General features: G+C 42.5%; 54 protein-coding genes and 2 pseudogenes (1 of these 56 running past the window's edge). 30 read left to right on the forward strand and 26 right to left on the reverse strand.

Annotation, left to right across the window (positions count from 1 at the left end; translation table 11 throughout):
- Positions 1-240: 240 nt before the first annotated feature.
- The 5 genes from B3J29_RS04730 to B3J29_RS04750 all read right to left on the reverse strand — a co-directional run bounded on the left by B3J29_RS04730 (position 241) and on the right by B3J29_RS04750 (position 3,499).
- A complete protein-coding gene (locus tag B3J29_RS04730; RefSeq protein ID WP_005235972.1) occupies positions 241-675 on the reverse strand; it encodes a 2-amino-4-hydroxy-6-hydroxymethyldihydropteridine diphosphokinase in 435 nt (144 codons plus the stop codon).
- Complete coding sequence (folB, locus tag B3J29_RS04735; RefSeq protein ID WP_005235974.1) at positions 632-1,012, reverse strand: dihydroneopterin aldolase; 381 nt, start codon at positions 1,010-1,012, stop codon at positions 632-634. The genes B3J29_RS04730 and folB overlap by 44 nt, the downstream gene beginning before the upstream one ends.
- Positions 1,013-1,143: 131 nt before the next feature.
- Positions 1,144-2,442 (reverse strand): ABC1 kinase family protein, encoded by a 1,299-nt coding sequence (locus tag B3J29_RS04740; RefSeq protein WP_005235976.1) that lies wholly within the window; start codon positions 2,440-2,442, stop codon positions 1,144-1,146.
- 58 nt (positions 2,443-2,500) lie between these two features.
- A complete protein-coding gene (locus tag B3J29_RS04745) occupies positions 2,501-3,271 on the reverse strand; it encodes a HesA/MoeB/ThiF family protein (protein WP_034580997.1) in 771 nt (256 codons plus the stop codon).
- Positions 3,272-3,310: 39 nt separating this feature from the next.
- The gene (locus tag B3J29_RS04750) at positions 3,311-3,499 is read right to left on the reverse strand and encodes a hypothetical protein (protein WP_005235980.1); all 189 of its coding nucleotides are present in this window, start codon (positions 3,497-3,499) and stop codon (positions 3,311-3,313) included.
- A 259-nt stretch (positions 3,500-3,758) separates the two neighbouring features.
- Here B3J29_RS04750 and B3J29_RS04755 point away from each other — a divergent pair, with 259 nt between their 5' ends.
- Positions 3,759-4,268, forward strand: a complete 510-nt coding sequence (locus B3J29_RS04755) for a pyridoxamine 5'-phosphate oxidase family protein (protein ID WP_034704527.1) — start codon at positions 3,759-3,761, stop codon at positions 4,266-4,268.
- Between the two features lie 188 nt (positions 4,269-4,456).
- Here the strand turns inward: B3J29_RS04755 and B3J29_RS04760 are convergent, their stop codons facing one another.
- The 3 genes from B3J29_RS04760 to B3J29_RS04770 all read right to left on the reverse strand — a co-directional run bounded on the left by B3J29_RS04760 (position 4,457) and on the right by B3J29_RS04770 (position 8,357).
- Complete coding sequence (locus tag B3J29_RS04760; protein WP_034704529.1) at positions 4,457-6,103, reverse strand: AMP-binding protein; 1,647 nt, start codon at positions 6,101-6,103, stop codon at positions 4,457-4,459.
- A gap of 254 nt (positions 6,104-6,357) precedes the next feature.
- The gene (locus tag B3J29_RS04765) at positions 6,358-7,494 is read right to left on the reverse strand and encodes an acyl-CoA dehydrogenase family protein (RefSeq protein ID WP_034704531.1); all 1,137 of its coding nucleotides are present in this window, start codon (positions 7,492-7,494) and stop codon (positions 6,358-6,360) included.
- Positions 7,495-7,586: 92 nt separating this feature from the next.
- On the reverse strand, positions 7,587-8,357 hold the full coding sequence (locus tag B3J29_RS04770) for a 3-hydroxyacyl-CoA dehydrogenase (RefSeq protein WP_034704533.1): 771 nt from the start codon (positions 8,355-8,357) through the stop codon (positions 7,587-7,589).
- Between the two features lie 138 nt (positions 8,358-8,495).
- On the opposite strand from B3J29_RS04770, the gene B3J29_RS04775 reads away from it, so the two are divergent.
- The 4 genes from B3J29_RS04775 (at position 8,496) to B3J29_RS04790 (ending at position 12,221) form a co-directional block, all read left to right on the forward strand.
- Positions 8,496-9,518 (forward strand): AraC family transcriptional regulator, encoded by a 1,023-nt coding sequence (locus tag B3J29_RS04775; protein ID WP_034704535.1) that lies wholly within the window; start codon positions 8,496-8,498, stop codon positions 9,516-9,518.
- 227 nt (positions 9,519-9,745) lie between these two features.
- Positions 9,746-10,099 (forward strand): hypothetical protein, encoded by a 354-nt coding sequence (locus B3J29_RS04780; RefSeq protein WP_034704537.1) that lies wholly within the window; start codon positions 9,746-9,748, stop codon positions 10,097-10,099.
- 323 nt (positions 10,100-10,422) lie between these two features.
- Entirely contained in the window at positions 10,423-11,394 is a 972-nt protein-coding gene (locus B3J29_RS04785) for an aliphatic sulfonate ABC transporter substrate-binding protein (protein WP_034704539.1), read from the forward strand.
- Positions 11,394-12,221 carry an ABC transporter permease gene (locus B3J29_RS04790; RefSeq protein ID WP_034704541.1) on the forward strand — a complete coding sequence of 276 codons (828 nt, stop codon included), beginning with the start codon at positions 11,394-11,396 and terminating at the stop codon, positions 12,219-12,221. Before B3J29_RS04785 ends, B3J29_RS04790 begins: the two co-directional genes overlap by 1 nt.
- Positions 12,222-12,290: 69 nt before the next feature.
- Here the strand turns inward: B3J29_RS04790 and prmC are convergent, their stop codons facing one another.
- Positions 12,291-13,109, reverse strand: a complete 819-nt coding sequence (prmC, locus tag B3J29_RS04795) for a peptide chain release factor N(5)-glutamine methyltransferase (protein ID WP_034704543.1) — start codon at positions 13,107-13,109, stop codon at positions 12,291-12,293.
- Positions 13,109-14,197, reverse strand: coding sequence for a peptide chain release factor 1 (gene prfA, locus B3J29_RS04800; protein ID WP_034704545.1), 1,089 nt, complete (start codon positions 14,195-14,197; stop codon positions 13,109-13,111). The genes prmC and prfA overlap by 1 nt, the downstream gene beginning before the upstream one ends.
- Positions 14,198-14,551: 354 nt before the next feature.
- Between prfA and B3J29_RS04805 the strand changes: the two genes are divergently transcribed.
- From B3J29_RS04805 to B3J29_RS04820, 4 genes are all read left to right on the forward strand, one after another.
- A complete protein-coding gene (locus B3J29_RS04805) occupies positions 14,552-14,980 on the forward strand; it encodes a glycine zipper 2TM domain-containing protein (protein WP_034704547.1) in 429 nt (142 codons plus the stop codon).
- A 249-nt stretch (positions 14,981-15,229) separates the two neighbouring features.
- On the forward strand, positions 15,230-15,679 hold the full coding sequence (locus B3J29_RS04810; protein ID WP_004783858.1) for a hypothetical protein: 450 nt from the start codon (positions 15,230-15,232) through the stop codon (positions 15,677-15,679).
- Between the two features lie 155 nt (positions 15,680-15,834).
- Positions 15,835-16,839 (forward strand): LLM class flavin-dependent oxidoreductase, encoded by a 1,005-nt coding sequence (locus tag B3J29_RS04815; RefSeq protein ID WP_034704549.1) that lies wholly within the window; start codon positions 15,835-15,837, stop codon positions 16,837-16,839.
- Positions 16,840-17,119: 280 nt separating this feature from the next.
- Entirely contained in the window at positions 17,120-17,671 is a 552-nt protein-coding gene (locus B3J29_RS04820) for a hypothetical protein (RefSeq protein WP_034706290.1), read from the forward strand.
- Between the two features lie 256 nt (positions 17,672-17,927).
- Here the strand turns inward: B3J29_RS04820 and ppsR are convergent, their stop codons facing one another.
- A complete protein-coding gene (ppsR, locus tag B3J29_RS04825; RefSeq protein ID WP_208461753.1) occupies positions 17,928-18,764 on the reverse strand; it encodes a posphoenolpyruvate synthetase regulatory kinase/phosphorylase PpsR in 837 nt (278 codons plus the stop codon).
- Between the two features lie 154 nt (positions 18,765-18,918).
- On the opposite strand from ppsR, the gene ppsA reads away from it, so the two are divergent.
- The 12 genes from ppsA to alr all read left to right on the forward strand — a co-directional run bounded on the left by ppsA (position 18,919) and on the right by alr (position 32,081).
- Positions 18,919-21,297 carry a phosphoenolpyruvate synthase gene (gene ppsA / locus B3J29_RS04830; RefSeq protein ID WP_034706293.1) on the forward strand — a complete coding sequence of 793 codons (2,379 nt, stop codon included), beginning with the start codon at positions 18,919-18,921 and terminating at the stop codon, positions 21,295-21,297.
- A 441-nt stretch (positions 21,298-21,738) separates the two neighbouring features.
- Complete coding sequence (locus B3J29_RS04835; RefSeq protein WP_034704208.1) at positions 21,739-22,545, forward strand: RDD family protein; 807 nt, start codon at positions 21,739-21,741, stop codon at positions 22,543-22,545.
- A 301-nt stretch (positions 22,546-22,846) separates the two neighbouring features.
- The gene (cyoA, locus tag B3J29_RS04840; RefSeq protein ID WP_005236020.1) at positions 22,847-23,923 is read left to right on the forward strand and encodes a ubiquinol oxidase subunit II; all 1,077 of its coding nucleotides are present in this window, start codon (positions 22,847-22,849) and stop codon (positions 23,921-23,923) included.
- A gap of 3 nt (positions 23,924-23,926) precedes the next feature.
- A complete protein-coding gene (cyoB, locus tag B3J29_RS04845; RefSeq protein WP_166134966.1) occupies positions 23,927-25,915 on the forward strand; it encodes a cytochrome o ubiquinol oxidase subunit I in 1,989 nt (662 codons plus the stop codon).
- 4 nt (positions 25,916-25,919) lie between these two features.
- Positions 25,920-26,540, forward strand: a complete 621-nt coding sequence (gene cyoC / locus B3J29_RS04850; RefSeq protein ID WP_004783873.1) for a cytochrome o ubiquinol oxidase subunit III — start codon at positions 25,920-25,922, stop codon at positions 26,538-26,540.
- Positions 26,537-26,866 (forward strand): cytochrome o ubiquinol oxidase subunit IV, encoded by a 330-nt coding sequence (locus B3J29_RS04855; RefSeq protein WP_171065470.1) that lies wholly within the window; start codon positions 26,537-26,539, stop codon positions 26,864-26,866. Before cyoC ends, B3J29_RS04855 begins: the two co-directional genes overlap by 4 nt.
- Positions 26,867-26,876: 10 nt before the next feature.
- Positions 26,877-27,755, forward strand: coding sequence for a heme o synthase (cyoE, locus tag B3J29_RS04860; RefSeq protein WP_005236026.1), 879 nt, complete (start codon positions 26,877-26,879; stop codon positions 27,753-27,755).
- Positions 27,756-28,040: 285 nt separating this feature from the next.
- Positions 28,041-28,427 (forward strand): 30S ribosomal protein S6, encoded by a 387-nt coding sequence (gene rpsF, locus B3J29_RS04865; protein WP_004696436.1) that lies wholly within the window; start codon positions 28,041-28,043, stop codon positions 28,425-28,427.
- Positions 28,428-28,439: 12 nt separating this feature from the next.
- Positions 28,440-28,667 (forward strand): 30S ribosomal protein S18, encoded by a 228-nt coding sequence (rpsR, locus tag B3J29_RS04870; protein ID WP_004278792.1) that lies wholly within the window; start codon positions 28,440-28,442, stop codon positions 28,665-28,667.
- 9 nt (positions 28,668-28,676) lie between these two features.
- Positions 28,677-29,123: a 50S ribosomal protein L9 gene (rplI, locus tag B3J29_RS04875; RefSeq protein WP_004783880.1), complete on the forward strand. Its 447-nt coding sequence runs from the start codon at positions 28,677-28,679 to the stop codon at positions 29,121-29,123.
- A 216-nt stretch (positions 29,124-29,339) separates the two neighbouring features.
- Entirely contained in the window at positions 29,340-30,779 is a 1,440-nt protein-coding gene (gene dnaB / locus B3J29_RS04880) for a replicative DNA helicase (protein WP_004783882.1), read from the forward strand.
- Between the two features lie 231 nt (positions 30,780-31,010).
- Positions 31,011-32,081 (forward strand): alanine racemase, encoded by a 1,071-nt coding sequence (gene alr / locus B3J29_RS04885; protein ID WP_005236027.1) that lies wholly within the window; start codon positions 31,011-31,013, stop codon positions 32,079-32,081.
- 62 nt (positions 32,082-32,143) lie between these two features.
- Here alr and B3J29_RS04890 read toward each other — a convergent pair whose 3' ends face one another.
- The 5 genes from B3J29_RS04890 to B3J29_RS04910 form a co-directional block, all read right to left on the reverse strand.
- Complete coding sequence (locus B3J29_RS04890; RefSeq protein WP_034704218.1) at positions 32,144-32,575, reverse strand: BLUF domain-containing protein; 432 nt, start codon at positions 32,573-32,575, stop codon at positions 32,144-32,146.
- 114 nt (positions 32,576-32,689) lie between these two features.
- A complete protein-coding gene (locus tag B3J29_RS04895; RefSeq protein WP_005236031.1) occupies positions 32,690-33,424 on the reverse strand; it encodes a proteasome-type protease in 735 nt (244 codons plus the stop codon).
- Between the two features lie 20 nt (positions 33,425-33,444).
- The gene (locus B3J29_RS04900) at positions 33,445-34,224 is read right to left on the reverse strand and encodes a transglutaminase family protein (protein WP_005236032.1); all 780 of its coding nucleotides are present in this window, start codon (positions 34,222-34,224) and stop codon (positions 33,445-33,447) included.
- Positions 34,221-34,823: an alpha-E domain-containing protein gene (locus B3J29_RS04905; RefSeq protein WP_004783892.1), complete on the reverse strand. Its 603-nt coding sequence runs from the start codon at positions 34,821-34,823 to the stop codon at positions 34,221-34,223. The genes B3J29_RS04900 and B3J29_RS04905 overlap by 4 nt, the downstream gene beginning before the upstream one ends.
- A gap of 22 nt (positions 34,824-34,845) precedes the next feature.
- Entirely contained in the window at positions 34,846-36,405 is a 1,560-nt protein-coding gene (locus B3J29_RS04910; protein ID WP_005236033.1) for a circularly permuted type 2 ATP-grasp protein, read from the reverse strand.
- Between the two features lie 241 nt (positions 36,406-36,646).
- On the opposite strand from B3J29_RS04910, the gene B3J29_RS04915 reads away from it, so the two are divergent.
- On the forward strand, positions 36,647-37,669 hold the full coding sequence (locus B3J29_RS04915; protein ID WP_005236034.1) for a helix-turn-helix transcriptional regulator: 1,023 nt from the start codon (positions 36,647-36,649) through the stop codon (positions 37,667-37,669).
- A gap of 460 nt (positions 37,670-38,129) precedes the next feature.
- Positions 38,130-39,800 (forward strand): FMN-binding glutamate synthase family protein, encoded by a 1,671-nt coding sequence (locus B3J29_RS04920; RefSeq protein WP_005236035.1) that lies wholly within the window; start codon positions 38,130-38,132, stop codon positions 39,798-39,800.
- An 84-nt stretch (positions 39,801-39,884) separates the two neighbouring features.
- Here the strand turns inward: B3J29_RS04920 and B3J29_RS04925 are convergent, their stop codons facing one another.
- Genes B3J29_RS04925 through B3J29_RS04940 form a run of 4 tightly spaced genes read right to left on the reverse strand, consistent with a single transcriptional unit; the run spans position 39,885 to position 43,623 of the window.
- Positions 39,885-40,928 carry an alpha/beta hydrolase gene (locus B3J29_RS04925; protein WP_005236036.1) on the reverse strand — a complete coding sequence of 348 codons (1,044 nt, stop codon included), beginning with the start codon at positions 40,926-40,928 and terminating at the stop codon, positions 39,885-39,887.
- Positions 40,928-42,067 (reverse strand): YdcF family protein, encoded by a 1,140-nt coding sequence (locus B3J29_RS04930; protein ID WP_005236039.1) that lies wholly within the window; start codon positions 42,065-42,067, stop codon positions 40,928-40,930. Before B3J29_RS04930 ends, B3J29_RS04925 begins: the two co-directional genes overlap by 1 nt.
- Positions 42,068-42,072: 5 nt before the next feature.
- Positions 42,073-43,110 carry a UDP-N-acetylmuramate dehydrogenase gene (gene murB, locus B3J29_RS04935; protein ID WP_005236046.1) on the reverse strand — a complete coding sequence of 346 codons (1,038 nt, stop codon included), beginning with the start codon at positions 43,108-43,110 and terminating at the stop codon, positions 42,073-42,075.
- 3 nt (positions 43,111-43,113) lie between these two features.
- A complete protein-coding gene (locus B3J29_RS04940; protein WP_005236052.1) occupies positions 43,114-43,623 on the reverse strand; it encodes a low molecular weight protein-tyrosine-phosphatase in 510 nt (169 codons plus the stop codon).
- Between the two features lie 118 nt (positions 43,624-43,741).
- On the opposite strand from B3J29_RS04940, the pseudogene B3J29_RS04945 reads away from it, so the two are divergent.
- Positions 43,742-44,801: pseudogene (locus B3J29_RS04945) on the forward strand (iron-containing alcohol dehydrogenase).
- A 55-nt stretch (positions 44,802-44,856) separates the two neighbouring features.
- A complete protein-coding gene (locus tag B3J29_RS04950) occupies positions 44,857-45,291 on the forward strand; it encodes an acyl-CoA thioesterase (RefSeq protein WP_005236056.1) in 435 nt (144 codons plus the stop codon).
- A 7-nt stretch (positions 45,292-45,298) separates the two neighbouring features.
- On the opposite strand, the gene dnaX is transcribed toward B3J29_RS04950, so the two are convergent.
- The 5 genes from dnaX to B3J29_RS04975 all read right to left on the reverse strand — a co-directional run bounded on the left by dnaX (position 45,299) and on the right by B3J29_RS04975 (position 51,951).
- A complete protein-coding gene (dnaX, locus tag B3J29_RS04955; RefSeq protein WP_005236058.1) occupies positions 45,299-47,386 on the reverse strand; it encodes a DNA polymerase III subunit gamma/tau in 2,088 nt (695 codons plus the stop codon).
- Between the two features lie 275 nt (positions 47,387-47,661).
- A complete protein-coding gene (locus B3J29_RS04960; protein WP_005236059.1) occupies positions 47,662-48,105 on the reverse strand; it encodes a copper resistance protein NlpE N-terminal domain-containing protein in 444 nt (147 codons plus the stop codon).
- An 83-nt stretch (positions 48,106-48,188) separates the two neighbouring features.
- Positions 48,189-49,451: a serine hydrolase domain-containing protein gene (locus tag B3J29_RS04965; protein ID WP_005236061.1), complete on the reverse strand. Its 1,263-nt coding sequence runs from the start codon at positions 49,449-49,451 to the stop codon at positions 48,189-48,191.
- 59 nt (positions 49,452-49,510) lie between these two features.
- Complete coding sequence (locus B3J29_RS04970) at positions 49,511-50,365, reverse strand: MaoC family dehydratase (RefSeq protein ID WP_005236063.1); 855 nt, start codon at positions 50,363-50,365, stop codon at positions 49,511-49,513.
- A 194-nt stretch (positions 50,366-50,559) separates the two neighbouring features.
- On the reverse strand, positions 50,560-51,951 hold the full coding sequence (locus B3J29_RS04975) for a 3-oxoacyl-ACP reductase (protein WP_034703537.1): 1,392 nt from the start codon (positions 51,949-51,951) through the stop codon (positions 50,560-50,562).
- A 240-nt stretch (positions 51,952-52,191) separates the two neighbouring features.
- Between B3J29_RS04975 and B3J29_RS04980 the strand changes: the two genes are divergently transcribed.
- Positions 52,192-53,709: an acetyl-CoA C-acetyltransferase gene (locus B3J29_RS04980; RefSeq protein WP_004783924.1), complete on the forward strand. Its 1,518-nt coding sequence runs from the start codon at positions 52,192-52,194 to the stop codon at positions 53,707-53,709.
- 94 nt (positions 53,710-53,803) lie between these two features.
- Here B3J29_RS04980 and aceI read toward each other — a convergent pair whose 3' ends face one another.
- Positions 53,804-54,235 carry a chlorhexidine efflux PACE transporter AceI gene (gene aceI / locus B3J29_RS04985; protein ID WP_005236068.1) on the reverse strand — a complete coding sequence of 144 codons (432 nt, stop codon included), beginning with the start codon at positions 54,233-54,235 and terminating at the stop codon, positions 53,804-53,806.
- A gap of 94 nt (positions 54,236-54,329) precedes the next feature.
- Between aceI and B3J29_RS04990 the strand changes: the two genes are divergently transcribed.
- The 4 genes and pseudogenes from B3J29_RS04990 to B3J29_RS05005 form a co-directional block, all read left to right on the forward strand.
- Positions 54,330-55,220 (forward strand): LysR family transcriptional regulator, encoded by an 891-nt coding sequence (locus tag B3J29_RS04990; protein ID WP_005236069.1) that lies wholly within the window; start codon positions 54,330-54,332, stop codon positions 55,218-55,220.
- An 89-nt stretch (positions 55,221-55,309) separates the two neighbouring features.
- A complete protein-coding gene (gene tal, locus B3J29_RS04995; protein WP_004783929.1) occupies positions 55,310-56,281 on the forward strand; it encodes a transaldolase in 972 nt (323 codons plus the stop codon).
- Positions 56,282-56,363: 82 nt separating this feature from the next.
- Positions 56,364-57,021, forward strand: a pseudogene (gene leuE / locus B3J29_RS05000) (leucine efflux protein LeuE).
- 110 nt (positions 57,022-57,131) lie between these two features.
- On the forward strand, positions 57,132-57,671 hold the beginning of the coding sequence (locus B3J29_RS05005) for a benzoate/H(+) symporter BenE family transporter (protein WP_005236072.1). Its footprint extends 636 nt past the window's final position; 540 of the gene's 1,176 nt are visible here — the first part of the coding sequence; its start codon is at positions 57,132-57,134; its stop codon lies off the right edge, out of view.

Below are 57,671 nucleotides of genomic sequence, written 5' to 3' on the forward strand. Positions count from 1 at the left end.
ATCCGTCAATGCGTAAGTCCTAATATATTTATTGTTCTTTATTTTTTTAAAATTAGCAGTAAAAATGATTATTTAGAGGTAATTTATGGAAACAGGTATTATTCTTGGCATTCTATTCGCAATTATTGTGTTGTTAGTTATTTTTTATAAAAAGAAAAAGTAAATAACAGTTTTTTGGCAAATACAGATCCCCTACTTACATAAAACTGAAAAATTCATTAGATTAATTTCAGATACAGATTAAATTTTAACTTGTGGATATTGAAGACGGCGATCATATTCAAATGCAGAATGAGACCAGATGTCATGCATCGGGATTTTTACGTCTAGTGCAAGCGGTAATTTTTTGGGATTAAATTCCATCTGACTTAAATCATTTCCCCATGCAATCAGGTCGACATCCAGGCTAATCTGATGAGATGGCCGAACCCGCCCCGAATCCGTTTCCATTTGCTTTAATAAATCTGTCATATCTTGAACAGGAACTTCACTGTATAGGAGACAGGCCGCATTCCAGTAATCTGCCCCGATACTATCCCGACATGGAATGAGGTAAATTGGAGAAAACCAAACTTTCCCCAACTCGCTGATCCGCTGCTGGGCAGCCTGAAAATGTTGCTGTGGATGACAATTACTCGCCAGTGCTAGGGCGAATATCGTTGCGGTGGCGTTCAAGACGTATCCCTACAGAATTAGCTTGCGCGATAATGGCAGGCTTACGGATCGTAATCATAATCGATTCTACACTTTCAAAGGTAGCAAAAAGCGCGTCTAGTACCAGTTTTGCTGCATGTTCGATCAATTTTGGCTGGGCGACCTGAATCACCCGCGCTGAAATCTCACAGATTTCGGCATAATTCAAAGTATCTTCCAGTTCATCTGACTGTGCCGCTTGTTCTAATTTGGTACGAATAGTGAGATCCAGCATTAAAGGCTGAATGATTTGACGCTCCCAAGTAAAGCAGCCGACTACTGTATCGACCTTTAAGCCTTCAATAATAATTGCGTCCATTTTAAAACTCGGAATTTAATATTTACCAATAATCTCCCTAAATCCCTCTTAATAAAGAGGGACTTTCATCACTTCTAATTATTTTGTAATGAAAGCCTCCCTTTATTAAAGGGAGGTCGGGAGGGATTAAATTAATGCTTTAACAGTAAATTTGGGTCCATGGTCTGGACCATCTGCAAACGCTGATCTGCATAGATGTCTGTATACGGCGCCAGAATTCGCATAAAACGGTCAAAATACAGCATTTGCTTGAACAATAAAGCAAAGTCACGTGGGAAGCGAATGCCATGACGTTCACCGACTGCTACCATATCCATCATGATATCGTTAAGATCGGCTGGGCTTGAAGTCAGCAATTCCTGAGGATCAGCTAACATCACACCACTAAATAAACGTTCAAGATCAGCCGCAAGCACTTTGGTATCAATCTCAACTGCAGTCATACCCATTTTCAGCATGTTTTCTGCCATCAGGGTATAATTGGTATGCTGCAAGGCATCCATAAAGGCCATACACGCTGTCCAGACTTCTGGTTTAAGCTGGCCGACAATACCAAAATCAATAAAGCCCACACGACCATCTTCAAGCAGCATCAGATTACCCGCGTGTAAATCAGCATGGAAACTGTTACACATCATTAGACTGCCAAACCAGGTGTTCATTGCAGTGATGAGAACCTGTGATGGGTCTTTAGCGACCTTTTTCACAACTTCAAAATCAGTCAGTGGCACGCCATATAAACGTTGCATGGTCAGTACACGACGTGTTGAATATTGATGATAAACCTTAGGAGCAGTTGCTGCTTTATTATTGGTGATATTCAGATAATTGACGAAATCATCCAGATTTTGTGCTTCCTCGATGAAATCGACTTCACGCACCATTCGGGTTTTGATTTCTTCGACAATATCGGCCAATGAGGCAAATTTTACTTTCGGCACTGCTTTTTCCAGCAGTTTGGTCGCCCAATGCAATACATTTAAATCGGTATATAGAATTGTTTCCACACCCGGCTTTTGTACTTTAATAACTACATCTTCACCAGAAACCAGCTTAGCCGCATGTACCTGTGCAATGGAAGCAGAAGCCAGTGGTGCTTCTTCAATTGAGGCAAAGATTTCATCCAGATTGCGACCAGAAAACTCTGATGCCAATACTTCCTGAATATAGCTGAATGGCAAGGTCGGTGTTTGATCCAGACAACCCTGAAACTCTTCCACATATTCACGTGGAAACAGCGACGGCGTACTGGCAATAAACTGACCGAGCTTGATATAGGTTGAGCCTAAAGACTCAAATGTTTCACGCATGAGTTTGGCATTACTTGGCTTTTCAGTGGCATATTTAATGCCGGCCTTCGCCGCAACTACCGCGGTTTCACCCATACGGGCAACCGAACGTATTCCATCTAACCAGATATTTTTTTTCATAATGTCTTAGGAAAAATTAATTACATGCAGTGTAGCAAAAAAATTAAATTTTGCAGGCCTATCTTGCCTGACAGACCGGGCAATCTGTATCTTTTTCGAAACTTAAAATGCGCTGTTTAAAACTCAGACCATCCCAAAGTAGAAGTTTCTGTCTAAGTGGCATTTTACCTAGGCCTAAATAAAGCAAAGCATGATGAGCTTGCAAACTCGCCATCACATTTGGCGTAGTCGCCAAGACACCTGAGTCTGCGCAACGCAAACTGGTATCAGCCTGATGTTCAGGTGGAAACAGGCAGGCATAGCAAGCTGAATCCCCATCCATCATGAACAGTTGTCCTTGCAAACCAATCGCAGAAGCACTGATTAAAGGTATATTCAGTTTTACACAGCTCTGATTGACCAGATAACGTGTCTCGAACTGATCACATCCATCCAGCACCAGATCTTGATGTTCAATAATACTTTCTGCATTTTCAGTCATTAAAGCTTGATTAATATATTCAATCTGAATATTCGGATTAATCTGAGCCAGCCTTTTTGCGAGTATTTCTGCCTTATAAAAGCCTAAATCATTTGGCGTAAATGCCAGTTGTCGTTGCAGATTACTCATCTCGATGGTATCAGGATCAATCAGAGTAATTTTGCCTACACCTGCTCTAGCCAGAAGTTCTGCCAAGGCACAACCAATCCCGCCACATCCCACGATACAGACATTGGAAAATTTCAATTTTTCCTGGGCTTCAATATCCCAACCGTCTAAGAGAATCTGGCGGCTATATAAATGCAATTCAGCATCGGTGAGTTCAAACTCTGGGGATATGGCATCCATAGTCGATATAGACAACGTCGTTCCTTGTTTCGAAGATTTTTAAGAAGCATGTGCCACAAAAAGTGCATTTACCGAAATTTCAATATGTTGATAAATCTCAAGCAAATTAACTTCTCTGCGCATAAACAGCAAATCAATAAATGGCTTGGCAATACTAGCGCCAAATAGCATATCAGTTAAATGCTCCGTATCAAGCTGATAATGTCCTGATAAATATGTAATGGTCATATTATGAATGCACTTAACTTGATCTATATGCCACTTAATTTATTCACGTATTACATCTTCTGGCTAATCTCGTTCTTCTATTCCTTTATCACCCTGTAACTGTCTTCCGCTTGTTTAGCACTTCTGTAGCTGCTGCCTGCAATTCAGTAGGAAAATGTATCAGTTCAGTGAGACCCTCTGTATCCATTATCAAATATGATTAAGCTGCTTAAGGAATAGCAATTATCCTCGCTTTCAATAAATAGTATGGAGCATATAGATGAACGAACAAAATCAGCATAATAATCGTGAAAAATTATGGGAACTAATCAAAGATGTGCGTTACACCATGATCAGCCATGTAACCGAAAGTCAGGAAATTCATTCTCAGCCGATGACCATGCTCAATTCTGAGCAAATGAATGAAGATCAAAACTTGTATTTCATCATGCGTGATACCAATGATCTGGTGAAAGCTGCCACTACTGGTCGCACTCAGATTGGCCTGTCTTTCGCTAAACCTTCTGATGGTATTTATGTATCGATCAGCGCAAATGCACAGATCAGTACTGACCGTATTTTGATTGAAAAATTATGGAATCCATGGGCAGAAAACTGGTTTGAAGGTAAAGATGATCCTAGCGTACGTGTACTGATTGCTGAAGCTGAAAGTGCAGAATACTGGAATGTTACCGATAATAAAGTAACTCAGCTATTTAAGGCACTAAAAGGTGGCGTAACTGGCGAAGCTGGGGAACCGGATGCTGAGCACAAAAAAGTTGATCTATAAGTAAATAAGAATTCCACTTTCAATTTAGCCTCTTAATAAGAGGCTAAATTTTTGATTTATTTTATTTAAAAGATGAATAGTATTACATTGTAATGACAATTATTCTCTCTGATAAATTCGAACATAAATAAATTAATCGTATAAAAAAGCCACAATTGCGACCTTTTCACTATATTTAAATGAATATATTAACTGACCTGTTTAATACCCTGAATCTTGACAATTTCCTGCTGTTTAAGCAGATTACGCTGAATTTTACCGCTAGAGGTTTTAGGCAAATCACTTACAAACTCGATCTCTTTCGGATAGGCATGTTTAGATAAACGGGAACGCACATAGTTTTGCAATTTCAGCATCAGTTCTTCACTAGCGGCATATTGTGCTTTAAGCACTACAAAGGCTTTCACAATTTCGGTACGTTCCGGATCTGGCTTTCCAACCACAGCGGACTCCAGCACCTCTTCACACTCCAGCAAGGTACTCTCTACATCAAAAGGTCCAACTCGATAACCCGAAGTCGTAATGACATCATCCGCACGACCAATGAAATCTATTCCACCATGTTCATTCAGTTTTACGGTATCACCCGTTAAATAGTACTGCCCCACAAAGGCTTTACGATTATTGCCGCCATAGCCTTCGAACCACATCAAAGGTGAGGCTGAGCAGTCCATAGCCAAGGTCCCAATGCCGCCTTTTTCGACTTCCTCATGCTCTTTATTTAAAACTGCAAAACGATGTCCTGGAATGGCAAAACCAGCGGAACCGATTTTCTTGTGATGCTCCAGCGCATGATGATTGGCAATCACCATTCCCAGTTCCGTCTGTCCATACTGGTCGTAGATATTGACGTCCATTTCATGATTAAACCATTGAATGACTTCAGGCGTTAATGGCTCACCTGCACTACTGACCACACGTAAACACGAGCTAATCTCAGCATCAAATTTTTCCTTAAAGCCATAGAACATCCGGAATGCGGTTGGAGAACCGGTCAGGTTATTTACTTGATATTTTTTAATGACTTCAACAGCATTGTCTACGCTAAAGGCACGTTCATCCATAATGATGCTATGCCCCAAACTTAATGGACCTGCAATCCCATAATACAGACCATAAGCCCAACCCGGATCTGCCAGATTCCAGAAAGTATCTTCGTCACGTAAATCTACGGCGTGCAGCATATAGCCTTTAAATGCCAGTAAAGCTTTAAGCGGAACAGGCACTGATTTTGCCAGTCCCGTTGTACCTGAAGTAAACATCATCAGGAAAATGTCACTAAAACAACCTTGAACCGGCTCAAATTCAGTTGGGCATTTCTTGAGCTCTGTCCAGAAATCAGCATCCTGATTGGTACTTTCAGGCGTTTGATGTACGGTTAAAATATGTGGAATATCGAGATCATCTAGTTTTGCACGCTGTTCCTGATTGGTAATAATCAGTCGGGTATGTGCGGTATTAATACGATGCTCGATTGCCTTGCTTTCAAAAGCGGTAAATAAAGGCTGATAAATCGCACCAATACGCCAGGTAGCAAGAATGGTAATTAATAATTCTGGAGTTCGTGGGAGCAAACCAGCAATACAGTCACCTGCTTCTAAACCCAGTGAGGTCATATAATGAGCCAGTTGTCCTGAAGCCTTAGCCAATTGTTCAAAAGTCCAATATTGGGTCTTGCCATTTTTACCTTCCCAGATTAACGCGATCCGGTTTTGTCCTAGAAAACGTCCACAGCATTCTGTATAGGCGTTGAGTGCATCTGGCACTCCTGCCAGATGTTGTTGAACCATAGTGTCAAAATTAAATTCACGATACGCTTGTTCTAGTGTCTTCATCACGACAACCTCTATTCCGTTTATAAACAGACTTTATGTCTGTGTCCGTTGTATTTGTTGTTCTGTCTACCGCCTGCGAATTCCATTGCAATGCCGGTTTTATATAACATGCCCTATTGCTAGGACATGTTAGGTGTCACTCTGCTGAGTCACTTTTCGCTTAATCAATAATTGACCATGTTTTATAGACCATCACAATTCCCATATCCCTCAAATGAGCTGCAAGATTTGAACAGTCGGCTATTTCATGACTTTTAAACTTTGCTCACTTCCCGGGCAATGACCAGACGCTGAATATCAGATGCACCTTCATAAATCTGGCTCACTCTGACATCACGGTAAATACGTTCGACCGGGAAATCTGAGACATAACCATAACCGCCATGAATCTGAATCGCATCCGAGCAGACTCGCTCTGCAATCGTCGAAGCAAACAGTTTAGCCATGGACGCTTCTTTTAAGCATGGTAATCCTGCATCTTTAAGCGTTGCTGCATGTAAGACCAGTTGTCTTGCAGCCTCAATCTGGGTGGCCATATCTGCGAGACGGAACGCCACTGCCTGATGCTGTACCAGTTCGACGCCAAAGGATTTACGTTCATTGGCATATTCCACGGCAGCATCCAGTGCAGCTCGTGCCATACCTACAGATTGTGCTGCAATCCCGATCCGGCCAGATTCCAGATTAGACAAGGCAATCTTGTAGCCTTCACCTTCTTGACCTAACAGGTTCTCAGCCGGAATCCGGCATTGATCAAAAATAATGGTCGCGGTATCGGAACAATGCTGCCCCATTTTTTCTTCCAGATTCGAGACGATATATCCTGGACTATCGGTAGCTACCAAGAAACATGAGATTCCTTTTTTGCCTGCAGATTTATCTGTCACTGCAAATACCAGTGCAATCTGGGCATGCTTACCGGTGGTGATAAACTGCTTGGTGCCATTTAATACCCATTCATCACCATCACGTTCTGCCTTACATTCCAGTGCGCTGGCATCAGAACCGGCTTGAGGCTCCGTCAGGCAGAAACACCCCAACCATTCACCGGTCGCCAGTTTAGTCAGATATTTCTGCTTTTGTTCCTCGGTACCATAACGCTGGGTAATCCCACAAGGTAATGAATTCTGCACACTGACAATGGTCGAGATGGCTCCATCTCCAGCCGCGATTTCCTCAAGGGCCAGTACCAACGACACATAGTCCAGACCTGCTCCACCCCATTGTTCAGACACGGTCATGCCAAGTGCACCGAGTTCACCGAGTTCTTTCAATTCCTGTGCTGGAAATTGTGCCGTTTTATCCCTTAAACCAGCGGTGGGTTTCAGTTTTTGCTGCGAATAGTTTCGCATCATTCCCTGAATCATTTTCTGTTCGTCATTTAAAAGCACTGCGTATATCCCTTACTTATCTTTTAATTTTCCATATAGAGTGAATAAACATATCCACTCTGACTTTTGCATTTTGCTTCGTTGGCTCCAACTTATTTTGGAGCCATACGGATGGCACCATCCAGACGAATCACTTCACCATTTAAATAGCTATTTTCGAAGATATGACCCACTAACTGGGCAAATTCCTGAGGTTTGGCGAGACGCGGCGGAAATGGAACCATCTGTCCCAGAGCATCCTGTACATTTTGCGGCATGCCTTTCAGCATTGGGGTTTCCATAATGCCGGGGGCAATGGTCATGACACGAATCGCTTCACGCGCCAGCTCACGTGCTAGTGGCAGCGTCATCGCAACGACCGCACCTTTAGACGCAGAATAAGCTGTCTGACCAATCTGACCATCAAAGGCTGCAACTGAAGCCGTATTCACAATCATGCCACGCTCTTCTTCATCGGTTTGCAGCTCATACTTCGCGATTAAAGCCGCCGCAAAACGCAGCATATTGAATGTGCCACTTACATTGATATTCAACACTTTCTGGAACATTGCTAGTTCATGAATTCCATTACGGCCCAGTACCTTGGCAGAAGGTGCAATACCAGCACAGTTCACCAAGCCATTGAGTTGGCCATACTTGTTTTCAACATGATTAAAGAAAGCTTCAACCGCCTGCTCATCCGTTACATCCAGTTGAACAAATTCAGCCTGCTCACCCAGTTGCTGTTGTAAAGCATTGCCCTGTTCCTGGTTCATATCGACCAGAATCACTTTTGCACCCTGTTCTACCAGATGAGTCGCTGTGGCTGCACCCAGACCTGATGCACCACCAGTTACCACAATCACTTTTCCCTGAATTTTCATGTTAATGTCCTGTTCCTATTTTTATGACAAGCTACGACTTAATAGGCAGAGTAAACAGAGATTTTATTCTGTACAATTTCCAAATGTTGCATCTTCACTGATGGATTTGGACAATAAAGAAGGGATATCTGACTGGCTATGCACTTACCAGCCTTGGAATATAGTAAGGGAACCATTTCAATTGATCTGGTTCATGAAGCACTGCTGAATGCCAAAGCACAGCATTATGATATTGCCGCGATTCTAACTAAGGCTGCCATTCCCTTAGAGATTCTGTACTCTGCTAAAGCACGGGTGTCAGTAGCGCAATATGCCGCGCTATGGACTGCACTTGCCGATAATATGAATGACGAATTTTTTGGCATGGACAGCCATCCAATGCGCCGTGGCAGTTTCAAATTACTATCTAAAATGCTGTTACAGGCAGTTACGCTGGAAAAAGCTCTGCAGCAAATCCTGCAATTTTTTAATCTGATTCTGGATGATCTGCACAGCACACTGATGGTCGAGGAAAACTTTGCCTATATCGTGATCTATGACCAGAAACAGACCAAGCGCATGTTTAGTTATGCAACCTATCTAATGCTGATTCATACCCTGCTATGCTGGTTAAGCGGACAGCGGATTTTACTCAATCAGATTCAACTGAAATGTGCCGCGCCACTCGATGATTTTGATTATAAAGTCCGTTTTTGTGAACAGATTGAATATAAGGCCAGTGAAAACTATATCCAGTTTAATGCAGCCTATTTGCAGCTCCCGGTAAAACAGGATCAGACCTCCTGGTATCAGTTTATTCAGCAGACTCCGCATAACCTGCTAGTTCGCTTTAAAAATCCTTATGCGCTAAGTACACAGATCCGCAAACAGCTTTTAAAAGTACCTCCGGTTGAATGGCTGGAACTAAATGAGCTTGCTTTGAAAATGAATATGTCTGAAGCCACCATGCAACGGCGTCTTAAAAATGAAGGTGTAACTTATCAACAGCTTAAAAATGAAATTCGTCGTGATACAGCTATTGAACTGTTAACCCGTACGGATCAAAGTTTGCAAGACATCAGTGATCAGCTTAACTTCCAGGAAGTCAGTGCTTTTCATCGCGCCTTTAAAAAATGGACAGGGGTTAGTCCAGGTGCCTATAGACAAAATATTACTAGATAATTTATATTCAATAAGACTTAAAAACGATTAAAATTCAGCGTATAAATTTAAATCCATATTTTTTCAACAGTTATATTTTTCAAGGCTTACAGCCCAAAAATAGAGGACTGAACGGTCATCCACAATGCTTTGCATTTCCTATTAATATAGTTTATTTTTCAATCAATCTTTAGTGTTTCACTTTTGGCTGTACTCCCTTTCCCCCTTTCCTTGTTGAAGGTATTTCCATGTTAAAGATGACTGATGTTCTTGGACAAAATCTTGTTCAAAAATTCGCCCAGGCTTTAGTTTCTTCGACCGATCTTAATGCAGAGCAATTGAATCAAGGCATCTTGAATGCGTCTGATTCTGCCCTCAAAGATGCTATTGTGCACTTCTTTAACCAGATTGTTGCCACTGAAGCTGCGAAATCGCTTGAAATTCCGGCTGAGCGCATCGTTGCATTACAACAAGGTATTGCACTGAAAGATGAACAATATCTTGCTGATACCGCCAAAGTCGTGGCTCTTTGCCTGGCAATGGAAACTGGTAGCCTAGATCAAGTCGAAGTTTATGACTGTCTGCAAGACTACCCAATGTAAGCTATCCAGATTTATAAAATAGTGACTCAAAAAGCGATGCGGATGCATCGCTTTTTTATGGCACTCGTTATTTATAAAATCTCATACTGCAAGGACGAATAATTAAAAAAAACAGCTTATCAATTTATGCCATATTATTTTTAAAATTTTATCTAAGCAAAACCCTTCTATTTTTTATTAAAAAAATTTAATTAAAAACAAATACCTAAATTTAAAGCCATTAATTATTTTATTTTTTAATTTGATTATCTTTTTTTCTTTTTTGTGTACTTATCTATTTACCGCTATGAATGTCAAAAATTTAATTCAAAATTGAGATTTTCATGAAAAAAACATTAAAAACTTCGAGTCTGACCTTACTCGGTCTTTCTATTTCTCTTTTTACTGGCTTGGCTAACGCAGCGATTCCATCTGAATTAAAATTGGACTATGCCTATTATGCACCAACCAGTCTGGTGGTCAAAGAACAGAAACTGCTAGAAAAAGCTTTACCAAAAACCAAGATTAAATGGGTATTTAGCCAAGGCAGTAACCGCTCACTCGAATATCTAAATAGTGGTAGCACAGATTTTGCTTCTACTGCAGGTTTAGCGGCAGTGCTTAGCCGCGCCAATGGTAGCCCGATTAAAACAGTTTATATCCAGAGCCAGCCTGAATGGACAGCACTGGTCGTCAATAAAGATTCGAATATCAAATCACTGAAAGATCTGAAAGGTAAAAAGATTGCTGCCACTAAAGGTACAGATCCTTTCTTATTTACCCTACAAGCCTTAGATACGATTGGTTTGGGCAAGCGCGATGTAGAGCTCGTTCATTTACAGCATCCGGATGGTAAGACTGCGTTGGAGCGTAAACAGGTCGATGCTTGGGCAGGCCTTGATCCTTTAATGGCATCTGCGCAGGCGCAGTCAGGTGCCAAATTGCTGTATCGCAATGTCAGTTTTAATTCTTATAGCGTACTCAGCGTAAAAGACCAGTTTGCCAAATCCAGTCCGGAAGCGATTGAAGCGGTAATTAAAGCTTATGAACAGGCACGTAAATGGGCGAAAGCCAATCCCGACAAACTGGCTGAACTATTGGCACGTGAAGCCAAGCTTCCGATTGAAGTTGCTAAGCTTCAACTCAGCCGTACCAATCTAGATCAGAATATTCCAACCACCAAACATACGGGTGCATTACAAAAAGCCGGTCGTATCCTGACGGAAGAAGAACTGGTTCGTAAAGGAACCAATGTCAATCAGGTCGTGACTCAATTATTTGATGCCCGCTATGCAAAAAAGGTTGTAACTAAGTAATGGCTATACCGAAAAGCATCTCGGACCAGTTTAGCGTGGAAGAACAGCCAAAATCCACTGTGCTACCACGCAGCATTTCGCTGATCAAAGCCCTAACCCTGCCTGTTATTTTTATTGTATTGGTAGAAATACTGGTCCGTAATGGCGTGATCGAACCTTATTTATTGCCTGCACCGAGTAGTCTGTTTCAGTCCTTTACTGAACTGGCTGAGGGCGATTTATGGCAACACATTTGGACCAGTAGCTGGCGAGTTTTTCTTGGCTTTGGGATTGGTAGTGGATTGGGACTGATCTTTGCGATCCTGGTTGGGCTAAATAGACATGCAGAAGATTTTCTGGAACCAACGTTTTCTGCGATTAAATCTATTCCAAGTCTAGCCTGGATTCCTTTACTCCTGCTTTGGTTAGGGATTGATGAATCTTCAAAAATCACCTTGATCGCAATTGGTGGCTTCTTCCCGACCTATACCAATACTGTGGCTGCAATTCAGGGTGTGGATCGTAAACTGATTGAAGTCGCAAAAGTCTATCGCCTGAAATACTGGCAACAGGTTCAGCAGATTGTATTGCCTGCTGCCTCACCAGGAATATTGACTGGCTTAAGGAATAGTCTGAGTTTGTCGTGGATGTTTATGATTGCGGCTGAATTGATTGCTGCCACTCAAGGGATTGGCTATCTGCTCAGTGATGGTCGTGAAACTTCACGTCCGGATATTGTGATTATTGCGATTATCCTGTTAGCAGTCCTAGGCAAAATCACCGATAGCATTATGAAGTTGTTTGAAAATCGCTTACTGCGTTGGCGGGATGTGATTAAAAAGTCATAATTTATTTAATAAAAGCATTAGAAAAGCGACCTATCTAGGCCGCTTTTTTATTAAATCAAGCTTTAAAAATTAATGCGGCCACTGACCTAAAGTTACCCGATCATTGCCGCCATAGTCTTTCACTGTACGGACCTGTTTATAACCAGCTTGAGTAAACAGATGACGAACCGCATCGCCCTGATCATAGCCGTGCTCAAGCACAACCCAGCCATTCACGGTCAGATGTTTTTTGGCTTGCTGAATAATCATCTCAATATCAGCCAGACCATTTTTGTCTGAAACCAGCGCACGTTCCGGCTCAGTTGCCAGATCTGGCATATGCTCATCGTCTGCATCAATATACGGTGGATTAGATACAATCGCATCAAAGAACTGCCGACCAAATGGTTTAAGCCATGAACCAAGGATAAATTGCACCTGATCCAAATCATGCTGTTCTGCATTATATTTGGCAACTTCCAGTGTGGGTTCATAAATATCCGAAGCTGTTACAGACCAGTTCGGGCGCTCAGACGCCAGTGACAAGGCAATGGCACCTGTACCAGTCCCCAAGTCAACAATTCGCGCATCTTCCGGCAAGTCTAATTTCAGGACTGTTTCGACCAGCACTTCGGTATCCGGGCGTGGTACTAGCGTATCTTTAGTGACTTTAAGATCCAGTGTCCAGAACGGTTGTGAGCCTGTGACATAAGCCAATGGCTCACCGGCAGCAATCCTCGCCAGACTTTCGACATAGGCCTGTTCCTGTTCAGGCGTTAACTGCTGGTCTTTTTTCACTACCAGATCAAAAGAATCAATCTTGGTAATGTGTTCCAACAACCAGGCATTTTCCTGACGTTCATAACTTTCAGGTTCACCACGTAAAGCCAGTGCTTCTTGAATGTTCATTAGCCACCATTCTGCTGTGCAAGCATGGCCAGCTGATCAGCCTGATATTCACGATGCAGACTGTCTAATAGCTCAGTCAGATCACCTTCCATCACAGCATCCAGCTTATATAAAGTCAGGTTAATACGGTGATCAGTCATACGGCCTTGTGGATAGTTATAGGTACGAATACGTTCTGAACGGTCACCCGAACCGACTAGGTCACGGCGCATTTCAGAAGTCGCTGCATCTGCTGCTGCACGTTTGGCATTTTCCAGACGTGAAACCAACAAGGCCATCGCTTTGGCTTTGTTTTTATGCTGTGAACGTTCATCCTGACATTCCACCACCGTACCGGTTGGAATGTGCGTAATACGCACCGCAGAGTCAGTTTTGTTAATGTGCTGACCACCGGCACCTGATGCGCGGTAAGTGTCGATACGCAAGTCAGCCGGATTAATGTCGACTGATGTATCTACATCCACTTCTGGAAGAATCGCTACCGTACACGCTGAGGTATGTACACGACCTTGCGATTCTGTCGCAGGTACACGTTGTACACGATGCGCCCCACTTTCAAATTTCAGGCGACCATAAACGCCTTCACCATTCACCAGGCAGATGACTTCTTTATAGCCACCGTGCTCACCTTCATTTTCAGACAGGATTTCAATACGCCAGCCTTGAGATTCCGCATACTTGCTATACATACGGAATAAATCACCTGAGAAGATTGCCGCTTCATCACCACCAGTTCCGGCACGGATTTCCAAATAAGCAGAGTTGGCATCATTCGGATCTTTTGGAATCATCAGGATATTTAGTTCAGCTTCAAGCTGTTCGATCAGAGCTTTATTTTCCTTGATCTCTTCCTGCGCCATTTCCTTAAAGTCAGGATCAGACAGCATGGCTTGCGCAGTTTCAATATCTTCTTCAGCCTGTTTGTACTTGGTCCAAACGCTGGTAATCTCGGTTAAATCATTATGCTCACGTGATAACTGGCGAAAACGCTTGTTGTCCGAAATCACTTCCACATCTGCCAATAACGCAGTCAATTCTTCATGACGGTCAGAGAGTTGGTCTAATCGTAAACGTAACGATTCTTTCATTTTCTAAAAAATCTCAAACATAAGGCTGTGACTAAACAGTGATTTAGCACAGCGAAATCAAAAAATTGCGCCTAGTTTAACGATTCTCTGGGTCAATGAACATCATTATTCAGTAAGTCAGTGCTTAGATGCAGCGATGTCACCGCTGTTTATTAACAAATATAAATAAAATCTTCAGTTTTGGATTTTTTCTGCTCAATTCGATCCTTATTTATTTCTCATTTTACAAATTGGCAAATAAACACATTAAATATGGAGGTAGATCTTCACATTCTTTTGGGCATAATTTGTTACATTTTCTGCGTCGAAACACACTAACATATGAAAGTCCTATCAGGGACACGGAGTTACAACATGAAACTCAATGCAATTTTACTGAGTGCTGCAATGGCTGCAGGCTCAATGATGACAGTGAGTGCGCATGCAGACAGTACTGCACGTGTGGCAGCAGCAAGTGCTTTAGGTAGCGTTGCTGGTACTGCACTGGGCAAAAACATGGGGGGCAACACTGGCGCAACAATTGGTGCTGCGTTAGGTGGTGCAGGTGGTGCTGCTGTGGCAAGTAACAAGAAAAACCGTACCTCATCTGCAATTGGTGGTGCTGTAGGTGGTGGTGCTGGTTATACCGTAGGTAAAAACATGGGTGGTTCTAATGGCGGCTATATCGGTTCAGCACTTGGTGCTGCGGGTGGTGCAGCATTAGGTAATAAAATTTCTAAAGATAAAGCAGCCGATCGTGCCAAAGCGAATCGTGCTAAACACTGGAAAAAACGTCACCGTTAATTTCCTGCCCTCAGGCTCTTTAAATTCGACGCTACATTTAACATTAAAAGCACCTGTTTGGGTGCTTTTTTTATTGTACATTCAACACATCCAAATTCATGTAATACATAAACTTATTCGAATAAGATCATGAATAAATTAAGGAGATAAAAATCACAATTCGCCAACACTGCCTCCATGCTATTTGACGGTTGCTAGATTAAATTTATCTCATCAACAAATACAGCTAGATATATAAAAGGTGTACTCATGAATTACAAATCTCTAATGATCGCTGTCGTAGCAACCTCAGCCATGGGTATGACAGCCGCCAATGCCGGAAATACAACGAATACGGCTTTAGCTTCTGCTTTGGGTGGTGTCGTTGGTGCCGCAGTGGGCAATAAAATGGGTGGTACAACTGGCGCAACAATCGGTTCTGCGATTGGCGGTGGTGCTGGTGCCGCAGTAGCAGCGAATAAACGTGACCGTAATGGCGCGATTATCGGTGGTGCTTTAGGTGGTGGTGCCGGTTATGCCGTAGGTAAAAATATGGCGGGTTCTAATGGCGGCTTAATTGGTGCTGCATTAGGTTCTGCAGGTGGTTCTGCCCTTGGTAAAAAAGTCAGCGAAGACCGTCGTTATGATGACCGTTATGACCGTCGCTATAGTTCAAAAAACTATCGTACTAGCAATTACCGTTATAACCACCGTCGCTAAGATTTCCTCTAATTACTTTTCCTCCTTGAATAAGCATCTTCGGATGCTTATTTTTTTGCCTGTTATTTCGATTTACATATATATCGATTTTTTTCGATATACAAATACAATGCAAAGTCGTATGCTCTTAGTCATGTTTATTCAAGAGTAATATTATGCGTACGCTTACCGATACCCAGTTCTCTATTCTCGAACTGGTTCCAGTTCGTGACGATAAGACCATTCAATTCTCCCTGCAACATGCGCTGGAACTGGCTCAGACTGCAGAACGTCTAGGTTATAGCCGGATGTGGCTGGCCGAGCATCATAATATGGATGGTATTGCCAGCTCAGCGACCGCCGTTCTGTTAGGCTATTTACTGGCAAATACCAATAGCATTAAACTTGGCTCTGGTGGCATTATGCTGCCAAACCATGCGCCCCTTGTAGTAGCAGAGCAATTCGGTACATTAGCGACTTTATATCCAGATCGTATTGAACTGGGGTTGGGCCGTGCTCCGGGTACCGATCAAGTGACCATGCGTGCTTTACGTCGTGGCCGGCAGGAAACTGAAGATCAGTTCCCGCAGGATGTTTTAGAAATTCTGCAATACTTTAAAGATCCGATTCCAGGCCAACGCATTGTGGCAACTCCAGGCCAAAGCACACACGTACCTGTGTGGTTATTAGGTTCGAGCCTGTTTAGCGCACAACTGGCAGCAAAACTTGGTCTACCTTATTCTTTTGCCTCTCACTTTGCTCCGCGTATGCTTGGTCAAGCGATTCAATTGTATCGGGACAATTTCGAACCGTCTGAATATCTGGATCGTCCTTATGTTTCTATGGGCGTACCAACTTGTGTAGCAGATACAGATGAAGAAGCTGAATATCTGGCAACAAGTGCTTACCAGCGTGTCCTTGCCCTGATTCGCGGTCAAAGCCTGAAATTGAAAGCACCGATCGATTCTATGAAAGGACTCTGGTCACCACCTGAAAAAATGTCTGTCGATAATTTCTTTGCCATGGCACAGGTGGGTTCTAAAGAAACTGTTAAAGCCGGTCTGGAAGCACTCCTAGCAAAATATGATGTAGATGAGTTTATCTTCACCTGTGATATCTATGACACAGAGAAACGTCTGCATAATTTTGAATTGCTGATGCAGATCAAAAACGGGCAATAATGCTGTCTTGCTTTGCCTAATTTATTCTTATCTATATACCTATTCTTCGGAATGGGTATATTTTTTTAAATTGTGTTTAAAGATTTTAACTTTCTAACTGGATAAATTCATATCTAAGATGGAGCTCCTGTTCTTTAATACATCTATCTCTTATTAAAAATACAATAGAAAAAAGAATGACTGTCTAAGTTAAATTTTGAACTTTACCGTTCTAGGGCTTTTGTTAATATCTATAACAAAGCAAATAAGACCAATTATTAAATAATTTCAAGGAAAAACAATGTCCACCAAGCAGGATGCACACGCGGGTATATTTGAGAATCGTCTCGAAAATTTTCAGCATTTTACTGGCATTAAAGTGCCCTCTTCCCAGCTCGCTGAACTTGACTGTACTGGAAAAGATATTGCGATTATTGGTACGGATCAATTTACCGTAAGCCAGCTCAACAAGATTAGCCAGCAAGCTCACTCAGTAAAAGTTTTTCAGATTAATCCGCAATTTGTATTGCCAGGTACTGAACGTGGTTTGCAGCGGTTATTAAATCACCCCTTAATCATTAAAAATCGACGCCTGTTTAATAACCGGATTAAAAGCATTTTGTCATTACGTTATCTGGAAAATCAGGTACAGAATTTATGGCTCAGACGCCAGCTTATGCCAAATCTTGCGGCCACATCCAAAGTTTATCTTAAATCAGACCACTATTATGCTGCTCTGCAACGTGAAAATTGCCAGCTGATTACCTGGCCTATTGCAAAAATTTCCGAAAATAGTATTCATTGTATTAATGGAGATGAACATCAGGTTGAGCTAATTGTGCATACTTTTTAATCAGCAAGTTAATCTGTTTTTAGCTCATGAGATTAGAAATTCGGAGTGTATTTGGGAAAATTTAGTTCTATAAGATTGAATTTCTGAGTTCATTGAAGAGCAAATAAGCTTAAAAACCAACCATTACATTTTTGATTAAAATATTGAATATTTCAACAATTTATAATATTCATATTTTATTTCTATGAAAGTAGTATTTTTTATTAATTTTTATCTATAAATCAGAGCCAAACTGAAGTCTGGCTCTGAATTCTTTTTAGCCAATTCGACGTTTTAGTCCTGTCATTTGTAAGACACGAGTTGAAATTTCTTCAATCGACATTTCTGAGACATTCAGGTACTTGATCCCTTCCGAAATATAGATACCTTCAATTGCACGCAGTTCCATCTGGCACTGGCTAAAGCTGGCATAACGGCTATTGGCCTTACGTTCCGTACGGATTGCAACCAGACGCTCTGCATCAATCATCAGACCAAAAAGCTTGTTTTTATGCGGTCTTAGCACTGCTGGCAGGCGGTTATCGTCCAGATCTTCTTCAGTTAGCGGATAGTTCGCTACACGAATTCCAAATTGCAAAGATAAATAAATTGAGGTCGGAGTTTTACCGGAACGCGATACGCCAATCAGGATCAGATCAGCCTTATCATAGTGACGCGTACGCGCACCATCATCATTGTCGAGCGCAAAATGTACGGCATCAATACGCGCCTTATAGGACGCGGAATCGGTCACCGCATGGGTCTGACCGACTAAAGTCGTAGGTTCAGTACCAAGCTCTTCTGATAATTTACTTATAAGTCCTTCAAAAACATCAAGATTTACTGCATTTGCAGTATTAATAATGTCTCGTACATAGGGATCCACCAACGTATCGAAAACCAAAGGTTTTTGACCATCTTTTTGGGCACGTTCATTGATTTCTGTGACCACATTCATGGCCGCCTCTTCAGAGCTAATATAAGGGATAATATGAATGTCAAAATCCACATGCGGAAACTGCGCTAACAGCGAGTGGCCAAGGGTTTCAGCAGTAATGGCAGTACCATCGGAAATAAAAAACACACTCCGCTGAATTTGTTTACCTTCTGACATTAAAATTCTCCTCAAACATTTGTCTTAGTACTATATAATCTTTATAGTAAACCGATCTTACATGACTGTCGCTTAGTAAAATCAAAAACCTAGAAGATTTGCTATACTCTCATGCCAAGATAGTGATTAATACTGCAAAAGTGGAGTAACAACTTTGGAAGCGCGCGTAATTGGTCTAGAAAAATTAGGGAAGCACGATGTTGAGCTTGTAGGTGGGAAAAACTCATCTCTGGGCGAAATGATCAGCCACTTATCTAATGCTGGTGTATCAGTACCAGGTGGCTTCGCAACAACAGCTGCTGCTTATCGTGAATTTCTCGAGCAAAGTGGCCTAAACGCTAAAATCAATGCAGAGCTTGCTGCACTTAACGTTGATGACGTCAATGCGCTTGCTGAAACTGGGGCAAAGATTCGTCAATGGATTGTGGAAACTCCACTTACTGCTGAACTGGAAAAGGAAATTCGTGCAGCTTTTGCAGAACTTTCAAACGGCAACCCTGATATCGCGGTTGCCGTTCGTTCATCTGCGACTGCAGAAGACTTACCTGATGCTTCTTTCGCAGGTCAGCAAGAAACCTTCCTGAATATTCGTGGTATCGACAACGTTCTGATCGCGATCAAAGAAGTGTTTGCATCTTTGTACAACGACCGCGCGATCTCTTACCGTGTACACCAAAATTTTGCGCATGACGTGGTTGCTCTTTCTGCTGGCGTACAACGTATGGTTCGCTCAGAAACTGGTGCTGCTGGTGTAATGTTCACTTTAGATACTGAATCAGGCTTCCGTGATGCAGTATTCATTACAGCTTCTTATGGCTTGGGTGAAATGGTGGTTCAAGGTGCAGTAAACCCGGATGAATTCTATATTTCAAAACCGCTTCTAAACGCAGGCAAACATGCTGTACTGCGCCGCAACTTAGGTTCTAAACACCAGAAAATGATTTATGGTGAAGAAGCAGCTGCAGGTAAATCAGTTGTTGTGGTGGATGTAGAGAAAGCAGATCGTCAACAATTTGCATTGAACGATCACGAACTGCAAGAATTGGCTAAACAAGCACTGATCATTGAAAACCACTACGGTTCTCCAATGGACATCGAATGGGCTAAAGACGGTGATGACGGTAAAATCTACATCGTTCAGGCGCGCCCTGAAACTGTGAAGAGCCGTGAAAATGTTGGCACGATGGAACGCTACCTGTTAAAACAACGTGGTACTGTAATCTGTGAAGGCCGTTCAATCGGTCAACGTATCGGTTCTGGTAAAGTCCGCATCGTAACTTCAATTAAAGAAATGGACAAAGTACAAGACGGTGATGTACTTGTATCTGACATGACTGACCCGGATTGGGAACCAGTGATGAAACGTGCTGCTGCGATTGTAACTAACCGTGGTGGTCGTACTTGTCACGCTGCGATCATCGCACGTGAACTTGGGGTTCCAGCTATCGTAGGTTGTGGTAATGCAACCGAAGTCCTGGTTGACGGTCAGGAAGTAACTGTATCTTGTGCTGAAGGTGATACTGGTTTCATCTACGAAGGTGCGCTTGATTTCGAAATCCAAACCAACTCTATCGAATCTATGCCAAAACTTCCGTTCAAAATCATGATGAACGTAGGTAACCCGGATCGTGCATTTGACTTCGCGCAAATTCCGAACGAAGGTATTGGTCTTGCTCGTCTAGAGTTCATCATCAACCGTATGATCGGTGTGCATCCTAAAGCATTATTGAACATCGATAGTCTGCCACGTGAAACTCGCGCTGCTGTACTTGCTCGTACTGCAGGTTATACATCTCCAATCGAATTCTATGTAGAAAAACTGGTTGAAGGTATCTCTACTCTTGCTGCTGCGTTCGCTGACAAACCAGTGATCGTACGTATGTCTGACTTCAAGTCAAACGAATACGCTAACCTGATCGGCGGTAAACTGTACGAACCTGAAGAAGAAAACCCAATGTTGGGCTTCCGTGGTGCAAGCCGTTATGTATCTGACAACTTCCGTGACTGCTTCGAACTTGAATGCCGTGCACTGAAAAAAGTTCGTGACGAAATGGGTCTGACTAACGTTCAAATCATGATCCCGTTCGTACGTACTGTTGCTGAAGCTAAACGTGTTATTGAGCTATTAGGTCAAAACGGTCTGAAACGTGGTGAAAATGGTCTTAAAGTGATCATGATGTGTGAATTGCCAACTAACGCTTTGTTAGCTGAACAGTTCCTTGAACACTTCGATGGTTTCTCTATCGGTTCAAATGACTTGACTCAGTTAACGCTTGGTCTTGACCGTGACTCTGGTATCGTTTCTCACCTATTTGATGAACGTGATCCAGCAGTAAAAGCGCTTCTTTCTATGGCCATCCATGCTTGCCGTAAAGCCGGTAAATATGTAGGTATTTGTGGCCAAGGTCCTTCTGACCACCCAGATCTTGCACAATGGCTGATGGAACAAGGTATTGAATCTGTATCTCTTAACCCAGACTCAGTATTGGATACCTGGTTCTTCCTGTCTGAAGAGAAAGCTCAAAAAGCTTAATTAACTCTTTAAAAAAAGACCCTTTCATAGGGTCTTTTTTTATGTTCTCAATATTACCTAGATATTATCTTAATTATATTTCTAGATATTATCTTAATTATATTTATAGTTAAGTGATTAATCATATGTTTTTTGATTTAACAGAAATCAAATTATTTATATAAGCATAAGCTTCTTAGTGTAATGACAAACAAATACCAACAAACAGCATGAGAAAAAATTGCATAATTAAATTTAAGTGAATTTTCACATCTTGATAGCAAAATCATCAATCCTTGCTACACTGTCTCAATTATGGAGGAATTTGGTGATGAACATTCTTGAAAATCCTAAACTTATCCATATATTACATTTATATTCTTTTATTTGTTTTCAGCCTGAAAATACTTAAACTCCTAGTTCAATTTTTGTCCAAATTTATATTTTTGAGATTCAGTTTATATGCAGATTTACTTGGCACGAAATAATCAACAAGCTGGCCCATATACGCTCGAGCAATTAAATCAGATGCTTGCCAACCAACAGGTACTTCTGACTGATTTGGCTTGGCATCAAGGTATGACCGAATGGAAAGCTTTAGGTGAACTCACCCAAGGGAAACTGATCTATCAGCCTGAAGGCTATGTAGCACCAGAAATGCCAGCAACACCTGCCTATCAGGCTCCACAGAACGCAAATGAGTCAAGTACAGACCATCTTCGTGCCCGCAGCTCTCAAAATGTTGCAGCAAAAAAAGAACTGGCGAGTATTCCAAGCCGTATTTTAGCCAAGATTGTGGATCTGCTTTTATGGCTGCCTGCGACGTTTATTTTGACCGCATTTTTTACTCCTGAACAGGAAACCCAATTCGCACAACTGAACCAGGAATTTATGAATGTGATGTTAAGTAGTGATGCTGACCCTGCTTTGGCACAGCAGCTACAGACTCAGATGTTTGACATGTTTTCACAGCAGGCATGGATTGCGACTGCAATTTACCTGGTGATCATGCTCGCTATTCAGGCTTTTCTGATTGCCAAATCGGGTCAAAGTATCGGTAAAAAACTGACTAAAATTAAGATCGTAGATGCTGAGACTGGTGAAAAAACCAGCTTGATGCGTGCCTTCACTATTCGCAGTGTGTTCCTTATTCTCCTGAATATTATCTTCATGCCACTCAGCACAATCATTGACTGGGCGTTCGGTTTAGGGCAAAAACGTCAAACCGTGCACGATAAACTGGCAAAAACCCAAGTCGTTAAACAATAATTAGTCCTGCCATAAAATGGGATGTTTTGGCATCCCATTTTCCTACATAACTTTGAAATTACAATAAAATTCCTATAAATATTCTTGAAATCCGACCGACAAAATCGGTTTTTATTACAGTCATTTAAAGCACCTTTATATATAGCTTAGTTTGGCAATATCAGGCATAATGCCCTACAACGTAGCGGTGTATTATGATTAGAAGGGTGTTTTGTAAAAAAACGGCCTCTTTTATCATGCGACACTTTAATCGCTATCCCATATTAAATTAGGGAATGGGACTCTTCACCGAGGTTGTAAAATGAGACAAACGATTTTAGCTGTATTGTCTTTATCAACGATGGCTGCACTTTTAACAGGGTGTGGTGGTGATCTAGTACTTCTGAACTCTAAGGGTCCAGTTGCTGAAGGCCAAAGTAGCCTGATGATGACTGCGATTTACTTAATGCTGTTGGTGGTAATTCCATCAATTATCATGGCATTATGGTTCGGTTGGAAATATCGCGCATCGAATAAAGACGCAGACTATAAACCTACATGGGCACACTCTACTGCGATTGAAATTGTAGTTTGGGGTATCCCTGTCATTATTATTGGTATTTTAGCTTGGTTAACTTGGTGGGGTTCCCACAAGTACGACCCATACCGCCCACTTGAGGCAGATAAAGCACCATTAACAGTTCAGGTTATTGCTGAACAGTTCAAATGGATCTTCATCTACCCAGAACAAAACATTGCGACTGTAAACGAAATTCGCTTCCCAGAGAAAACTCCGGTAAGTCTTCGTTTGACTTCTAACTTCACGATGAACTCATTCTTCATCCCTGCGTTAAGTGGTCAGATCTATGCAATGGCGGGTATGCAAACTCACCTGAACTTAATGGCAGACGAAACTAGCCCAGCTGAAGGCTACCGCGGTTTCTCTTCTAACTATTCAGGCTATGGCTTCTCACAAATGCGCTTCCGTGCACATGCTGTGACTGATGCTCAGTTTGCTGAATGGGTAGCTGCAGTTAAAGCAGGTAACGGTACTTCAGTAAATCCAGAAGCAGTTCAAAAAACTGTTTTAGACCAAGCTGAATTTGCAAGCTTGCGTGACGGTAACCGTGGTAAACACCAAATCGAAGCGATTATTGCAAAAGCTACGACTCCTGAAGAGAAGGCTGCTGCTGAAGCAATGAAGCCTTACCCAACTAAGCCACATCCAGTGACTTACTACTCTTCTGTTGAGCAAGGTTTGTTTGAATCTGTGATCAATAACTACATGAGTAACTATCACGGTGCTGATCACTCAGCGTCTTCTGTTGCTCACCAGGAAGCAGCTGCTTCTGAAGCACATGTAGATGTTGAACATGCGACTGCTTCTCAAGGAGAATAATTCATGAGCTTCTTAGGTAAGTTAGGTCCAGATGCAATTCCGTACGATCCAATCGTACTGGTAACTGTTGCAATGATGATCTTAGGTGGTATCGCAGTTGTTGCGGGTATTACCTACTTCAAAAAATGGGGCTACCTGTGGAACGAATGGTTCACATCTGTAGACCATAAAAAAATTGGTATCATGTATATCTTTGTATCAGTGATCATGCTGGTACGTGGTTTCGCCGATGCGATCATGATGCGTCTTCAGCAGTTCCTTGCAAAAGGTGGCGGCGAAGGCTACTTGCACCCAGAACACTATGATCAGATCTTCACCGCACACGGTGTGATCATGATCTTCTTCGTGGCAATGGGTCTTGTTGTTGGCTTAATGAACATCTCTGTACCGCTTCAAATCGGTGCACGTGACGTTGCATTCCCATTATTGAACTCTTTAAGCTTCTGGCTGTTCGCTGGTGCTGCGGGTCTGATGATGGCTTCACTTGCGATTGGTGAATTCGCTGCGACTGGTTGGATGGCTTATCCTCCACTATCAGGCATTGAATACTCTCCTGGCGTAGGTGTGGATTACTACATCTGGGCACTGCAGATTTCAGGTCTGGGTACGCTATTAACGGGTGTTAACTTCTTCGTTACCATCATCAAAATGCGTGCGCCTGGCATGAAACTGATGGAAATGCCAATCTTTACCTGGACATCTTTATGTACAGCAGTATTGATTATCGCAGCATTCCCAGTGTTGACTGCTACTATTGCAATGCTGTCTCTTGACCGTTACTTCGGCTTCCACTTCTTCACAAACGAGCTAGGCGGTAGCCCAATGCTTTATGTGAACTTGATTTGGACTTGGGGTCACCCAGAAGTATACATTCTGGTATTGCCAGCATTTGGTATTTACTCTGAAGTTGTATCGACTTTCGCTCGTAAAGCATTGTTCGGTTACAAATCAATGGTCTATGCAACAGTTGCAATTACAGTATTGTCATTCGTTGTATGGGTTCACCACTTCTTTACCATGGGTGCAGGTGCCAACGTTAACGCATTCTTCGGTATCATGACCATGATTATTGCGATTCCTACTGGTGTGAAAATCTTCTCTTGGTTGTTCACCATGTACAAGGGTCGTATCGTTTACACTACCCCAATGCTATGGACACTTGGCTTCCTTGTGACCTTTGGTATCGGTGGTTTAACAGGTGTATTGATGGCGGTTCCACCAGCGGACTTCCTGGTACACAACTCTTTATTCCTGATCGCTCACTTCCATAACGTAATTATTGGTGGTGTAGTATTCGCTATGTTCGCGGGTATCATCTTCTACTGGCCGAAAATGTTCGGTTGGAGACTGAATGAGACTTGGGGTAAAGCAGCATTCTGGTTCTGGTTCTTCGGTTTCTATTTTGCATTCATGCCACTTTATATCCTTGGTTTCATGGGTATGACTCGTCGTCTGAATACATTTGATAACCCAGACTGGGATCCGTATGTAAACATCGCAATGTTCGGTGCTGTTCTAGTTGCACTTGGTATTGTATGTTTCATCATGCAAATCGTTGTTGGTTTCCTACAACGCGATCAACGTCTAGATTTGACTGGCGATCCATGGGATGGTCGTACGCTTGAATGGGCTACATCTTCTCCTGCTCCGTTCTATAACTTTGCTCATCTTCCAAAGATCAATGGTATTGATACTTTCTGGATCGAGAAAGAAAACGGTGTTGCTTATGCAAAACCTACGAAGTACGAAGATATCCATATGCCGACTAACCGTGCTGCTGGTTTCATTATCGCAATGTTCATCACTGTTATGGGCTTCGCGTTAATCTGGCACATCTGGTGGCTAGTAGCGGTTACTTTCGTAGCAGCTATCATCAGCTTCATCGTGTCTTCTTTCACCAAGAAAGTGGATTACTATGTTCCTGCTGCTGAAGTTGAGCGTATTGAAGGTGAACGTTATGCGATCCTTGAAAAACACTTGAAGAAGGACTAAGACCATGGCTGAAGTACTTCATCACGATAACCACGGGCACGATGAGCATCATCATCACGATGATACTGACATCACTGTCTTTGGTTTCTGGACTTACTTGATGAGTGACCTTATCCTTTTCGGTACACTCTTCATTGCATTCGCTGTTTTAAGTAGCCACGTTCCATTAGGCACTCCAAGCGCGCGTGATCTGTTTGGTGATTCATTAGGCTTCGTTTTAACTGAAACGTTTGCCCTCTTGATCTCTTCCGTAACTTTTGGTTTTGCCGTTCTAGCTGCCTACAAGAAAAACGTTGGTCAGGTTCTTACCTGGTTAGCGATCACTTGGTTATTCGGTGCTGCCTTTATCGGTATGGAACTTTATGAGTTCAATCATTTAGTTCATGCTGGTCATGGCCCTAGCACTTCTGCGTTCCTGTCTTCGTTCTTTACGTTGGTAGGTACGCACGGTATCCACGTGACTTCAGGTTTGGTATGGATGATCGTGTTAATGATTCAAATCAAGAAATATGGTTTGACTCTACCTAACACTCGTCGTCTTGCGTGCCTAAGCTTGTTCTGGCACTTCCTTGACATCGTATGGATCTGTGTATTCAGCGTAGTTTACTTGATGGGAGTTCTATAATGAGTCATGATCATAACGCTGCTGGCGAATCACACGGTAACATGAAGCAATATACTGTTGGCTTCATCCTGTCTGTTGTCCTTACTGTAATTCCATTCGGTATGGTCATGACAGGTGGTTTTAGCCGCGGTATCTTGATTACTGCTATTGCAATTACTGCAGTCGCTCAGATTCTTGTGCAATTAATTTACTTCTTGCACATGAACTCTTCTTCAGAGCAACGCTGGAACGTAATTGCATTTGTGTATACCATCTTAACCATCGCTATTCTTTTAGTGGGTTCTGTATGGATCATGAACTACCTACACTACAATATGATGATCTAAACTGGTTGTCATGCTGAAAAAGTATTTATTCCTGACTAAGCCAGGAATTCTCTTCGGTAACTTTGTTACCACTTTGGGTGGCTACTTCGTAGCCACTCAAGGTTCTGTAGATTTCCTTCTCCTGCTTCTTACTCTTATTGGTACTACTCTCGTAGTAGCATCAGGATGCGTGGTCAATAACGTTATTGATCAGGACATCGACCAAAAAATGCAGCGCACGCAAAATCGCGCACTTGTCAAAAAAACCATTTCTGTACCTGTTGCTCTCGCCTTTGCTTTTGTACTGGGTGTAATCGGTTTTGGCATTTTATGGTTCTGGGTAAATGCATACGCTTTCCTATTCGCAGTTATTGGTTTTGTCGTATACGTTGGTTTTTACAGCTTATGGACAAAACGAACAACTATTCACCAAACACTGGTAGGCAGTATTTCTGGCGCAGCACCGCCTGTGATCGGTTATACCGCAGTTGCAAGTCAGTTTGACTTAGGTGCCCTTTTAATTTTTCTAGGGTATGCACTCTGGCAAATGCCTCATTCATGGGGAATTGCAGTTTACCGTTTTGAAGATTACAAAAATGCAGGCATTCCAATTCTGCCTGTCGCCCGTTCAATTCGACGTACCAAGATCGAATCTTTGATCTACGTGATATTGTTCGGAATCACCATGAATGCTCTATTTGTTTATGGTTATGCAAACTGGATTTATCTGGTGGTATTGAATCTGATGACGCTTTACTGGATCTATCTCAGTATTCAGGGCTTTAAAGCTGAAGATGATCAGGCATGGGCAAAACAGTATTTCATGTTCTCGGTCAAACTGATTACCGTGATCAGTATTATTTTCAGTTTTACTTCTACTGCCCCGCAGAATCCAATCATATTTTTTTAAAAAGATAGAGTTTTACTCTATCTTTTTTATTTCTTCTGCTAAATAAATAATTCCCTTAAAGCCAATTTAAAGTAACTGTGTTTCTTCCAGAAATTTCCTTCTTGTAAATTTTTTCATTAACTTCCTTATCTGCTTAAACATTCATCATCTGGCAAGATTTGCTTGTATTTCAGCCCCAAAACCACTAAACTTCACGCTTCGCATATTATGCGACACAACCAAGGTTGTGACTCCTTGCTTCAATTTCACTTAAATTGGGGCTGTTTAAACCGTAAGGAGCTGACAATGCGTCACTACGAAATCGTACTATTGGTACATCCAGACCAAAGCGATCAAGTTGTGGGTATGGTAGAACGTTACCTGACTCACATCAAAGAAGCTGAAGGTCAAATCCACCGTCTTGAAGACTGGGGCCGTCGTCAATTGGCTTACCCAATCAACAAGATCCACAAAGCTCACTACATTCTTATGAATGTTGAGTGTGGTCAAACTACTCTTGATGAGCTAGAAGAATTGTTCCGTTATAACGATGCAATCATTCGTAGCCTTATCATCCGTCGTGAAAACGCTATCACTGAAGAGTCACTATTGGCTAAGAGTGCTGAAGAAAAACGTGCGCGTAAAGCTCAACGTGAAGAAGCACAACAAGCTCAAGACTCTGCTGAAGCATAAGGAGAACCTAACATGGCACGTTTTTACCGTCGTCGCAAGTTCTGCCGCTTTACAGCTGAGAACGTTACGTACATCGACTACAAAGATATCGACACTTTAAAACAGTACATCACTGAAAACGGCAAGATTGTTCCTAGCCGTATTACAGGTACTAAAGCTCGTTACCAACGTCAGCTAGCACTTGCTATCAAACAAGCTCGCTACTTGTCTTTGATCCCTTACACTGACAATCATAAGTGAGGTTGAGCTGTGGATATTATCTTATTACAACGCATTAAAAACCTTGGTAAACTTGGTGATAAAGTTTCAGTTAAAGCTGGTTACGGTCGTAACTACTTGATCCCTCAAGGTAAAGCAGTTGCAGCTACTGAAGCTAACACTGCTGCTTTTGAAGCTCGTCGTGCTGAACTTGAGAAACAAGAAGCTGAAGTATTAGCTGCTGCTCAAGCACGTGCTGACCAATTGAACGAAGTTAACATCGTAATCACTGCGAAAGCTGGTGATGAAGGTAAACTGTTCGGTTCAATCGGTACTCGTGACATCGCTGACGCGTTGACAAATGCTGGTCTTACAGTTGACCGTGCTGAAGTTCGTCTTCCAAATGGCGCGCTTCGCAACACTGGTGAATTCAACATCGCAATTCAATTGCACCATGATGTTGCTGCAGAAGTTCTGGTTACTATCGTAGCTGAGTAATTTCTCACCGAAAAAAGGGCATGCTTTGGCATGCTCTTTTTTTATCTGTAAAAAATATAATCTGCTCAACAGTAAAAAATTCAATTTATTCTTCGCGTTCACAAAAAATTGCACTTCGCATTTTGGATTAGACCGCGTATCATTTCATCTCGTAGTGAATAAACCTTATTCATCTCCGACAATATTTAACCATTGTATTTAAAATCAGGGATTTATATGTCACAGGCGAATGCCAGCAAAAAGGCACCTACCGCTAAACCAGAAATTGTTGCTGATACCCAACTTAAGGAGTTCCGTACTCCCCCGCACAATTTAGCGATTGAACAGGCTGTACTTGCTGCCCTTATGACTGTGGCTGAATCTTTTGAACAAGTCGGCGATGTGCTGACTGAAAATGATTTTTATGCGACCCGGCATAAATATATTTTCCGTGCCATTGAACAGCTTTCTAAGGAAAACTCGCCTTATGATGCAGTACTGGTACATGACTGGCTGATCAAACAGAACTTACTCGATGCTGTCGGTGGTGAAGAATATTTAATGCAGCTGATGGCTGACTCCCCTTCAAGTTTCTATAACCTGGAAACCTATGCGGGTAAAATTAAAGAGTTCTCTACTTTACGTAGCATGATCAAAGTCAGCTCTGAAATTTTACAGAATGCCTATGACACTAAAGGCCGTCCAGTGAGTGAAATTCTGGATCTGGCTGAAACCAATATTTTCTCGATTGCCGAACAACATAATAACAATGCCAAGGCTCAAGGCCCCAAAGCCATCAATACTGTTGTAGCTGACGTATTCGACAAGTTGAATGAACTGTCCCAATTAGAAGGTTCAATTACCGGTTTAACTACGGGATTCGTAGAACTGGACAATAAAACTTCTGGTATGCAGGCCGGTGACTTGATTATTGTCGCAGCTCGTCCTTCTATGGGTAAAACCACCTTTGCCATGAATTTGGTCGAAAGTGTGCTGTTTAACAACAACCTCCCTGCGCTGGTCTATTCGATGGAAATGCCAGCGGATTCGATTGCGATGCGTTTGATTTCATCTTTCGGCCGCGTGCATCAAGGGCATTTACGTGCCGGTAAAATGGACAGTGATGAATGGTCTAAGGTGACCAGTACCATTGTACATTTACAGGAAAAGCATCTTTATATCGATGACTCCTCTGCACTACCACCGACTGAGGTTCGTGCGCGTGCGCGTCGTATTGCCAAAATGCATGGTGGTAAACTCGGTTGTATCATGGTCGATTATCTTCAGTTGATGAAAGTGCCGGGTATGGGTGATAACCGTGTAGGCGAGATCTCGGAGATTTCTCGCAGCTTAAAAGCCTTGGCTAAAGAAATGCAATGTCCTGTGATTGCCTTATCACAGTTGAACCGTTCTCTGGAGAACCGTCCAAACAAACGCCCGGTAATGTCTGACCTTCGTGAATCTGGTGCGATCGAGCAGGATGCCGATTTGATCATGTTTATTTACCGTGACGAGGTTTATAACAAGGAATCCAAAGAAGCTGGTACTGCCGAGATTATTATTGGAAAACAGCGTAATGGTCCAATTGGTACAGTTCGTCTGGCATTTGAAGGTCAATATACCCGTTTCAGTAACCTCTCTCCTGAATTCTATGCCCAATATGATGATGAAGAATAAGCACTCAAGGTTAATTTGATTCCAAAAAAGAGGCCGAAATGGTCTCTTTTTTATTTAGAATGCCTGCTGTGCATGAAATTATATAAATGAGCATGTCCATTTATGGCAGATAGGTCTACAATATTTGCAATTTTGAAATGACCGCTTTTGTTTTCACAATCCTGTTATTTCTCTCCCTCTTTTGTGTGTTCCACACGATATTATTTTTGTCATCCCGCAGGAGTATCTAGGGTGCGCCAAGCTACAGTTTATATTGACAGTGAAGCACTGCAATATAATTTAAACCGTGTCAAACAACTTGCCCCAACCGCTAAAATCGTCAGCATGGTCAAAGCCAATGCTTACGGACATGGAGTTAAAGACTGCTTAGCAGCCTTAAAAGATAGTGATACCTTTGGGGTCGCCTGTCTGGAAGAAGCCCTGGAAATTCGTGAACTCGGCTACCAGCAACCCATTACCCTGATCGAAGGCATTTTCTCTGCAGATGAAATGCAGGTTGTGATCGATCAGAATATTGAAGTCATTGTGCATCATCAGCCACAACTGGACTGGTTACTGGCAAATAAAGAAGCCTATATTGCGAAAGGCTTGAAAGTCTGGGTGAAACTCAACAGCGGTATGAACCGTCTTGGTTTTAAAATTGATGTGATTAAAGATGTGATCAATCAACTAAAAGCAGAAGGTTTTACCTGCGTGCTGGCGATGCACTTTGCCAATGCTGATGCGGAACATCCACTCAATGAACAGCAAATCCAGCAGTTCCTTGAAGTGAAAAATGACTGCGCACCTTTAATGGGTTCTTGTTGTAATTCAGCTGCGATCTATAAATATCCAGAATTGCATTTTGACTTTGTGCGTCCAGGTATCATGCTTTACGGCGCGACTCCATTTGCAGACAAAACTGTACATGATCTGGATCTAAAACCAGTCATGACTTTTACTGCGGAAGTGATTGCACTAAACAATATCAAAGCGGGTGAACATGTCGGCTATGGTTCTACTTTCACTGCTGATCAAGATATGACTTTAGCCATTGTTTCTATCGGTTATGGTGATGGTTATCCACGTGCTTTCCCGAAACAGAACTATGTAGCGATTAATGATCAGCAAACCCGTGTGATTGGCCGTGTGGCAATGGACATGATTGCCATTGATGCAACTGGTCTCAATCTGGAATTAGGTACTGAAGTCGAACTATGGGGCAAATCCCGTCTGGTTGATGATGTAGCTGAAGCCAATGGTACGATTGGTTATGAATTACTTTGCCGTATGTCTGCCCGCCCGGTACGCAAACTGGTTTAAAGAAAAACTAGCCAAAAATAATGAAGCCCAATATAAATTGGGCTTTTTTATACGGTCAGTATTTAAGCTAATTTTTGCTCTTCATTTTCGATTAATGACAGTTCAAGTAATAAAGCATCTACTTGTTCCTGGTTAAAATCATTAGGCGTAAAAACTTCAAGCCCCATCTCTTGGCAGAATTGTTGAATGGAACTGCGTTTAGAAATGTATTTCATCGACCAGTCGCCAAAAGTACGCTGCTCAATCTCTTTAGTTTCAAATAGTTTAATATTTTTATGGCGTGAATCTTTAGATAGTCTCTCTGTCAGTAAAGCTTTTAAAACCAGACATTCACCTTCCAAGCACTGGAAAAAATGTCCATCAGCAAAATAAAGCACCCCTGTTATTTGATTAGGATGATTAAAATCACGTGCTTCTTTAAGGATATCCGTTAAATCTTGAAGTAAGTCGGCTTTGGACGAGGTACTTTCACTGGCATAACAAAATTGGTACATGCGGCTAACCTCTATTCTTATCTATGCAATATCGTATAGAAGTTAGCACTGTACACTAAGCAGTCAATTTTTACTAATTCTTATAAGAAAAACTTATTTTTATTTCTATAAATATTATAAGAAATAATCATTCGATGGTGTAGGCAGCTCTGCCAAACCTTTCTTTAAAGTTTCTGACCATTGCCGACTGATATCCGTAAAATATTCATCGTCTTCAGCAATACGTTTACCTTTCGGCATCATCAAGCTGTCTTTTTTATAGACAAGTACATCCAGCGGCATACCGACAGATACATTTGAACGTAAGGTAGAAGCAAAAGAAATTAGAGAACAGCGTAATGCCTCATCGAGTGGCATATCATAGGTCAGAGCACGATCCAGAATCGGCTTACCATATTTACTTTCACCAATCTGGAAATATGGCGTATCCCGTGTCGCGCAAATAAAATTGCCTTGCGGATAAATATGATAGAGCTGCATTTCCTGATTTTTAATCTGGCCGCCGACCAGGAAATTACAATAGTAAGTACTTTGTTCTAAACTATCATCAGTCACATTGGCAATTACTTTTTTGAGCGTATTGCCCACCAGTTCCGCAACATCAAACATGGTGGGTAAACTCAGGATATTCGGTTCCTGCCTGAGTTCCAGCTGATTTCTGATATGTCCGATCACCGCCTGTGTTGTTGCCAGGTTTCCGGAGGCCTGGAGTACGATAACGCGCTCCCCATCTGCCCCAAAGGTATATAATTTTCGGAATACCGAAATGTGATCCACACCAGCATTGGTGCGTGTATCACTGATAAATAGCATACCTTGCTCTAAACGAAGGGCACAACAATACGTCATTTTTTGTCCTTATTAATGAATTAACATCCTAGTACCTGGACGATGGAATACATGGATTCCACACCGCCTTCTTCTCTTACACCACGTACTGGTGCAACATCCCAATAGTCGCGTCCCACCGCAACATAGACATGCGCACTTGGCGTAAATAACAGATTACTCACATCAAAACAGTACCATGCTTGTTCAACAAATACCTCAGCCCAAGCGTGGCTTGCCAAATGTGAGGCATTCTGTGCATAAAGATAACCTGATATATAACGTGATGGTAAACCTAAATGTTTACACATGGCGATAAAAATATGACTGTGATCCTGACAGACACCCTGACGTACTTCAAAGGCATCAATCGCAGAACCTTGTACCGTAGTACTATTTGATATATAAGGAACGTGTTCGAGTACGGCTTGGGCCAAGCCGATTAAATGTTTACGAGTTAATGCTGGAACATGCCGCTCTGCAAAATCCTTCATCTCTGCATTGCATTTTGTGGCTTCAGTCGGTTGTAAAAACAGATAGGGATTTAATGAATCATTTAAGCCCTGCTCATGCGCGAGTTTTAACTCAACGATGCCTTGTGCCATGATCATCAGGCTATGATAGGATTCACGCTGTGTACTGGTCATCCAGAGATTCTGAAAGGCATCATGCCGGATTACTTTCTGACCCGGTACACTGACATCCCAATAGTGCACTTTCTGGTGTTCATTGGTGGAAGGCATCATTTTGATGTACTGAATACTGTTCCTCACCTCAGCTGTGTACGTATATTGCGTTTGGTGATTCACCATCAATTTCATACATCAGCCTCGAACAAGCGATGAATATGATCACTAAACTGGTAAAACTGCTTCAGATCAGGTGCGGCACGTAACTGTGTCCAGTATTGCTTTACACTGCCCCAGCCAATTTCACAGAGTGTATCCACGATATAATCGATTTTACATAAGGTACGGGTCGTATCTTCACCGAGACGTAATTGCTGATCTAGCTGTTCTAGACATTGGCCCAGACTGAAAAACAGAAATACATCTGATGATTCTGCTTCCAGAATTTCGGCACAATCTGTCACGACATCGCAGATATAACCGGCATTCTGATCCGCAGTTTTAATCAGTTTCAGTAGTTCGGAATAGGCTTTGCCTGACAATACACCGCGCAATTCCTGAATATTGTCTTTTGCCACTTGAAACTGTTGGGTAAATGAAGTCGGCTGGGTGCTATCTAGAACCAGCTCATTTAAGGAACTGGCATCAAACGCAGGCAAACAGAAAGCATGTGCATAAGCCACAGCGGCTTCATCATCTAAAAATGGAAAATGCGAACATAAAAACTGGGTACGAGATAAATAACGGCCTAACCAAAAAATATGTTGCGCATTGGTATTTAACAAAACCATGACGTTATCCTTCTTTGGAATGTTATGAATGTAAGTTGTCGACTACCCAGGTATCTTTGATCCCGCCACCTTGCGATGAGTTGACCACCAGTGAGCCTGCCTGCATGGCTACCCGGGTCAGACCACCTGGCACAATTTCAGTGCGGTAAGGTGAGCTCAAGACAAAAGGACGTAGATCAATATGTCGTTCAGCAATACCAAAATTGCTTAAAGTCGGACTGACCGACAAATCCAAAGTTGGCTGCGCAATATATAAATGCGGCGCAGCTAAAATCTTATCTCTGAAAATATCAATATGCTGTTGAGAGGCTTGTGGCCCAATCAGCATGCCGTAACCGCCAGAACCTTGTGCTTCCTTGACGACCAGCTGATCCAAATTTGCCAACACATAGTCCAGATCTTCCGGATTACGGCATTGGTAGGTTGGAACATTATTTAAAATTGGTTTTTCACCTAAATAAAAATGAATCATTTTATCGACATAAGGATAAATCGATTTATCATCTGCCACACCTGTACCCGGTGCATTTGTAATTACAACATTATGTTGTAAATATGCGGACATTAAGCCCGGAACACCCAAAGTACTATCTGGTTTAAAGCACAGTGGATCAAGATAGGCGTCGTCGACCCTTCTATAAATAACATCAACCTGTTGACGCCCACGTATCGTTTTTACATAAACCTTAGAGTTCTCAACAAAAAGATCACGTGATGTCACTAAAGGTACATCCATGTCCCTTGCAAGGCAAGCATGTTCATAGTAAGCACTATTGAAACGACCCGGAGTCAAAACCACAATGAATGGATTATCGGTATAGGCATTTTCCGCCAGAATTTCTCTTAAGAGTTTTGGATATTGCTCAATACCGGCAATATTGGATTGCTCAAACACTTTTGGCATTAACTTCTGGCTGATCTTGCGGCATTCCAGCATATAGGACACACCAGACGGCGTTCTCAGGTTATCTTCCAGTACATAAAATTCGCCTTTGGAATCCCGGATAATATCAATCCCGCTAATCTGGCTATAGATACTGCCTTTCAAATGATGCTGATACATATGCGGCTGATACGCTTCATGGGTCAGTACCTGAAGTTCAGGAACAATATTGGCTTTGAGAATATCCTGCTGATGATAAATATCATGCAGAAACAGGTTTAAGGCACGAACACGCTGTGCTGAACCGAGTGCCACCATATTCCACTGTTTACGGGCAATCACCCGTGGGATTACATCAAACGGAATAGTCCGCTCAGTGCCTTGCTCATCGCCGTATACGGTAAACGTAATACCATCAGAAAGAAAATGTTCTTTTGCTACTTCATTTAGCTGATTCAGTTCATCCAGTGTATGCTGTGACAGCCATTCTTCAAGTCGTTGACCTGCCTGACTGTTCATCACCTGATGATCACGCATTTCATTGAAAAATTTCGAAGAAATCTCTTGGTATAAAAAATGCGGACTATGTTTGATTGAAATATTGAGTGCTGTAGTATCTGTAAAATTTTTGCTTAAATCTGCTGCAGTATGATTTTCTACTGTTGTAATAGTATTTGTATCCTGGCTTTCTTTTAGCATACAAACCTCTTCATTGTAATCTATTATAATAAAATCAGAGCAATATCCATGCCATGACATCCGTTTCGAAGTATGCATTAACCCAGTAAAGTGCCTATTCACTCAATATCATTTTTCGCCAAGATGTTTACGGATTGTAGGTCAATTGTTGCGCAGAATAACTTGCGAAAAAAAGCCAGATTTTTTATTGTGGTAAGCTCATATTTAATTTGTTTCCATTGATTGCCAGTAAAAATACATTATGTCAGCACAAGAAAAAGAAACCTCCAATAGCCTTTACCGCCAATGGCAAATCTTGTCGCGTCTTTCTACCGGAAAATGGATGGGAACCCGTGAACTCCAGGAAATCTTGAATCGTGAAGGGATCGAGATCAGTTTGCGTACTATTCAGCGTGACCTGAACCAGATTGCCCAGCGTTTTCCGATTGAGAGCAGTAAAACCACGCCACAAGGCTGGCGCTGGCGTTCAGATGCGCCCATTCAAAGCTTGCCGCATATGACCAGTTCACAGGCGGTGACTTTTATGATGGTGGAAGAACATCTCAAACACCTACTGCCACCTAGTCTGATTGAAGAAATGAACCCCTGGTTTGATCTGGCTCGACGCAGCCTGTCATCACAAAATAATGTACGGCAATGGATTAACCGGGTCAGAATCGTGCCTGCCACTCAGCCACTTATTCCGCCTGTAGTCGATAAAACGGCCCAACAGGCGATTTACGAAGGCCTGTTACAGGACAAACAGCTGGAATGTGTTTATCAGGGTCGTGGTCATAATGGCGAAGAGAAAACCTATATTTTAAATCCGCTGGCATTAGTACAAAAAGGTTCAATTATCTATCTGGTCTGTACCCGTCATGATAAATCGGATATTCAAACCTTTGCCCTGCACCGTTTTAAATCAGCGGTGGTGCTGAATTCTCGTGCCCTGCATCCGGTAAATTTTGATATTGATGAATACATCGAATCTGGCGCTTTAGGATTCCGGGTCGATTTTAACCAGCCAACAGAAAATGTATTACTTCAACTGAGCATGCCTGAATCTGATGCACACTATTTTGAGGAAAGTCAGCTCAGCAAAGATCAAAACATTGAAAAAATTGAAAATGGCATGGCTCTGATTAGTGCGACTGTGCCTTTTACCTCGCAACTGGTCTGGTGGTTACGCAGTTTTGGTAATAAAATCAAAAACATCGAACCAAAAATAGTGGCAGATGCTGTTTACCAAGTGAATGAAACTGATTCAGTCTCTTCCAAAGAATAAAAAAGTCCCCATTTTGGGGACCTGATCAATTTATTATTTTATTTTTATTATTGCTCTGGTGATCTGTTACTGAGCCGGTCTGCTTTCCTCTTGCCCCAGAAAACAGACCGGATGTGTCACATTAGAAATTAAAGAGTCTGATAACATGAGCAAGCCAGCTCTGCATTATTAAAACGGATCGATTTTTTTGTCATAATTTACACTCCTGCTGTGGGGATAAAAATCACTATAGAGCGCTTAAGCCTGTTTTTGAAATAAAAAGAATGCATGCCTTTTGCACAATTTTTTCATAGAAGATTATTTGGAAAATTTATTATCTATCTAGAAGATAAGTATGGCGGCCATTAAAAGACTTTCAGCAAGTTTATAAAATTAAAAAACAATTCTATGCTTGTATAAGCCAGGCAGCTCTGCACATTATTAAACGCTATCGTAGTGGAAATAGGAATTTAATTTCATAATGGCTAACCCTGCGCAATTAGTACGACACAAATTACTTAATACTTTCTTTTCACGGCACTCGGTCTGGTTTGCCTGCATCACCATCGCCGTTATTTTTACGATTTTTCATATCGGTTATGAACCGCGCTATATCTATTATTTTATGCCGGCAACTTTGGTGAATACCTTATGGATCGTCAGTATTCTGCTGAGCCTGCTAGGCCTATATGATGTCTTGCAGAACAGACATTCAATCTTAAAAAATTACCCGATTATGGGTCATTTCCGCTTTATCTTTGAAGAATTCCGTCCTGAAATTCGTCAGTATTTTATTGAAGCGGATCGGGATGCCCTGCCATTTTCACGTATGCAGCGCAGTCTGGTGTATCAACGGGCTAAAAATGAAAATTCAGATAAGCCCTTCGGCTCGATCATAAATGTCTATGAAGAAAATTATAAGTTTATTAGCCATTCCCTTACCCCTTGCAGACCTGCCGATCCAGAAACCTTTCGTATTCTAATCGGCAATGAGCAATGTACCCAGCCTTATTCTGCTTCCATTTTGAATATCTCGGCTATGAGTTTCGGAAGTTTAAGTGCCAATGCGGTTCGGGCTTTGAATCTTGGTGCGCAAAAAGGCAAATTCTTTCATGATACCGGGGAAGGTAGTATCAGCCCTTATCATCTGGAACATGGCGGTGACATTGTCTGGGAAATTGGTAGCGGATATTTTGGTTGTCGGACCTTAGAGGGTCAGTTTGATCCGGTGAAATTTGCAGAAAAAGCCAAGCTACCTCAAGTAAAGATGATTGAAATCAAGCTTTCACAAGGCGCAAAGCCTGGACATGGCGGGATTTTACCTAAAGCCAAGATTTCAGAAGAAATTGCTCAGATTCGCGGGATTAGCCGTGAACATGATTGTGTCTCACCTTCTGGTCATCCAGCGTTTAAAACTCCCATTGAAATGATGAATTTCATTCAACAACTGCGCGAGCTTTCTGAAGGTAAGCCAGTCGGATTCAAACTTTGTCTGGGTCAACCTTGGCAATTTATGAGTATGGTGAAAGCCATGCTACATACCAAAATTTATCCTGATTTTATTGTGGTAGATGGATCTGAGGGCGGTACCGGTGCTGCACCAATTGAATTGATTGACTATATGGGTACTCCTTTAAGAGAAGGCCTTTTGTTTGTGCACAATACCTTGGTCGGTGCAGGATTGAGAGACAAGATTAAAATTGGTGCAAGCGGGAAAATTATCAGTGCTTTTGATATTGCCAGTACCATGGCGCTTGGCGCAGATTGGGTCAATTCAGCGCGCGGATTCATGTTTGCAGTCGGATGTATTCAGGCACAAAGTTGTCATACCAATCAATGCCCAGTAGGAGTGACTACTCAGGATAAAGAGCGTCAAAAAGCACTACATGTCCCGACTAAGGCAGAGCGAGTGTTTTATTTCCATAAAAATACAATGCATGCCCTGTCTGAGCTCATCGCTTCAGCAGGTTTAAAACATCCTTCTGCCATTAAGCCGCATCATTTGGCACAGCGAATCAGCAATCATGAAATCAAGAACTTTGCCCAGATTCATTTCTGGCTTAAAGAAGGCGAATTATTACATTGCGAAAATAAAGATGAGGAAAACTTTTATTTCCGTATGTGGAATATGGCCAAACTGGAAAGTTTTTGAGCCTATAAGAATCAAAAATTAGTCAAATTAGACAAAAAAAGGGCGTTTACTAAAACGCCTTTTTTTAATTGAGAGTGTCACAGTCTAATAATAGGTCTTACTGCCATGCGCATGTAAAAAGGCTGGAATTAAACCTGTGAGTGCTGCACGGATATCCGCGCGTTCATTAATCAATTGATGTGAACCTTCTTCCAGCATTAACAAAGTTTGCAGGCGGAACTTGCGACGGATAAATTCAATGTTATAACGCCAGTCCACTGTCTGATCCTGAGCACCTTGAGCTAACCAGACAGGGATTCGGCAGGCTGGACGTGCTTCCATTTCCAGCATCCAGCGTGACATCGCCAGAATCCAATCCATGCCCATCATGCGGGGTTGCAAAGGATCTTTAAGTCGGATAAAGCGCAGAAATTCAGGATTATGGTTATTACGGCGGAAATGACGTGGTACTTCACGCTTGATCCGGCTGATAATGCCGAGACCGAGCGGATTGTGCCACCAGGCAGTTTTAGCTGGACGAATCAATGGTGACAATAACAGCACGCGATCTACAAACGGATTTTCGCGTCGTTCTGCAAATTCGAGCAAATGATGCATCCAGATCGCACCACCGGTACTTTGTCCAATGCCAACCCAAGGTTTAGGTAACTGCTCGGCATGCTTCACATAACGATATACCGCATGCAAAACCTGCTGGTAATGATCAAAATTCTGGATACTGGCAGATGAACCATCGCTGAGACCATGCCCCGGCAGGTCATAGGTCAGGACGCTAAAGCCCTGTTCCAGCAACTCACGTACAATCGGCTGATAAATTCCGCTATGTTCCAGATATCCATGTAATAGAAAGGCCGTTCCCTGAATCTTGTCAAAACGGGTATTTTCCAGATTGGGTGTAAATACCTGCACATGCAGTTTAAACAGCGGCATCTGTACATAACCCTGCCAATGCTTGCAATCCAGCAAATCGAAACCATACAGTCTGCGATAAGACAGCAGATCAATAGTGGGCTGGTCATCCCTGTTCAGGTTTAAGGGCTGTAAAAGCTGTGGCGTTGTTTCCCTGCTTGGAACAGGTAAATCCAGCTGTTTCAGGATGGTCGGGTTTAAAAACGGAATATCAGACATTAAGGCACCTCCCGACAGTCACTGGAGCCAAACCACATATCGCGGATAGTGGCCAGCATTTCATAATTGGCACGGCGACTATGATCATAATTTTGTCGACTTGGACGCCAACGGGTCAAGGACTTCGGCATCGGTGCTTCCACTGGAATAGTTTGAATGCCATTTAATGCAAACAGACGACGGGTACGTGGCATATGATAACGGTCGGTAATCAGAATCACAGTCGGTGCTCCACCTTTTTTTTGCAATAATAATGAGCTGAAACGGGTATTTTCACAGGTATTCATGCTACGGTCTTCAAGCAATTTGGCATCGACATTGTAATTTTGTAACCAGCGCTGCATATACGGCGCTTCCACACCACTCAATACGATCGGTAACTGATACTGTTTTTCAACTGCGAGTGTGGTTTCCAGACGCAAACGGGTATAGTCATTGACCACAATATCCTTACCATTTTCATGCAAGGTTAGACCACCACCTAAGACCACAATGGCATAAGGCTTAGATTGATTGACCGGTTTTTGTTGCTGTTGTTCTTGCAGTAAAGCCAGATCTTCCTTGATTTCCTCTTTCGCTGTGACCTGAACGGCACTCGCTTCTTCATCTTCTAAAGGATGAGTTGTCAAGAATTCAATATATTGCTCAACGCGTTCTTTGTTTTCATTACTGTCCCACTCCAGCAGTTCGCGGACCTTCTGAGTTGGGTCAACGGCTTCAACAGGTTCTTGCTGGGACAATAAAGGCACTTGTGCAGGCTGATTCTGTTCTGCTTTTTCTTCCTGCTGTTCACGCTGATGTTCTTCAATCATCTGTTGCAGTATCTTGTAGCGTGCCTGAATCAGCATCAGATTGGCAGAATGATTTTTCTGGATATCCTGTTCCATCACATGTAAATAAGCCTGACGGGCAATCCACTGATCAGAACCTGGTTCGAGCGTATCATCTTCACTCAGGGAAGCCATTTTCTGGCTTTGTGCTGCAACTTCGTTAATTTCAAAGGACACAAATCGATTGAGTCCCTTAACCACAAGCTGCGAATAAAATGGCGAATAGATTAACATCACCAGACAGCCGAAAAATACAAACAGTCCTGCGACGATTTGTACTAAACGGACCATCCAATGGGTGTTTTTCATATACGTTATTTATCCTGATGAGATCGAATTAAGCCTTTACAATCAAATAATACCGGTTCAGGTTCGAGCATAATCTTGAATTTGTCCCAGACAGCCTGCTGTACTGCGCCATAGGTTTGACGGACATCCTTCAGAGAAGCATGACCATAGTTCACCAGAACCAGTGCCTGTTTATGGAACATGCCTACTGGCCCAAGCTGTTTCCCCTTCCAGCCTGCCTGATCAATCAGCCAGCCTGCCGCCATTTTAACCTGATCATTGGCCTGCGGATAATGGGGCAAATCAGGAAAATGCACAGCAATTTGGTAAAAAACCTGTTGATTTACGATAGGATTTTTAAAGAAACTTCCCACGTTTGGAAATTCTTTAGGATCAGGCAGTTTGCTCTGACGAATCCGGATCACCTGCCGCTGCAAGTTTTCTGCTGTGAGATTATCACCCACCGCTGCTTTAAGATCACCATAATTCAGTTTCAGATTTACCTGTTTTAGTAATTTAAAAGTAACGTGTGTAATCACATAACGTGTTGGATCATCTTTAAAAATACTATGACGATAGGAAAAATGACAGTCTGCGGCAGGAATGGAATCAAATTTTTTCAGCTTACGGTCATAGACCTCTACCGCATGAATAAATTCGCCGACCTCGACACCGTATGCCCCAATATTCTGCACTGGAGATGCGCCGACTAGCCCGGGAATCAGGGCCAGATTCTGCAAACCATAGAATTTCTGTTCTGTCGTCCAGAGTACGAAGTCATGCCAAACTTGGCCCCCGCCTACCCGCAGACATTGATGCTGCTCATTTCCTTCCAGCATTTCAATGCCCTGAATATCCATATGCAGGACGAGTGCATCAATCTGTTCCGGCAATAACATATTGCTACCGCCAGAAAGAATTAACACATTCAGTTGTTGCTGCTCAGCAAACTCCAGTGCGGCAATCAGATCATCAGTTGATTGGATCTGGCTGTAATAAGCGGCAATCGCTTCAAGATTTAGCGTGTTAAAAGGTTTAAGTTGAACCTGAGTCTGAATCTGCATGACTTAAACCTTTTCTGTTTGATGTTGTTTAAAAATTTCTACCCAAGCCCGACTGCTGGACTCACATTGGTTCAGGACACGCTCAAAACCATCTGCCCCGCCATAATATGGGTCTGGCAAAGCCTGTTTTGGATAGTGCTGATCATGTTCACTCATTAAAGCAACCTGGGCACGCAGGTGTCCGAATTCTGCCTCTGCCTGATGCTGAAGCGCGTGAATATCCGCCAGATTTTCCAGATCCATCGCCAGAATCAGATCATAGTCAATAAAATCATGGGTTTTAAGTTGACGTGCACGCAGACCGGAAAGATCATAACCTCGCTTTAAGGCATGCTGCTGGCTACGCAAATCAGGTGCTTTCCCCGGATGGTAATTACTGGTTCCTGCTGAGTCGACCACAATATCGAGTTTCTGTTCATCACAATAATGTCTGAGTACCACTTCTGCCGTGGGAGAACGACAAATATTTCCCAAACAAACACATAACACCTTATATGGCGTTCTGGATGACATAAACAACCTCAGAGTTAATCATTTTCAAGATACTTATGTTAAGTTATTTAACTGATGAATCCTATATCACCGCCCCATAATAATTTTGTATTTGCGATAAAAATTAAAGGATAAAGACATGAATCGATTTCAGTTTCAAACCGTTCCCAACATCATCGCCGGCCTCGGTACGATTCAGGAATTATCCTCTATTCTCAAACAGGGCCGTTATCAGCGTGTTTTACTGGTCACTGACCCAGGTATGCTACAGCATCAATTACACCTGCCTATTCTGGAAATTATTGAAGATGCGGGACTAGATTATGCAATTTATTCCGATGTACAGGTCGATCCACCTGAGCATGTAGTGCTTGAAGCCGCAGATTTTGCCAAACAGGAAAATGTCGATATCGTAATTGGCTTTGGTGGTGGCAGCTCTATGGATGTCGCNNGTTCCTACCACTGCAGGTACAGGATCTGAAGTCACCCCAATTTCAATTGTCACTACCGGTGAAACCACAAAAACCGGCATTGTGGCACCGATCCTGTTTGCGGATACTGCCATTCTGGATGCAACATTTACCCAAAATCTGCCACCTTTAATTACTGCTGCGACCGGCATTGATGCCATGGTTCATGCTATTGAAGCTTATACTTCTAAAATCAAAAAAAATCCTTATTCCGATATGCTGGCCAAGCATGCTTTGAAACTGTTAAATGCCAATCTTCAACGTGTGCTGGACGATGGTCAGGATCTGGAAGCACGTCAAAACATGCTGGTTGGCTCGATGTTGGCAGGTCAAGCCTTTGCCAATGCACCAGTGGGTGCTGTACATGCGTTGGCTTATCCGCTAGGTGGACATTTCCATATTTCGCATGGACATAGTAATGCACTGGTATTAACTGAAGTGATGAAATTTAATACACCGGATGCCAAAGCCCTCTATGCCGAACTGATGTGCTGGTTAGATCCGCAAAGCAAAGGCTGCCATGATGGCCTGACTGACCTGTTTATTGATCATTTTAATAACCATCTGGTGAAAAGTGGCTTAACCCTGAAACTCAAACAGTTAGGAATTCCTGAACATATGCTGATGATCATGGCCGAAGATGCCATGAAACAGGGCCGCCTGTTACAGAACAATCCACGTGAACTTACTCTGGAAGATGCTTACAACATCTATCAGTCGATTTATTAAATTTAGGTTTATTTTTTAACTCAGCAGACCTAGTCACTACAAGTTATTTTAAAATATGAAAGCAGCTCTTAAACAACGTGAACATTATTCATTTTTTCTGCCGATACAGACTCGTTGGGCAGACAATGATCTGTATGGCCATGTCAATAATGTCACTTATTACAGCTATTTTGATACGGTCGCGAATGCCCTCTTGATTCAGGAAGCCGCATTTGATCCCAAATATTCTCCAATAATTGGACTGGTGGTCAGCTCGCAATGCCAGTTCAATCAGGAGCTGTCTTATCCGGAAATTATAGAGGTAGGTGTCGCCATAGAAAAAATGGGTAATAGTTCTCTCAGCTATGATCTGGCAATCTTCAAAATGAACTCTGATACGGCAGCAGCTCAAGGCAGTTTCGTGCATGTGTTTGTCGATCGCTACACACGAAAAAGCACCCCGATTCCAGCTGAAATGCGGGATGCTTTAGCGCGTTTTGTCTCAGTATAAGATTATTTTATTTCAGCTGAATATTGTGCAATTCACCATCAAACTGTTCTAGCAAGTCACGTACAGCCGGTTCAGCCTGCAACAGCTCTTCTGCACGTTTAAAAGCACGTACTTTACGTTCTTGCTGCATGGTATATGGCGTTAACTGCTCTACATCTTCAAACTTCACCTGGAAAATGGTCTGCGGCCATTGTTCCCGCAAAGCTGCTTCCAGATGATGTTGTAGCTGCGACAAAAGCGGCTGATAACGCTCTGGAATATGAAATACCGATGCTGCATTAATCTGGCCGGTCATGATGCCATACTGAGCCAGTTCCTGAACTGCTGGAGATAACTGGCTGTTACGAAACCAGAATTCCCATTTTTCTACCGTCCATTCACCTTGCATATTCTGTACCGGAATTTGCAGAATATCCTGAGGCATCAGATTACGGTCTGTAGAAATATTTGTATTTGCGATTTGAGTTGATGCAGCCTCTGTCTGAGTAGAAATTTCTGGCCGGCTTTCATCTGCTTTATGAATCACTTGTTCTGATCCAGGAGTCGAGGCATCCAGATTAAACTCCGGTTCTTGTTCTACTAGTGCAGCAGTATCATTTTCAGGAATGAATTCTTCTAAGAGGAAATCATCACTGCTGGCTTCAGGGCTGGATGGAACAGGTTCTGCAGGAACATCGTCAAAACCAAACAGACCATCTTCCAGGTTTGGATCAAATACAATTTGTTCAGACTCAGATTGTTCTACTCTAGTTGATTCAGCTTGTATAACTTGAGGCTCAGAATTGGTTTCTGGCTCGTCTTCATCCAGAAAGTCATCCGAAGATAGTTCAGACTGTGCAGTGACTGGATTATCATCCTGATCGTCTTCATAGTCATCATCTAAGGAAAAATCTTCTACAGCTTGAGCAACCGGAGCACTTTCCTGCTGCGTTATCTGATTTTGTTGTGAAGCTGAAGCAGCAGGTACAGCTTGTTGTATCTGAGCTGTATTAGTTGGAATTTCATTGGGCTGTAGCGGACGGAAGGCTAGCAAACGCAGCACCGTCATCTCAAAGCCTTGCTCCTGCGTAACCGCAAGCTGTAGGTCAGCCCGGCCTTTACAGGCAATCTGATAATACAGCTGCAAATCTTGTGCTGAAATTAAAGCCGATAACTGCATGATCTTTTGATTGATCTCGGCACTGTATTTCAGGCTTAAATCTGGCAGATATTGTAATAAAGCCAGTTCATGCAAGGTAGAAATCAGCTGATCTAAAACCAGTGATACATCCAGCGCCTGCTGACGGAACTGCAATAACAATTCGCTGACACGTGCTTTCTGGTTTTGATGAATCGCCAGAATCAGATCATAAATAATTGTTCGGTCGATCAAGCCCAGCATGTCTTTGACATCCTGATGCTGGATCGCCCCCTGACCATAGGCAATCGCCTGATCGGTTAAGGATAAGGCATCACGAAGCGAGCCCTGAGCAGATTCAGCAATCTGCCAGATCGCATCCTGATCAGCCTGAATGCTTTCTTTCGTCAGGATATTGCCCAGATGTTCGGTAATTTCATCAACAGCCAATGGACGCAAAGTAAATTGCAGGCAGCGAGAAATAACGGTAATCGGCAGCTTTTGTGGATCTGTGGTAGCGAACAGGAATTTGACATGCTCCGGTGGTTCTTCCAGTGTCTTTAATAGAGCATTGAAAGAATGCGTGGACAGCATATGTACTTCATCGATCAGATAAACCTTGAAACGACCCTGAGTTGGCGCATAAGGGACATTGTCCAGCAGCTCACGGGTATCTTCGACTTTGGTACGTGATGCCGCATCGATCTCGATCAGGTCAATAAAACGGCCTTCATTGACGGCGGTACAGGTCGGACATACCTCACAAGGAGTTGATGTAATACCGGTTTCACAGTTCAAGCACTTCGCCAAAATACGTGCAATCGTGGTTTTACCAACACCACGCGTTCCCGTAAACAAATAGGCATGGTGCAAACGGCCACGCTCCAGTGCACTAGTTAAAGCACGTGAAACATGGTTTTGACCGACCAATTCGTTGAAATTGCGGGGACGGTATTTTCGCGCAAGTACTTGATACATGTATGCTCCTTTTTACAGGTCTAAGCATACTGTTTTTTTATAAAATAGTGAATGAATTAATCAGTTATGATCTGGAGAGATAGGCCTATCAAACTGATTTAAATCAACTATCTCGAAGCTGTTTGCTCCATTTTTATGCCTGAGTGAAATATCAGAATAGTTTTTGTATATTTGAAAGATAAAATATCTATTGATCTTCCATCTATTTGAGTAGATGAATACAATCTTAAAAATAAAAATTTCTGATCGAAGGTAAAGAATTGAGTTGAATCTGCTTAAGCGAATCGCCCTAAAATAAAATCACTCTGCATCTGGTAACGTTTACCGCTTTTGTCTTCACGGATTTCCAGCACATGCTCTTCCAGATCAACATACAGTAAATTACGAGTTGCTACATTCACCAGCTCAATTTTCTGATAAGAATCATCCTGAAAACGAATTGGACCACTAAAGGTTTCCACCCCATTATGACCACTCAGGCTTTCACGCTGCAAAGTATAAGTCTGATCTTCATACAGAGTTAGCATGACAGCCATACCTGGGCAATCATCACAACGCGACAAGCAGCCCATACAAGGAGTTGTACCCTGATACTCTCCCGCCCATGCTGGAATCTGCGCCTTGGCTTCAACAATAGTATTTTTAGCTGACTGGGATTGATCCTGACAACCGAATAAAGCACCGGTTGCCACTAAGGGAATCAGTATTACTTTTTTCATGATTTCATTTCGCAGCGCTGGAATTTGCCACAAAATAGCATATTTTAAATGACTGACTAAACTCCCAAATCAAGGATATTCAGTTAGCGCCAGCCTTTTCTTCCTGTCAATACCGCATCAGCACAGCGCAAAGTTTCCTGCGTCAGCCCCCAAAGACGGTAATCTCCAGTTAATGAACCTGTGGGGAAGTTATGGGTATAGGCAAAACTTAAACTGCGTTCCGGATCGCACCAGGCACCAGAACCGTTAAAGCCCATATGACCGAAACCTGTAGAGGCTTTACCCAAGGTCAAAATACGGTGATAACCCAGACGCCAGTGCATGGGTACAGGCATCACCCGATCACGATGGGTATATTGCACCTGGTTTAGTCGCTGCAATACTGGAGGTGAAATCAACTGCTGGCCTTGCCAGGCACCGTGATTGGCCAACATCACATAGATTTTTGCCAGACTCTCTGCAGTAAAGACGCCATTAGCCGAAGGAATAATTGCCTGTAAACCTTCATCACTAAAGAAGTTAAAATTCTTCATGCCTTTAGGAATCATGCCATCTTGAAAATCTTGTGGACTCTGACCACTCCAGATCAGGGCGCGCTCTATTAAACCGGGTTTGCGTGCGGCTACTTTTTTGCCTTTAGAAGATTGAGATGCAGACTTTGCTTTAAAGATCGGTCGTGCAACTCGAGGCAGTTCATCCAGCGGCACACTAAAATAGGCACCATTTAATTGCAGAGGCTGAACCAGATATTCCTGCATTAATTGGTTTAATGATTTACCGGTTGCCTTTTCCAATACTCCACCCACTTGCCATCCAAAAGTCAAAGGTTGATAAGCGGCATCTGTCGTGGTCTGAAAACGTGGTTCAGCTGCCGCGATCCGCTCCAGCATGTGTGACCAGTCAGCCATTTCAGTGGCATCATCAATGATATTACGGATATCAAACAAGCCACTTTGATGGCTCAGCATATGTGCCAAAGTAATCGACCGTTTACCTTTCTGGGCAAATTCAGGCCAGTATTCTGCAACTGATCTGTCATAGTCCAGATAACCTTTACTGACCAGAATATGCGCTAGGGTTGCTAGTACACCTTTGCCAGTGGAATAGCATAGTGACATGGTATCGGGCTGCCAGTTTTCTGTGGCAGACTTCTTTCCGGTATAAATATCGACAACTTTTTGTCGCTGAAAATATACGACAAGTGCTGCACCACCCTGTTCAGTACGTGCATCCTGTAGGCGGCTAAACTGACGAGCAAGGTCGCGAAAACGCGCATCTACATTGCCCTGATAATTATGCTGATCAGCAAACAGATAATCTTTAATTGGCTGCATCATTCTATCCATAGAATTTTGATCCCTTAAAATGAAAAAGCCTAAATCGAGTTTAGGCTTTTAATTCAGATTTAAATTGCTTTTACATGGCCGGTCACATGCGGCTTCTGGTTCTTGCTGTTTCGGATCAGGAAATCTGTATCATTCGCTGCTTGAGCAGTCAGGAACTCAACTTTAGAGGGTAAATACATCGGCAACTTGAACCAGACATCGGCTTCATAGGCATCCGGCAAGGATAGATTAGCCAGTGCTTTGGCTTTGCTCCACATACCATGTGCAATCGCCTGTTTAAAACCAAAAGCCTTCGCTGTAACAGCATGAATATGAATCAGGTTAAAATCCCCTGAGGTCATGGCATAACGGCGGCCGGTATTTTCTGAAATTTTCCATTCAGTATTCAGCTTATAGTCCGGCGCTTTACTTTCTGCCGATTTTGCAGCAGCTTTAGCATCAGTCTTTTGACGTGAAAGATAAGTCGTTAATGCCTCAACGACGACTTCATTGCCTACTTTGACTGTGGTAATAAAATCAAACTGAACTCCTTTGTCATGTGGATGTAATTCACCAAACTTGCATGACAAGGTTAAAGTCTCATTTACACCGACTTTACGGTATTGCTTGACCTGATTACGGATATGTACCAGTCCTAAAATCGGGAACGGAAATGCTTCCGAGGTCATCATGTGCATTTGCAGGCTTTGAGACAGCACGGTCAAATAAATAGCTGGAATATAACCATTATTTTTAAAGCCACATACTTCATTATAAGCTTTTAAATGTTTCTGATCGACCTTGAATGAATCCACCACATATTCAACTTGCGGTAGAACTTTTTCAGCTTTCGGCTTTTTAAAAATCAAGCCTTGAATCACTTTTGGATAGGCTAAATAAGGTTTTGGAAGTTGACTAAAATGGCGCGTATTCATACTGAACCTTTGGAAATATTATCTTTATAAAGTGACCTCTCCTGAGCATACTTCAATCATTGTATGAAAGTGAAGCACTAGAGAGGTTTTGAGAGTTCTTGGAATTTTCTCTTTAGAATTTTAATCCCCCTGAACCCCCTTTATCAAAGGGGGACTTCTCCTCTCTTTTATAAAGAGAGATCGGGAGGGATCTATTAAGCCCCTAACAGGCTTTGACCACAGACACGAACCACGTTGCCATTTAAACCTGTTGAAGCCGTAGAAGCAAACATGGCAATTGTTTCTGCAACATCTACAGGTAGACCACCTTGGCTCATTGAGTTCATACGGCGGCCTGCTTCACGGATTGCAAATGGAATCGCAGCCGTCATTTGTGTTTCGATAAAGCCCGGTGCAACAGCATTAATCGTTATACCATTTTTTAAGGTTGGTGCTGTGAATTTTACCACACCAATCACACCCGCTTTAGACGCTGCATAGTTGGTTTGACCCAGGTTACCTGCAATGCCTGAAATTGAGGATACACAGATAATACGGCCATTAGCATTTAGACCATCGTTGGAGATTAAATAGTCATTTACACGTTCAATGGCAGACAGGTTGATGTTAATCACCAGATCCCATAGCTCAGGTTTCATATTAGCCAAAGTCTTGTCACGGGTAATACCAGCATTATGCACAATAATGTCCAGACCACCCTGCTCAGCTGCTGCTGCTTTGATTTTTTCGCCTGCATCTGCAGCAGTAATATCGATGGCTAAAGTTGAACCCCCAATTTCACCAGCTACACGGTCAAGGTCCGCTTGCTGCTGTGGAACATCCAGACAGATGACATGTGCGCCATCACGTGCCAATACATGAGCAATCGCTTCACCAATACCACGGCTCGCACCAGTCACTACAGCGGTTTTTCCTGCTAATGGTTTAGTCCAGTCCACATCCACTTTTTCAGCAGGTGAAACACGGATCACCTGACCAGAAACATAGGCAGAACGTGGAGAAACTGCAAAACGTAAAGCAGACTCAAGATTTGCTTCAGCACCGGCATCTACATAGATCAGGTTCGCTGCAATACCCTTTTTAAACTCTTTACCCACAGATTTTACAAAACCTTCCAGTGCGCGTTGAGCAATTGACTGACTGACTGATTTAGCAGTTTCAGGCGTAGTCCCCACAATCACGATACGGCCAGAACTTTGAATTTGACGTGCAATCGGGTTAAAGAAATCATAAAGTGATTTTAATTGTTCTGAATTTTCGATTCCTGAAGCATCAAAAATGACAACTTTGAATTTTGATTCTTTATCGCCCGGATTAAACGCACCCAGATTCAGTCCAGCTGATGCAGCAGCCTGTTGCAGTTCAGCATTGTTACCTGCATAGCTATTAGCATGAATATTTGCCAGAACCTGAGCAATAGCACCGGTCAATGTACTTGCCGGTGCTGCTCCAAACAATACCGCGCCTTTAACTACAGGTGTAGCAGACTCAAAACGGTCTAAAGAAGTTGGGGATGGCAGACCCAAATTTTTAATGACAAATTTACCAATAGGAGATTTTGCGAAAGTTTGGTACTGATCAGTCATGTTTATTATCTCTCATACAAATTAATTTTTGGTTGATCTAAAGTTATCCTTAAACTTCAGTATGATGCCAGACACTTATATTTCAATAGATCTACCAGATTCCGCCCAATCATACTTGAGATAACAGGCAGATGACTTGACCTAAGCGCAGTCTGTAATGTCATTGTAGTCAATACAGCCTATCTTCTTCTATGCTAATGTAACCACCAAGAAGACGATCTATTTGCCTGGTAAAGCCTTATGAGCAAAACAACTCAAGATAATCCAGCAGTCGAGAACTCTGCGACAGAAACTGTGTCAAAACCATCAACGCGTAGCAAGCGTAGCACTAAAAATCCTGATACAGCCAATGCCGCAGAAAAAAGTCCGGCTAAAACCACACGTACACGCAGTACATCTGCACGTACCAAAAAAACGACTTCAAGCCAACAAGATTCAACATCTATAACACAGACTTCTGTTCAACAGGAACCAAACATGAGCCAAAATACAGTTCGCCGCGTTGCTATTATCGGTGGTAACCGCATTCCATTTGCACGTTCTAACGGTGCTTACTTTACGGCATCCAATACTGATATGTTCACAGCAGCCCTGAATGGTCTGGTTGAACGTTTTAATCTTCAAGGTCAACGCTTAGGTGAAGTGGTTGCAGGTGCTGTACTGAAACATAGCCGCGACTTCAACATGACTCGCGAATGTGTACTGAATACTGCTCTTGCACCGGAAACCCCTGCTTATGACATCCAGCAAGCATGTGGTACTGGCCTTCAAGCGGCATTCCTAGTCGCAAACAAGATTGCTCTAGGTCAGATAGAAGTGGGAATTGCAGGTGGTGTAGATACGACTTCTGATGCACCAATCGCTTTTGGTGATGGCTTACGTAAAGCATTACTTGAGCTGAATATTGCGAAAACGGCGAAAGACCGTTTAAAAGCACTGACTAAAATCAATGTGAAAGACCTGATGGATGCACCAAAAAATGGTGAGCCACGTACTGGCCTGTCTATGGGTGACCATCAAGCAATTACTACACTGGAATGGGGTATTTCTCGTGAAGCGCAAGATGAATTAGCCGCTTCTTCACACCAGAAAATGGCAGCAGCCTATGAAGAAGGTTTCTTTGATGACCTGGTGACTCCATTCCTGGGTCTTGAACGTGACAACAACTTGCGTCCTGATTCTTCAGTTGAAAAACTGGCGAAACTAAAACCTGCTTTTGGTAAAGGTGATGCACGTACCATGACTGCGGGTAACTCTACTCCACTGACCGATGGTGCTTCTTGTGTGCTACTGGCTTCTGAAGAATGGGCTAAAGCAAATGGTCATGAAGTACTGGCTTACCTGACTTTCCAGGAAACTGCTGCCGTTGATTTTGTAGAGAAGAAAGAAGGCCTGTTGATGGCACCTGCTTATGCAGTCCCTCGTATGCTGGAACGTGCTGGTCTGAAACTGCAAGATTTTGACTACTATGAAATTCACGAAGCATTTGCATCGCAAGTACTTTCAACATTGAAAGCTTGGGAAGATCCAAAATTCTGTAAAGAGCGTTTAGGTCTGGATGCTCCACTAGGTTCAATTGACCGTGCCAAACTGAACGTAAAAGGTTCTTCTCTTGCTGCAGGTCACCCATTTGCAGCGACTGGCGGTCGTATTATCGCGACTGCGGCAAAACTGATTAACCAGAAAGGTTCAGGTCGTGTGCTTGTTTCGATCTGTGCAGCTGGTGGTCAAGGCGTAACAGCAATTATTGAAAAATAATCCAAGCCTCATATAAAAAACCGCTCATAAAGAGCGGTTTTTTATTGCAGTAATTTTAATAGAGCACTGAAGATTACTCTAGTAAAGACTCAAGTTAAGCTTTTCGGTAGTCTGGTTCCAGACCCATTTTGGCCTCAAGCTGGTCATAGCACCACTGGAAAATAAAAGTATACACCAGAATACATAATGTCATCGCCAGATCCAAAAGAAAAGCCTGCGCCAGACTGATCTGTAATGCATAAGCCACCATCGGAATCGTCGCCAGCATCAAACCACCCTCAAATCCAATCGCATGAGCAATCCGCACTTTGATGGTTCTTTTCAAACGATGTTTGGCTTCAAACTTTTCAAAATAATGATTAAACAACATATTCCAGAACATTGAAGTCACAGCCATCGCAATTCCGAGAGCGCCTGTGACCTCAAGCGGCATATGCATGAGCGTACTCAGTAAAATGGCAATCACCACCAATAAAATACCTTCATATAAGGTGGCATGAATCAGTCTTCTTTTCGAAATTAACATTTCAGTTCATCAAGTCAGGAGATAAAAGAATTTTATTTCTTTAAATTTGATTATTCGAGTTAGAATCTATCAATAAAAATGAAAGATAGAATTCATGAATACTAATCAAGAACAGCTGCTGATGTTTAAACTGGTCATGGAAACCGGCTCCTTCTCTGCTGCTGCACGTAAACTTGGTAAAGTTCCTTCTGCAGTGAGCATGTCCATTGCCAATCTGGAAATTGATCTTAATCTGGTGCTATTTGAACGCATTGGCCGTGAACCGAAACCCACCGCGCAGGCGAAAGTGCTATATGAAAAAACTGAACAGCTTTTGGTTGAAATCAATCAATGGAAGCAACATGCGCTTGCGCTCAGTTCAGGCCTGGAATCTGAATTAAATATTGTGGTGGTGTCTGAATTACTCCATACCCGCTGGACCGATTATATCGTTTTGCTGGAACGGGAATTTCCAGCGCTGCAAGTTAATGTATTTAGCGCACCCCAAGAGGATGCTCATCGCATGCTGTTTGAAGGTTCAGCGCAGTTAGCGCTGATGTTTGAACGAGAACAGTTGGAAACCCGTGAACAGTTTATAGAATTAAAGCGTGAGGTACTGGTCGCCGTTGCGGCCAAACAGCATCCATTAAGTCAATTTCAACAGGTCAGTTATGAGCAGATTTTACAAAGTCGACAGATTGTTGTTGCCAGTCGTGATCGTAGCATTAAGCCAGAACTGCTCTTTTCCCGAAATTACTGGCGCACTGACAATCATCAATCTGCCTGTAACATGATCCTGCAAGGTTTAGGCTGGGGGGTACTTCCTCTGGAAATGATCAATGAACAGCCACACTTGCAGGAGCAACTACAGATCTTGCAGCTGCTCGATTTCACCCCAAAATTTGAATATTTTGTCGATCTGGTCTGGAGTCGGGAAACTCGACTGGGTACAGCTGCTCATTTTTTGATTAATCACTTGCGTCAGCAGCGAAAAACCGACCATTAATCACAGAAATTCAACGACAGTCTACTTGGTAAGAGGATGATTTATGATATATAAGAATGCATAAGTAATAACCATAGAACTAGATCGTAATGACATTAACTGCATTAAACCAATTAAAAAACTTGACGACTATTGTGGCAGATAGCAGTGATTTAAGCGCAATTGAGAAATTTCGCCCTCTGGATGCAACCACAAATCCATCTCTGATTACTGCTGCAGCGAAACAGCCTGAAAATCAGGCATTGATTGAAGCTGCTTTTCAACAAGCCCAGCAAGAAGGCTATGTTAATAATGCTCTGATAGAACGCACCATTGATATTTTGACCGTCAAATTCGGTGTTGAAATTTTAAAACTGATTGAAGGTCGTGTTTCGACTGAGGTGGATGCCTCCCTGTCTTTTGATACTGAAGCGACCATCGCCAAGGCTAAAGAATTACTCGCGCTGTATGATCAATATGGGATTAATTCTGACCGCATCCTGATTAAGATCGCATCGACTTGGGAAGGCATTCAGGCAGCAAAAGCATTGGAAGAAGAAGGTCTCCATACCAACCTGACCTTATTGTTTGGCCAGCATCAGGCCCATGCCTGCGCTGATGCCAAAGTGACTTTAATCTCACCTTTTGTCGGCCGCATTCTAGACTGGTACAAAAAAGCGGAAGGTGTTGAGTCGTATCCGATCGAAAAAGATCCGGGCGTACTCTCAGTGAAGCGCATTTATGAGTTCTATAAAACGCATGGGATTAAAACTGAAATCATGGGTGCAAGCTTCCGTAGTATTGAGCAGGTTCTGGGCCTCAGCGGTTGTGATCTGCTCACTGTCGCACCAAACTTGCTGGAACAACTGGAAAATGATCAGCGTGAAGTACAGGCTCAACTTTCAGCCAAAGATATTCAATCTCAAGGTGAACTGAGTCCAATCAGTCATGCCGATTTTGATGCACAACTGAAACAGGACCAGATGGCCAGTGAACTACTGCAAGGTGGTATCGATGGCTTTATCAAAGCCCGTGAGCAACTGGCGGCTTTATTAAAGGAAAGTTTTTTGAGCACCACCTAATTTCACAGCGAATTTATAGAATTTCTGCAGGCCGATGTTGCTATAATGCCGCATCGGCTTTTTTCATTTTTGCGAGTTCTTCGTGTTTGGTATCACAGATCTAACGACCTTTATCATTGGGACAACGTTAATTGTGTTACTGCCAGGGCCGAATTCCCTCTATGTCATGTCGATTGCCTCCCGCTTTGGTGTCAAGACCGGTTATATGGGCGCCTTAGGGGTTTATACCGGTGACCTGATTCTGATTCTATGTACGGCGTTAGGCGCAGCCTCTCTACTTCATGCATTTCCCGTGCTATTTATTGCCCTGAAAATTATTGGTGCTGTCTATCTCAGTTATCTTGGGATCAAACTGATTATTGCCGCCTATCAGACTTTTTTTCCGAAACAGTCGTCACAACGTGTTCAGATTAAAAAGGCTACTTCTGAAACTGTCGAGTCGATTCAGCCCTTTCGCACAGCATTGACGATCAGTGTTATAAATCCTAGCAATTCTATTTTACTTGTCTTTTTTTGTGCAGTTTGTCGATCCTGTTTACCCTTATCCGGCACTGACTTTTGCACTCTTGGCTTTAATCCTGCAACTGATCAGCATGACCTACCTTTCAATCCTGATCTTTTCCGGGGTCAAACTCGCGAGCTATTTCAACCAGAATTATAAATTGACCGCTGGCGGAGTTGCTTCAGTAGGAATTCTATTCTGCGGGTTCGGAATCAAACTGGCGACTTCAACCTTCTAAAAATTAGTAGCTTTCTGGCAAGAGCAGCTCTTTCTAAAATTGTTAAAAACATTGTGTTTATATATGAAAAGCGTATGATTTAAACGCATTTAAAAATAGTGTCATGGATGATGCATAAACTTTTACAAGATCTCTCCTTTCCTGCCATCATGGCGGGTTTTATTACCTGCATGATTGGGATCAGCGTATCCGCCGTACTGGTCATTGAAGCAGCGCAAAGCCTGGGTGCAAATGCAGCGCAAATCAGTTCCTGGTTATGGGCACTCGGTATAGGTATTGGAGTTTCCGGCTTGCTGCTTTCCTGGAAATATCGTTATCCGATTTCCACCGCCTGGTCGACAGCCGGTCTGGCATTAATTATTGCCTCCGCAGGCCATTACAGTCTGGCCGAAGCGATTGGCGCTTTTCTGATTTGTGGCATCCTGATTGCCTGTCTGGGATTTTTCGGAATATTTGACCGGATTTTTCAGTTTATTCCGCAAAGTCTGACCAGCGCCATGCTGGCTGGTGTCTTGCTGAAATTTGGTATTTCGGTATTTGGCAGCCTGCAACAATCTTGGGGCTTTGTGCTTACAGTACTGGCCATCTATCTCATTTCCAAAAAGCTCAGTACCCGTTATAGCATTGTCATTACCGTCTTAATGGCAATT

It is taken from the genome of Acinetobacter sp. UBA5984, from assembly GCF_002429925.1.
Lineage (GTDB): Bacteria > Pseudomonadota > Gammaproteobacteria > Pseudomonadales > Moraxellaceae > Acinetobacter > Acinetobacter variabilis.

What these genes read in the sequence shown, in the direction of transcription:
- prmC (WP_034704543.1), bottom strand. Translation starts at nt 13,109, where the DNA reads ATGAACATTCAAGAAGCACTGGCTTTACGTGGTGAACCTGAAAGTTAT.
- B3J29_RS04900 (WP_005236032.1), bottom strand. Translation starts at nt 34,224, where the DNA reads ATGAAATTGATGGTGAATCACCAAACGCAATATACGTACACAGCTGAG.
- aceI (WP_005236068.1), bottom strand. Translation starts at nt 54,235, where the DNA reads ATGTTAATTTCGAAAAGAAGACTGATTCATGCCACCTTATATGAAGGT.
- B3J29_RS04740 (WP_005235976.1), bottom strand. Translation starts at nt 2,442, where the DNA reads ATGAAAAAAAATATCTGGTTAGATGGAATACGTTCGGTTGCCCGTATG.
- B3J29_RS04895 (WP_005236031.1), bottom strand. Translation starts at nt 33,424, where the DNA reads ATGACGTATTGTTGTGCCCTTCGTTTAGAGCAAGGTATGCTATTTATC.
- B3J29_RS04790 (WP_034704541.1), top strand. Translation starts at nt 11,394, where the DNA reads ATGGCTATACCGAAAAGCATCTCGGACCAGTTTAGCGTGGAAGAACAG.
- rpsR (WP_004278792.1), top strand. Translation starts at nt 28,440, where the DNA reads ATGGCACGTTTTTACCGTCGTCGCAAGTTCTGCCGCTTTACAGCTGAG.
- dnaB (WP_004783882.1), top strand. Translation starts at nt 29,340, where the DNA reads ATGTCACAGGCGAATGCCAGCAAAAAGGCACCTACCGCTAAACCAGAA.
- cyoC (WP_004783873.1), top strand. Translation starts at nt 25,920, where the DNA reads ATGGCTGAAGTACTTCATCACGATAACCACGGGCACGATGAGCATCAT.
- B3J29_RS04905 (WP_004783892.1), bottom strand. Translation starts at nt 34,823, where the DNA reads ATGGTTTTGTTAAATACCAATGCGCAACATATTTTTTGGTTAGGCCGT.
- B3J29_RS04910 (WP_005236033.1), bottom strand. Translation starts at nt 36,405, where the DNA reads ATGCTAAAAGAAAGCCAGGATACAAATACTATTACAACAGTAGAAAAT.
- B3J29_RS04925 (WP_005236036.1), bottom strand. Translation starts at nt 40,928, where the DNA reads ATGTCTGATATTCCGTTTTTAAACCCGACCATCCTGAAACAGCTGGAT.
- ppsR (WP_208461753.1), bottom strand. Translation starts at nt 18,764, where the DNA reads ATGTCAGAAGGTAAACAAATTCAGCGGAGTGTGTTTTTTATTTCCGAT.
- B3J29_RS04785 (WP_034704539.1), top strand. Translation starts at nt 10,423, where the DNA reads ATGAAAAAAACATTAAAAACTTCGAGTCTGACCTTACTCGGTCTTTCT.
- B3J29_RS04760 (WP_034704529.1), bottom strand. Translation starts at nt 6,103, where the DNA reads ATGAAGACACTAGAACAAGCGTATCGTGAATTTAATTTTGACACTATG.
- murB (WP_005236046.1), bottom strand. Translation starts at nt 43,110, where the DNA reads ATGCAGATTCAGACTCAGGTTCAACTTAAACCTTTTAACACGCTAAAT.
- B3J29_RS04920 (WP_005236035.1), top strand. Translation starts at nt 38,130, where the DNA reads ATGGCTAACCCTGCGCAATTAGTACGACACAAATTACTTAATACTTTC.
- B3J29_RS04965 (WP_005236061.1), bottom strand. Translation starts at nt 49,451, where the DNA reads ATGGATAGAATGATGCAGCCAATTAAAGATTATCTGTTTGCTGATCAG.
- B3J29_RS04755 (WP_034704527.1), top strand. Translation starts at nt 3,759, where the DNA reads ATGAACGAACAAAATCAGCATAATAATCGTGAAAAATTATGGGAACTA.
- B3J29_RS04930 (WP_005236039.1), bottom strand. Translation starts at nt 42,067, where the DNA reads ATGAAAAACACCCATTGGATGGTCCGTTTAGTACAAATCGTCGCAGGA.
- B3J29_RS04770 (WP_034704533.1), bottom strand. Translation starts at nt 8,357, where the DNA reads ATGAAAATTCAGGGAAAAGTGATTGTGGTAACTGGTGGTGCATCAGGT.
- prfA (WP_034704545.1), bottom strand. Translation starts at nt 14,197, where the DNA reads ATGAAAGAATCGTTACGTTTACGATTAGACCAACTCTCTGACCGTCAT.
- cyoB (WP_166134966.1), top strand. Translation starts at nt 23,927, where the DNA reads ATGAGCTTCTTAGGTAAGTTAGGTCCAGATGCAATTCCGTACGATCCA.
- B3J29_RS04960 (WP_005236059.1), bottom strand. Translation starts at nt 48,105, where the DNA reads ATGAAAAAAGTAATACTGATTCCCTTAGTGGCAACCGGTGCTTTATTC.
- B3J29_RS04990 (WP_005236069.1), top strand. Translation starts at nt 54,330, where the DNA reads ATGAATACTAATCAAGAACAGCTGCTGATGTTTAAACTGGTCATGGAA.
- B3J29_RS04970 (WP_005236063.1), bottom strand. Translation starts at nt 50,365, where the DNA reads ATGAATACGCGCCATTTTAGTCAACTTCCAAAACCTTATTTAGCCTAT.
- B3J29_RS04780 (WP_034704537.1), top strand. Translation starts at nt 9,746, where the DNA reads ATGTTAAAGATGACTGATGTTCTTGGACAAAATCTTGTTCAAAAATTC.
- B3J29_RS04750 (WP_005235980.1), bottom strand. Translation starts at nt 3,499, where the DNA reads ATGACCATTACATATTTATCAGGACATTATCAGCTTGATACGGAGCAT.
- dnaX (WP_005236058.1), bottom strand. Translation starts at nt 47,386, where the DNA reads ATGTATCAAGTACTTGCGCGAAAATACCGTCCCCGCAATTTCAACGAA.
- B3J29_RS04775 (WP_034704535.1), top strand. Translation starts at nt 8,496, where the DNA reads ATGCACTTACCAGCCTTGGAATATAGTAAGGGAACCATTTCAATTGAT.
- cyoE (WP_005236026.1), top strand. Translation starts at nt 26,877, where the DNA reads ATGCTGAAAAAGTATTTATTCCTGACTAAGCCAGGAATTCTCTTCGGT.
- B3J29_RS04940 (WP_005236052.1), bottom strand. Translation starts at nt 43,623, where the DNA reads ATGTCATCCAGAACGCCATATAAGGTGTTATGTGTTTGTTTGGGAAAT.
- B3J29_RS04950 (WP_005236056.1), top strand. Translation starts at nt 44,857, where the DNA reads ATGAAAGCAGCTCTTAAACAACGTGAACATTATTCATTTTTTCTGCCG.
- rpsF (WP_004696436.1), top strand. Translation starts at nt 28,041, where the DNA reads ATGCGTCACTACGAAATCGTACTATTGGTACATCCAGACCAAAGCGAT.
- B3J29_RS04980 (WP_004783924.1), top strand. Translation starts at nt 52,192, where the DNA reads ATGAGCAAAACAACTCAAGATAATCCAGCAGTCGAGAACTCTGCGACA.
- B3J29_RS04805 (WP_034704547.1), top strand. Translation starts at nt 14,552, where the DNA reads ATGAAACTCAATGCAATTTTACTGAGTGCTGCAATGGCTGCAGGCTCA.
- B3J29_RS04915 (WP_005236034.1), top strand. Translation starts at nt 36,647, where the DNA reads ATGTCAGCACAAGAAAAAGAAACCTCCAATAGCCTTTACCGCCAATGG.
- B3J29_RS04810 (WP_004783858.1), top strand. Translation starts at nt 15,230, where the DNA reads ATGAATTACAAATCTCTAATGATCGCTGTCGTAGCAACCTCAGCCATG.
- cyoA (WP_005236020.1), top strand. Translation starts at nt 22,847, where the DNA reads ATGAGACAAACGATTTTAGCTGTATTGTCTTTATCAACGATGGCTGCA.
- folB (WP_005235974.1), bottom strand. Translation starts at nt 1,012, where the DNA reads ATGGACGCAATTATTATTGAAGGCTTAAAGGTCGATACAGTAGTCGGC.
- tal (WP_004783929.1), top strand. Translation starts at nt 55,310, where the DNA reads ATGACATTAACTGCATTAAACCAATTAAAAAACTTGACGACTATTGTG.
- B3J29_RS04835 (WP_034704208.1), top strand. Translation starts at nt 21,739, where the DNA reads ATGCAGATTTACTTGGCACGAAATAATCAACAAGCTGGCCCATATACG.
- B3J29_RS04745 (WP_034580997.1), bottom strand. Translation starts at nt 3,271, where the DNA reads ATGGATGCCATATCCCCAGAGTTTGAACTCACCGATGCTGAATTGCAT.
- B3J29_RS04815 (WP_034704549.1), top strand. Translation starts at nt 15,835, where the DNA reads ATGCGTACGCTTACCGATACCCAGTTCTCTATTCTCGAACTGGTTCCA.
- B3J29_RS04890 (WP_034704218.1), bottom strand. Translation starts at nt 32,575, where the DNA reads ATGTACCAATTTTGTTATGCCAGTGAAAGTACCTCGTCCAAAGCCGAC.
- B3J29_RS04820 (WP_034706290.1), top strand. Translation starts at nt 17,120, where the DNA reads ATGTCCACCAAGCAGGATGCACACGCGGGTATATTTGAGAATCGTCTC.
- B3J29_RS04975 (WP_034703537.1), bottom strand. Translation starts at nt 51,951, where the DNA reads ATGACTGATCAGTACCAAACTTTCGCAAAATCTCCTATTGGTAAATTT.